This window comes from Micromonospora sp. WMMA2032, assembly GCF_002688545.1.
Lineage (GTDB): Bacteria > Actinomycetota > Actinomycetes > Mycobacteriales > Micromonosporaceae > Micromonospora > Micromonospora sediminicola.
Window position 1 is genome coordinate 401303 of sequence record NZ_CP024052.1, and the last position, 55615, is coordinate 456917.

Annotated in this window: 59 protein-coding genes, 1 pseudogene and 1 riboswitch (2 of these 61 cut by a window edge); of the genes and pseudogenes, 42 read left to right on the forward strand and 18 right to left on the reverse strand. The window is 74.5% G+C overall.

Annotated features, from left to right (window positions below):
- From CO540_RS01730 to CO540_RS01815, 18 genes are all read left to right on the forward strand, one after another.
- Positions 1-35, forward strand: the 3' portion of a protein-coding gene (locus tag CO540_RS01730) for a TcmI family type II polyketide cyclase (protein ID WP_099160621.1). 631 nt of this gene lie to the left of the window's left edge; 35 of the gene's 666 nt are visible here — the last part of the coding sequence; the start codon falls outside the window, past its left edge; it ends in the stop codon at positions 33-35.
- A gap of 105 nt (positions 36-140) precedes the next feature.
- On the forward strand, positions 141-524 hold the full coding sequence (locus CO540_RS01735) for a DUF1622 domain-containing protein (protein ID WP_091574028.1): 384 nt from the start codon (positions 141-143) through the stop codon (positions 522-524).
- 30 nt (positions 525-554) lie between these two features.
- Entirely contained in the window at positions 555-1031 is a 477-nt protein-coding gene (locus CO540_RS01740) for a macro domain-containing protein (protein WP_253866353.1), read from the forward strand.
- A gap of 110 nt (positions 1032-1141) precedes the next feature.
- A complete protein-coding gene (locus tag CO540_RS01745) occupies positions 1142-1543 on the forward strand; it encodes a molybdopterin-binding protein (protein WP_091577490.1) in 402 nt (133 codons plus the stop codon).
- Positions 1540-2328: a molybdate ABC transporter substrate-binding protein gene (gene modA / locus CO540_RS01750; protein WP_099160623.1), complete on the forward strand. Its 789-nt coding sequence runs from the start codon at positions 1540-1542 to the stop codon at positions 2326-2328. Before CO540_RS01745 ends, modA begins: the two co-directional genes overlap by 4 nt.
- Positions 2325-3122 carry an ABC transporter permease gene (locus CO540_RS01755; protein ID WP_099160624.1) on the forward strand — a complete coding sequence of 266 codons (798 nt, stop codon included), beginning with the start codon at positions 2325-2327 and terminating at the stop codon, positions 3120-3122. Before modA ends, CO540_RS01755 begins: the two co-directional genes overlap by 4 nt.
- Positions 3119-4180 carry an ABC transporter ATP-binding protein gene (locus CO540_RS01760; RefSeq protein WP_099160625.1) on the forward strand — a complete coding sequence of 354 codons (1062 nt, stop codon included), beginning with the start codon at positions 3119-3121 and terminating at the stop codon, positions 4178-4180. The genes CO540_RS01755 and CO540_RS01760 overlap by 4 nt, the downstream gene beginning before the upstream one ends.
- A 96-nt stretch (positions 4181-4276) precedes the next feature.
- Positions 4277-4555 carry a hypothetical protein gene (locus CO540_RS01765; RefSeq protein ID WP_253866354.1) on the forward strand — a complete coding sequence of 93 codons (279 nt, stop codon included), beginning with the start codon at positions 4277-4279 and terminating at the stop codon, positions 4553-4555.
- 50 nt (positions 4556-4605) lie between these two features.
- Positions 4606-5625 carry a zinc-binding alcohol dehydrogenase gene (locus tag CO540_RS01770; RefSeq protein WP_371682265.1) on the forward strand — a complete coding sequence of 340 codons (1020 nt, stop codon included), beginning with the start codon at positions 4606-4608 and terminating at the stop codon, positions 5623-5625.
- A gap of 2 nt (positions 5626-5627) precedes the next feature.
- On the forward strand, positions 5628-6026 hold the full coding sequence (locus CO540_RS01775; RefSeq protein ID WP_099164541.1) for a 6-carboxytetrahydropterin synthase: 399 nt from the start codon (positions 5628-5630) through the stop codon (positions 6024-6026).
- 4 nt (positions 6027-6030) lie between these two features.
- The gene (locus CO540_RS01780; protein ID WP_099160627.1) at positions 6031-7068 is read left to right on the forward strand and encodes a glycosyltransferase family 4 protein; all 1038 of its coding nucleotides are present in this window, start codon (positions 6031-6033) and stop codon (positions 7066-7068) included.
- Positions 7065-7874, forward strand: a complete 810-nt coding sequence (locus CO540_RS01785; protein WP_099160628.1) for a class I SAM-dependent methyltransferase — start codon at positions 7065-7067, stop codon at positions 7872-7874. The genes CO540_RS01780 and CO540_RS01785 overlap by 4 nt, the downstream gene beginning before the upstream one ends.
- A gap of 90 nt (positions 7875-7964) precedes the next feature.
- The gene (locus CO540_RS01790; protein ID WP_172967974.1) at positions 7965-8933 is read left to right on the forward strand and encodes a lysylphosphatidylglycerol synthase transmembrane domain-containing protein; all 969 of its coding nucleotides are present in this window, start codon (positions 7965-7967) and stop codon (positions 8931-8933) included.
- A 68-nt stretch (positions 8934-9001) separates the two neighbouring features.
- Positions 9002-9631 (forward strand): GTP cyclohydrolase II, encoded by a 630-nt coding sequence (gene ribA, locus CO540_RS01795; RefSeq protein ID WP_099160630.1) that lies wholly within the window; start codon positions 9002-9004, stop codon positions 9629-9631.
- Entirely contained in the window at positions 9628-10317 is a 690-nt protein-coding gene (locus CO540_RS01800; protein WP_099160631.1) for a dihydrofolate reductase family protein, read from the forward strand. The genes ribA and CO540_RS01800 overlap by 4 nt, the downstream gene beginning before the upstream one ends.
- A gap of 102 nt (positions 10318-10419) precedes the next feature.
- On the forward strand, positions 10420-12093 hold the full coding sequence (locus CO540_RS01805) for an extracellular solute-binding protein (protein ID WP_099160632.1): 1674 nt from the start codon (positions 10420-10422) through the stop codon (positions 12091-12093).
- Entirely contained in the window at positions 12090-13103 is a 1014-nt protein-coding gene (locus CO540_RS01810) for a sugar ABC transporter permease (RefSeq protein ID WP_099160633.1), read from the forward strand. The genes CO540_RS01805 and CO540_RS01810 overlap by 4 nt, the downstream gene beginning before the upstream one ends.
- Positions 13100-14020: a carbohydrate ABC transporter permease gene (locus tag CO540_RS01815; protein ID WP_098744473.1), complete on the forward strand. Its 921-nt coding sequence runs from the start codon at positions 13100-13102 to the stop codon at positions 14018-14020. Before CO540_RS01810 ends, CO540_RS01815 begins: the two co-directional genes overlap by 4 nt.
- A gap of 9 nt (positions 14021-14029) precedes the next feature.
- Here CO540_RS01815 and CO540_RS01820 read toward each other — a convergent pair whose 3' ends face one another.
- The 5 genes from CO540_RS01820 to CO540_RS01835 all read right to left on the reverse strand — a co-directional run bounded on the left by CO540_RS01820 (position 14030) and on the right by CO540_RS01835 (position 18365).
- On the reverse strand, positions 14030-14773 hold the full coding sequence (locus CO540_RS01820) for an amino acid ABC transporter ATP-binding protein (RefSeq protein WP_099160634.1): 744 nt from the start codon (positions 14771-14773) through the stop codon (positions 14030-14032).
- The gene (locus tag CO540_RS01825; RefSeq protein WP_099160635.1) at positions 14770-15546 is read right to left on the reverse strand and encodes an amino acid ABC transporter permease; all 777 of its coding nucleotides are present in this window, start codon (positions 15544-15546) and stop codon (positions 14770-14772) included. The genes CO540_RS01820 and CO540_RS01825 overlap by 4 nt, the downstream gene beginning before the upstream one ends.
- A gap of 38 nt (positions 15547-15584) precedes the next feature.
- Positions 15585-16442, reverse strand: coding sequence for an ABC transporter substrate-binding protein (locus tag CO540_RS01830; protein WP_099160636.1), 858 nt, complete (start codon positions 16440-16442; stop codon positions 15585-15587).
- A gap of 105 nt (positions 16443-16547) precedes the next feature.
- Complete coding sequence (locus CO540_RS31120) at positions 16548-16673, reverse strand: hypothetical protein (protein ID WP_256386030.1); 126 nt, start codon at positions 16671-16673, stop codon at positions 16548-16550.
- Between the two features lie 36 nt (positions 16674-16709).
- Positions 16710-16820: riboswitch (SAM riboswitch) on the reverse strand.
- 69 nt (positions 16821-16889) lie between these two features.
- Positions 16890-18365 (reverse strand): NAD(P)/FAD-dependent oxidoreductase, encoded by a 1476-nt coding sequence (locus CO540_RS01835; protein ID WP_099160637.1) that lies wholly within the window; start codon positions 18363-18365, stop codon positions 16890-16892.
- A 185-nt stretch (positions 18366-18550) separates the two neighbouring features.
- On the opposite strand from CO540_RS01835, the gene CO540_RS01840 reads away from it, so the two are divergent.
- From CO540_RS01840 to CO540_RS01860, 5 genes are read left to right on the forward strand one after another with little or no spacing between them, the layout of a single operon-like run.
- Positions 18551-19780, forward strand: coding sequence for a glycosyltransferase family 39 protein (locus CO540_RS01840; RefSeq protein WP_216642325.1), 1230 nt, complete (start codon positions 18551-18553; stop codon positions 19778-19780).
- A 42-nt stretch (positions 19781-19822) separates the two neighbouring features.
- On the forward strand, positions 19823-20395 hold the full coding sequence (locus CO540_RS01845) for a PadR family transcriptional regulator (RefSeq protein WP_098746196.1): 573 nt from the start codon (positions 19823-19825) through the stop codon (positions 20393-20395).
- Positions 20392-22113 carry an acyl-CoA dehydrogenase family protein gene (locus CO540_RS01850; RefSeq protein ID WP_099160638.1) on the forward strand — a complete coding sequence of 574 codons (1722 nt, stop codon included), beginning with the start codon at positions 20392-20394 and terminating at the stop codon, positions 22111-22113. Before CO540_RS01845 ends, CO540_RS01850 begins: the two co-directional genes overlap by 4 nt.
- Before the next feature lie 50 nt (positions 22114-22163).
- A complete protein-coding gene (locus tag CO540_RS01855) occupies positions 22164-22706 on the forward strand; it encodes a GNAT family N-acetyltransferase (protein ID WP_099160639.1) in 543 nt (180 codons plus the stop codon).
- A 38-nt stretch (positions 22707-22744) separates the two neighbouring features.
- Complete coding sequence (locus CO540_RS01860; protein ID WP_099164543.1) at positions 22745-23155, forward strand: hypothetical protein; 411 nt, start codon at positions 22745-22747, stop codon at positions 23153-23155.
- Between the two features lie 103 nt (positions 23156-23258).
- Here the strand turns inward: CO540_RS01860 and CO540_RS01865 are convergent, their stop codons facing one another.
- On the reverse strand, positions 23259-24683 hold the full coding sequence (locus CO540_RS01865) for a vanadium-dependent haloperoxidase (protein ID WP_099160640.1): 1425 nt from the start codon (positions 24681-24683) through the stop codon (positions 23259-23261).
- Positions 24684-25104: 421 nt separating this feature from the next.
- Positions 25105-26739, reverse strand: a complete 1635-nt coding sequence (gene pgi / locus CO540_RS01870) for a glucose-6-phosphate isomerase (protein ID WP_099164544.1) — start codon at positions 26737-26739, stop codon at positions 25105-25107.
- Between the two features lie 236 nt (positions 26740-26975).
- Between pgi and CO540_RS01875 the strand changes: the two genes are divergently transcribed.
- From CO540_RS01875 to CO540_RS01890, 4 genes are all read left to right on the forward strand, one after another.
- Positions 26976-28916 (forward strand): ABC transporter ATP-binding protein, encoded by a 1941-nt coding sequence (locus tag CO540_RS01875; protein ID WP_099160641.1) that lies wholly within the window; start codon positions 26976-26978, stop codon positions 28914-28916.
- A gap of 80 nt (positions 28917-28996) precedes the next feature.
- Positions 28997-30046, forward strand: a complete 1050-nt coding sequence (locus tag CO540_RS01880; protein WP_099160642.1) for an aldo/keto reductase — start codon at positions 28997-28999, stop codon at positions 30044-30046.
- 462 nt (positions 30047-30508) lie between these two features.
- Positions 30509-31645: a hypothetical protein gene (locus CO540_RS01885; RefSeq protein ID WP_157779044.1), complete on the forward strand. Its 1137-nt coding sequence runs from the start codon at positions 30509-30511 to the stop codon at positions 31643-31645.
- A gap of 103 nt (positions 31646-31748) precedes the next feature.
- Positions 31749-32297, forward strand: a complete 549-nt coding sequence (locus CO540_RS01890) for an RNA 2'-phosphotransferase (RefSeq protein ID WP_099164545.1) — start codon at positions 31749-31751, stop codon at positions 32295-32297.
- Here the strand turns inward: CO540_RS01890 and CO540_RS01895 are convergent.
- From CO540_RS01895 to CO540_RS01915, 5 genes are all read right to left on the reverse strand, one after another.
- Complete coding sequence (locus CO540_RS01895) at positions 32284-33567, reverse strand: sulfite oxidase (RefSeq protein WP_099160644.1); 1284 nt, start codon at positions 33565-33567, stop codon at positions 32284-32286. The genes CO540_RS01890 and CO540_RS01895 overlap by 14 nt on opposite strands.
- A gap of 78 nt (positions 33568-33645) precedes the next feature.
- A complete protein-coding gene (locus CO540_RS01900) occupies positions 33646-34155 on the reverse strand; it encodes an NUDIX domain-containing protein (RefSeq protein ID WP_099160645.1) in 510 nt (169 codons plus the stop codon).
- Positions 34156-34166: 11 nt separating this feature from the next.
- Positions 34167-34781 (reverse strand): NADAR family protein, encoded by a 615-nt coding sequence (locus CO540_RS01905; RefSeq protein ID WP_099160646.1) that lies wholly within the window; start codon positions 34779-34781, stop codon positions 34167-34169.
- A gap of 90 nt (positions 34782-34871) precedes the next feature.
- On the reverse strand, positions 34872-35513 hold the full coding sequence (locus CO540_RS01910) for an SRPBCC family protein (protein ID WP_099160647.1): 642 nt from the start codon (positions 35511-35513) through the stop codon (positions 34872-34874).
- Complete coding sequence (locus CO540_RS01915) at positions 35510-35875, reverse strand: helix-turn-helix transcriptional regulator (protein WP_099160648.1); 366 nt, start codon at positions 35873-35875, stop codon at positions 35510-35512. Before CO540_RS01915 ends, CO540_RS01910 begins: the two co-directional genes overlap by 4 nt.
- Positions 35876-35959: 84 nt before the next feature.
- Here CO540_RS01915 and CO540_RS01920 point away from each other — a divergent pair, with 84 nt between their 5' ends.
- From CO540_RS01920 to CO540_RS01935, 4 genes are read left to right on the forward strand one after another with little or no spacing between them, the layout of a single operon-like run.
- Positions 35960-36646 carry a response regulator transcription factor gene (locus CO540_RS01920; RefSeq protein WP_099160649.1) on the forward strand — a complete coding sequence of 229 codons (687 nt, stop codon included), beginning with the start codon at positions 35960-35962 and terminating at the stop codon, positions 36644-36646.
- Complete coding sequence (locus tag CO540_RS01925) at positions 36643-38001, forward strand: HAMP domain-containing sensor histidine kinase (RefSeq protein WP_216642326.1); 1359 nt, start codon at positions 36643-36645, stop codon at positions 37999-38001. Before CO540_RS01920 ends, CO540_RS01925 begins: the two co-directional genes overlap by 4 nt.
- A 55-nt stretch (positions 38002-38056) precedes the next feature.
- On the forward strand, positions 38057-38770 hold the full coding sequence (locus tag CO540_RS01930) for a DUF2993 domain-containing protein (RefSeq protein WP_099160650.1): 714 nt from the start codon (positions 38057-38059) through the stop codon (positions 38768-38770).
- Positions 38770-40929, forward strand: coding sequence for an MMPL family transporter (locus tag CO540_RS01935; RefSeq protein ID WP_172967776.1), 2160 nt, complete (start codon positions 38770-38772; stop codon positions 40927-40929). The genes CO540_RS01930 and CO540_RS01935 overlap by 1 nt, the downstream gene beginning before the upstream one ends.
- A 50-nt stretch (positions 40930-40979) precedes the next feature.
- Here the strand turns inward: CO540_RS01935 and CO540_RS01940 are convergent, their stop codons facing one another.
- The 4 genes and pseudogenes from CO540_RS01940 to CO540_RS31260 form a co-directional block, all read right to left on the reverse strand.
- Positions 40980-41654: a peptidoglycan recognition family protein gene (locus tag CO540_RS01940; RefSeq protein ID WP_099160652.1), complete on the reverse strand. Its 675-nt coding sequence runs from the start codon at positions 41652-41654 to the stop codon at positions 40980-40982.
- Between the two features lie 64 nt (positions 41655-41718).
- Entirely contained in the window at positions 41719-42465 is a 747-nt protein-coding gene (locus CO540_RS01945; protein ID WP_099160653.1) for a lysozyme, read from the reverse strand.
- Between the two features lie 128 nt (positions 42466-42593).
- A complete protein-coding gene (locus CO540_RS30695; RefSeq protein ID WP_371682266.1) occupies positions 42594-43349 on the reverse strand; it encodes a flavin monoamine oxidase family protein in 756 nt (251 codons plus the stop codon).
- Positions 43350-43471: 122 nt separating this feature from the next.
- Positions 43472-43972, reverse strand: a pseudogene (locus tag CO540_RS31260) (FAD-dependent oxidoreductase); the annotation flags it as partial.
- A gap of 62 nt (positions 43973-44034) precedes the next feature.
- Here CO540_RS31260 and CO540_RS01955 point away from each other — a divergent pair.
- The 8 genes from CO540_RS01955 (at position 44035) to CO540_RS01990 (ending at position 51216) form a co-directional block, all read left to right on the forward strand.
- Positions 44035-44385, forward strand: a complete 351-nt coding sequence (locus tag CO540_RS01955; protein ID WP_099164547.1) for a YciI family protein — start codon at positions 44035-44037, stop codon at positions 44383-44385.
- Complete coding sequence (locus tag CO540_RS01960; protein WP_099160654.1) at positions 44382-45590, forward strand: RNA polymerase sigma factor; 1209 nt, start codon at positions 44382-44384, stop codon at positions 45588-45590. The genes CO540_RS01955 and CO540_RS01960 overlap by 4 nt, the downstream gene beginning before the upstream one ends.
- A gap of 72 nt (positions 45591-45662) precedes the next feature.
- The gene (locus CO540_RS01965; RefSeq protein ID WP_099164548.1) at positions 45663-46472 is read left to right on the forward strand and encodes an ABC transporter ATP-binding protein; all 810 of its coding nucleotides are present in this window, start codon (positions 45663-45665) and stop codon (positions 46470-46472) included.
- Positions 46469-47185, forward strand: a complete 717-nt coding sequence (locus tag CO540_RS01970; protein ID WP_099160655.1) for an ABC transporter ATP-binding protein — start codon at positions 46469-46471, stop codon at positions 47183-47185. Before CO540_RS01965 ends, CO540_RS01970 begins: the two co-directional genes overlap by 4 nt.
- 23 nt (positions 47186-47208) lie before the next feature.
- The gene (locus CO540_RS01975) at positions 47209-48087 is read left to right on the forward strand and encodes a branched-chain amino acid ABC transporter permease (RefSeq protein ID WP_099160656.1); all 879 of its coding nucleotides are present in this window, start codon (positions 47209-47211) and stop codon (positions 48085-48087) included.
- A complete protein-coding gene (locus tag CO540_RS01980) occupies positions 48084-49202 on the forward strand; it encodes a branched-chain amino acid ABC transporter permease (RefSeq protein ID WP_099160657.1) in 1119 nt (372 codons plus the stop codon). Before CO540_RS01975 ends, CO540_RS01980 begins: the two co-directional genes overlap by 4 nt.
- A gap of 38 nt (positions 49203-49240) precedes the next feature.
- Entirely contained in the window at positions 49241-50512 is a 1272-nt protein-coding gene (locus CO540_RS01985; protein WP_099160658.1) for an ABC transporter substrate-binding protein, read from the forward strand.
- Positions 50513-50601: 89 nt separating this feature from the next.
- The gene (locus CO540_RS01990; RefSeq protein WP_099160659.1) at positions 50602-51216 is read left to right on the forward strand and encodes a TetR family transcriptional regulator; all 615 of its coding nucleotides are present in this window, start codon (positions 50602-50604) and stop codon (positions 51214-51216) included.
- A 9-nt stretch (positions 51217-51225) separates the two neighbouring features.
- Here CO540_RS01990 and CO540_RS01995 read toward each other — a convergent pair whose 3' ends face one another.
- Positions 51226-51645 (reverse strand): MarR family winged helix-turn-helix transcriptional regulator, encoded by a 420-nt coding sequence (locus tag CO540_RS01995; protein ID WP_099160660.1) that lies wholly within the window; start codon positions 51643-51645, stop codon positions 51226-51228.
- Positions 51646-51765: 120 nt separating this feature from the next.
- Between CO540_RS01995 and CO540_RS02000 the strand changes: the two genes are divergently transcribed.
- The gene (locus CO540_RS02000; RefSeq protein WP_253866362.1) at positions 51766-53517 is read left to right on the forward strand and encodes an ABC transporter ATP-binding protein; all 1752 of its coding nucleotides are present in this window, start codon (positions 51766-51768) and stop codon (positions 53515-53517) included.
- A gap of 53 nt (positions 53518-53570) precedes the next feature.
- Positions 53571-54257 carry a glyoxalase/bleomycin resistance/extradiol dioxygenase family protein gene (locus CO540_RS02005; RefSeq protein ID WP_099160662.1) on the forward strand — a complete coding sequence of 229 codons (687 nt, stop codon included), beginning with the start codon at positions 53571-53573 and terminating at the stop codon, positions 54255-54257.
- A 168-nt stretch (positions 54258-54425) separates the two neighbouring features.
- On the opposite strand, the gene CO540_RS02010 is transcribed toward CO540_RS02005, so the two are convergent.
- Entirely contained in the window at positions 54426-55277 is an 852-nt protein-coding gene (locus CO540_RS02010) for a hypothetical protein (protein WP_099160663.1), read from the reverse strand.
- 261 nt (positions 55278-55538) lie between these two features.
- Here CO540_RS02010 and CO540_RS02015 point away from each other — a divergent pair, with 261 nt between their 5' ends.
- On the forward strand, positions 55539-55615 hold the 5' portion of the coding sequence (locus CO540_RS02015) for an alpha/beta fold hydrolase (RefSeq protein ID WP_099160664.1). Its footprint extends 766 nt past the window's final position; only the first 77 of its 843 coding nucleotides appear in the window; its start codon is at positions 55539-55541; the stop codon falls past the right edge of the window.

A 55615-nucleotide genomic window follows, 5' to 3' on the forward strand; every position in this document is an offset into this window, starting at 1 on the left:
CCACGGTCTTCTACCGCTGGCAGGCCCAGGACTGAGCCACCTCACGCGCGCTCCCGCCACCGGGTGGCGGGAGCGCCGAATCCCCCTGTCGGTCGCGGTCCGTGCGTCAGGCTGGACCCGATTCCGTACGGGGGTGTCGGGTGCCGACCAAGGAACTCATCCAGCACGTCGGCGCGCTGCTGGACCTGGCCGGGGTGCTGGTCATCGCGGTCGGCGTGGCGGTCGCCACGGTGGTCTTCGCGGTGCGCTGCGGGCGCACCCGGCAGGTGGTGGCGAACTACCGGGCCTACCGGCAGGGCGTCGGCCGGGCGATCCTGCTCGGCCTGGAGTTCCTGGTCGGCGGCGACATCATCCGCACGGTCGCGGTGTCACCCACCTTCACCAGCGTCGGCGTGCTCGCGCTGATCGTGCTGGTCCGGACGTTCCTCAGCTTCTCGCTGGAGGTCGAGCTCGACGGCCGCTGGCCCTGGCAGGGCCGCCCGCCGGTGAGCCGGCCGAGCGTGGGCGCCCGGCCGCAGCGCTGACCGTCGCACCCCCGGGGCAGGATGACGACCGTGCGCACGCTGCGGATCATCCAGGGAGACGCGACCAGCCCGCAGGCGAAGGGCCCCAAGGTGATCGCCCACGTCTGCAACGACCTGGGCGGCTGGGGGAAGGGTTTCGTCCTGGCGATCTCCCGGCGCTGGCCGGAGCCCGAGCGTGACTACCGCGACTGGCACCGGCATCGGGCCGGCAACGACTTCGGCCTCGGCGCCACCCGGCTGGTGCGGGTCGCGCCGGACCTGTGGGTGGCCAACATGGTCGGCCAGCGTGGCATGCGACGCGGCAGCGGCGGGCCGCCCATCCGCTACGACGCGGTGGAACGCTGCCTCATCGCGCTGGCCGACCACGCCGAGGAGCTGGGCGCGTCGGTGCACATGCCCCGCATCGGGTGCGGGCTGGCCGGCGGCTCGTGGCAGCGGATCGAGCCGCTGGTGCTGCGCACGCTGTGCGCCCGCGACATTCCGGTGACCGTCTACGACCGGTCCTGAGCCGCACCCCGGCGGCACGCACGTACGGCGTCCAGGTGGCGTAGCGCCTCGCGCATGCGAGGTCCGAAGCCCCTTCCCGGCCGCACCTGCGTGCCGATAGGGTGGCCGGCGTGACGGTGTTCCGGATCGGCGAGGCGGCCGAACTGCTCGGGGTCAGCGCGGACACGGTCCGGCGCTGGATCGACGCCGGCCGGTTGCCGGCCGCCCGCGACGAGCACGGCCACCGGGTGCTCGACGGCGCCGACCTGGCCGCGTTCGTCCGCGCCCCCGGCCACCCCGAGCTCACCTCGGCCCGCAACCGGCTGCGCGGCATCGTCACCGCCGTCGTCAAGGACACCGTGATGGCCCAGGTCGACATCCAGGCCGGGCCGTTCCGGGTGGTGTCGCTGATGAGCCGCGAGGCCGTCGACGACCTCGACCTCCGGGTCGGCTCCGTCGCCGTCGCCGTGATCAAGTCGACCACCGTGGTGGTGGAGCGCGCCCCCGCGCCCAAGGGAAGGACCAACCCGTGACCGTACGACGGCTCCGCGCCACCCTCGCCGGCGCGCTCGTGGCGGCGCTCGCCCTCGCCGGTTGCGGCGGGACGGACGGACCGGCGGCCGGGCGGGACGGCGGCGATGCGGTGACCGTGTTCGCCGCCGCCTCGCTCACCGAGTCCTTCACCCGGCTCGGCACGGACTTCGAGGCCGCCCACCCGGGCAGCACCGTCACGTTCAACTTCGCCGGCAGTTCGGCGCTGGCCACCCAGATCACCCAGGGCGCGCCGGCCGACGTGTTCGTGGCGGCGTCCCCGGCGACGATGAGGACGGTCACCGACGCCGGTGACGCCGCCGGCGACCCGTCCGTCCTGGTCCGCAACCAGCTTGTCGTCGCCGTGCCGAAGGGCAACCCGGGCCGGGTCGCCGGCCTGGCCGACCTCGCCCGGCCCGGTGTCAAGGTGGCGCTCTGCGCGGAGCAGGTGCCGTGCGGCGCGGCGGCCCGGACCGCGTTGGACGCCGGCGGCGTCCGGCTCACCCCGGTCACCCTGGAACAGGACGTCAAGGGCGCGCTGGCCAAGCTGCGCCTCGGTGAGGTCGACGCCGCGCTGGTCTACCGCACCGACGTCCGCGCCGCCGCCGCCGACCTGGACGCGGTCGAGTTCCCCGAGTCCGCCCGGGCGGTCAACGACTACCCGATCGTGGTGCTGCGCGGCGCCGGCAACCCCGAGGGCGCCCGCACCTTCGTCGACTTCGTCCGCTCCGACGCGGGTCTGGCCGTGCTCACCGCCGCCGGTTTCCAGGCCGCGTCCGGGTCGTGAACCGCGCGGTACGCCGGCAACGGGTCCCGGCCGCCCTGCTCGTCCCCGCCGGGCTGGGGCTGGTCTTCCTCGTCCTGCCGTTGGTCGGCCTGCTGGTCCGGGCGCCCTGGACCACGCTGCCCCGGCGGCTCGGCGAACCGGGTGTGCTCACCGCGCTGCGGCTGTCCCTGGAGACCGCCACCGCCGCCACCCTGCTCTGCGTCGCGCTCGGCGTACCCCTGGCCTGGCTCCTGGCCCGGGTGGAGTTCCCCGGGCGGCGGCTGGTTCGCGCGCTGGTCACGGTGCCGCTGGTGCTGCCGCCGGTGGTCGGCGGCGTGGCGCTGCTGCTGGTCTTCGGCCGGCGCGGGCTGCTCGGGTCGTGGCTGGACGACACGTTCGGCGTGACGCTGCCGTTCACCACCGCCGGGGTGGTGCTGGCCGAGGCGTTCGTCGCCATGCCGTTCCTGGTCATCGCGGTCGAGGGGGCGCTGCGCGCCGCCGACCCCCGCTACGAGGAGGCAGCGGCCACGCTCGGCGCCGGCCGCTGGACCACCTTCACCCGGGTCACCCTGCCGCTGGTCGCCCCCGGCGTGGCGGCCGGCGCGGTGCTCTGCTGGGCCCGCGCGCTGGGCGAGTTCGGCGCCACCATCACGTTCGCCGGCAACTATCCCGGCCGGACCCAGACCATGCCGCTCGCCGTCTACCTGGCCCTGGAGACGGACCCGCAGGCGGCCATCGTGCTCAGCCTCATCCTGCTCGTCGTCTCCGTGGCCATCCTCGCCGGCCTGCGCGACCGCTGGGTCGGTGCCTCATGAGCGCCAGTGCCCTGCTGGACGCGCACCTGGTCGCCGAGCGGGACACGTTCGGACTGGACGTGCGGCTGCGCATCGCCGCCGGGGAGGTGGTGGCGCTGCTCGGCCCGAACGGCGCCGGCAAGACCACGGCGCTGCGGGTGCTGGCCGGGCTGCACCCCCTCGCCGCCGGGCACCTCACCCTCGACGGCGTCGACCTGGACCGGCCCGACCGGCGGGTGTGGACGCCGCCGGAGCGGCGGCCGGTCGGCGTGGTGTTCCAGGACTACCTGCTCTTCCCGCACCTGAGCGCGCTGGACAACGTGGCCTTCGGACCCCGCCGCCGGGGTGCCGACCGGCGTGCCGCCCGGGCCCGGGCGCAGGGCTGGCTGGACCGGGTCGGCCTCGGCGAGCAGGCCCGACGGCGGCCCCGGCAGCTCTCCGGCGGGCAGGCCCAGCGGGTGGCGCTGGCCCGCGCGCTCGCCGTCGAGCCGACCCTGCTGCTGCTCGACGAGCCGCTCGCCGCGCTCGACGCCCGGACCCGGCTGGACACCCGCGCCGAACTGCAACGCCACCTCGCCGCCCATCCCGGCGCGACGCTGCTGGTCACCCACGATCCGCTGGACGCCCTGGTGCTGGCCGACCGGCTGGTCATCGTCGAGCACGGCCGGGTGGTGCAGGAGGGCGACGCGGCGACCGTCACGGCCCGGCCGCGCACCGACTACGTGGCCCGGCTGGTCGGGCTCAACCTGCACCGCGGCCGGGCCGACGGGCGCAGCGTCACCGTCGGCGGCCTCGCCCTGACCACCGCCGACAGCGTGCACGGGGAGGCGTTCGTCGCGTTCCCGCCGGCCGCCGTCGCGCTGCACCCGACGCGTCCCGAGGGCAGCCCGCGCAACGTCTGGCCGGCCACGGTGACCGGGGTGCAGCGGCACGGCGACAACCTGCGGGTGCAGCTCGCCGGGCCGGTCGAGGTGGCCGCCGACGTCACACCCGCCGCGGCGGCGCAACTCGGGCTGCGCCCCGGCCAACCGGTCTGGGCGGCGGTGAAGGCCGCCGAGACGCGCGCCTACCGGGCGTGAGATATCCCGCTGGTCGGAGAATGTGCGCAGGTGGGAGGTTTGACGTCGGCTCCTCCGGTCACTGGGACGGTGAGCCACGACGGAAGGGGGACACCGGTGCCCGACGCGATCCGGACCAGGTCCAGTCAGGACGCCGCCCTGCCCGAGGGCGTCACCGATCCGCTGCTGTGGCGCGCCGCGTACGACGTGGCCGCCGCGCACCGGCCGGACCCGGCCGGCCGCTGCACCAGCCTGCTCTGCGCCGGCCGCCCGGCGCCCTGCCCGCCGTTCACCGCGGCGCACAAGGCCATGGGGCTGGCCGGGGACGCCGGCCGTCGCGCCGGATACGACGGGTCCGCCGGCCGGCCGACCCGCGACCGGCGGCGCGCCGCCTGAGCGTCGCGGGGCCGGGCGGTTCGAACCGTGGACGCCCCGCTTCCGTGTTTATGATCGACAACTCGGTCGGAATGCGGGGAAGAGGAGAGTTCGTGACGGTCGACGCCCACGCCTTCTGGCTGCGCGCTCCCGGCCAGGGCGAGATCCGGCCGGTCCGGCTCGCCCCGCCCGGCCCCGACGAGGTGCTGGTCCGGGCCCGGTTCTCCGGCGTCAGTCGGGGCACCGAGACGCTGGTCTTCAGCGGTCGGGTCCCGGTCGACCAGTACGCCGCCATGCGTGCCCCGTTCCAGTCCGGCGACTTCCCCGCGCCGGTCAAGTACGGCTACCTCAGCGTGGGCACGGTCGAGGAAGGCCCGGCGGAGCTGTGCGGTCGTACCGTGTTCTGCCTGCACCCGCACCAGAGCGCGTACGTGGTCCCGGCCGACGCCGTGGTGGTCGTGCCGGACGGGGTGCCGGCGGCGCGCGCGGTGCTGGCCGGCACCGTGGAGACCGCGGTGAACGCGCTCTGGGACGCCGCGCCGCTGGTCGGCGACCGGGTCACCGTGATCGGCGGTGGCATGGTCGGGTGCGGCGTGGCCGCCCTGCTGGCCCGCTTCCCCGGCGTCCGGGTGGAGCTGGTCGACGCCGACCCGGCGCGGGCCGCGGTGGCCGCGGCGCTCGGCGTCGACTTCGCCCTGCCCGCCGACGCGGCCGGCGAGCGCGATCTGGTGGTGCACGCCAGCGCCACCGCCGACGGGTTGCAACGCGGCCTGGAGCTGCTCCGCCCGGAGGGCACCGTGCTGGAGCTGAGCTGGTACGGCGACCGGCCCGTCACCCTCTCGCTCGGCGGCGCGTTCCACTCCCGGCGGCTCGGCATCCGCAGCAGCCAGGTCGGCACCGTGTCGCCCCGGCGCGCCGACCGCAGCTACGCCGACCGGCTCGCCCTCGCCCTGGACCTGCTGGCCGACCCCGCGTTCGACGCGCTGCTCACCGGCCGGTCCCGCTTCACCGACCTGCCCGACGTGCTGGACCGGCTCGCCTCGGGCGAGCTGCCGGCGCTGTGCCATCTCATCACCTACGGCGAGGAGTGAACGTGTTCAGCGTGACCGTCCGGGACCACATGATGGTCGCCCACAGCTTCCGCGGCGAGGTCTTCGGCCCGGCCCAGCGGCTGCACGGCGCGACGTTCGTCGTCGACGCCACGTTCCGCCGCGCCGACCTGGACGCCGACGGGATCGTGGTCGACATCGGGCTGGCCACCGAGCAGCTCAGGGCCGTGCTCGGCGAGCTGACCTACCGCAACCTCGACGACGAGCCGGCCTTCGCCGGGGTGAACACCACCACCGAGGTGCTGGCCCGCACCGTGGCCGACCGGCTCGCCGACGCGGTGCACGCCGGACGGCTGGGGGAGGGGGCTCGGGGGCTGGCCGGGATCACCGTCACCCTGCACGAGTCGCACGTCGCCTGGGCGAGCTACGAACGGTCGCTGTGACCGGATGACCGCCGTCCACGTGGTGCTGCCGGGCGACATCGACGACCCGGCGAACCCCAGCGGCGGCAACGCCTACGACCGGCACGTCTGCCGGGGACTGGCCGCGCTCGGCTGGGCCGTGCGCGAGCACCCGGTGCCGGGCGGCTGGCCGCACCCGGCGCAACGCGAGCGGGCCGAGCTGGCCGGGCTGCTCGGCGGGCTGCCCGACGACGCGGTCGTGCTGCTCGACGGCCTGGTCGCCTCGACCGTGCCGGACGTGCTCACCCCGCACGCCGGCCGGCTGCGCCTGGTGGTGCTGGTGCACCTGCCGATCGAGGGCGAGGCCGAGGGCCGGGCGCTGGCGGCGGCGACCGCGGTGGTCGCCACCAGCGACTGGACCCGGCGGCGGCTGCTCGACCACCATGGGCTCGCCGGCAGCCGGGTGGTGGTCGCCGAGCCCGGGGTCGACCCGGCGCCGCTCGCCCCCGGCACGCCCGGCGGCGGTCGGCTGCTCTGCGTCGCGGCGGTCACCCCGATCAAGGGCCACGACGTGCTCGCCGCGGCGCTGGCCCGGGTCGCGGACCTGGCCTGGACGTGCGACTGGGTGGGGCCGCTGGACCGGGACCCGCGGTTCGTCGACCGGACGCGTCGACGGCTGGTCGACACCGGCCTCGCCGACCGGGTGCGCCTGACCGGCCCCCGCACCGGCGACGACCTGGCCGCCGCGTACGCCGCCGCCGATCTGCTGGTCCTGCCCTCGCGGCGGGAGACGTACGGCATGGTGGTCACCGAGGCCCTGGCCCGGGGCGTGCCGGTGCTGGCCGGCGACACCGGCGGCCTGCCGGCCACGCTCGGGCACGCCCCCGACGGCGACCGGCCGGGCCTGCTGGTGCCACCGGAGGACCCGGGCGCGACCGCCGACGCGCTGCGCCGCTGGCTCACCGACCCCGCCCTGCGGGACCGGCTGCGCCGCGCCGCCCGGCAGCGGCGGCACACCCTCACCGGCTGGCCGGTCACCGTGGACCGGCTGGCGACCGCGCTCAAGGAGGCGACCGCGGCATGACCACCTCACTCCCGCCCGACTTCGCGGACTGGCTCCGGCTACGTGAGCCCGCCGACGCCGCCGCCCGCTCGACCGAGCTGGCCGACGCGGTCCGGGACCGGCTCCCCGCCGACCGGCCGCTGGTCGTGCACGACCTGGGCAGCGGCACCGGCTCGATGGCTCGCTGGCTGGCCCCCCGACTACCCGGCCCGCAGCACTGGGTGCTGCACGAACGCGACGCCGACCTGCTGGCGCTGGCCGGCGCCGGGCGGCTCACCGCCGCCGACGGCGGCCCGGTCACCGTGACCACGCGGGGCTCGGACATCACCCGGTTGACCGCCGCCGACCTGGCCGACGCCCACCTGGTCACCGCGTCGGCGCTGCTGGACATGCTCACCGCCGAGGAGATCGACCGGATGGCGGCGGCCTGCGCCGGGCATCTGACGCTGTTCGCGCTCACCGTGCTCGGCCGGGCGGAGCTCACCCCGCCGCACCCGCTGGACGCCGCGCTGACCGCCGCGTTCAACGCCCACCAGCGGCGCACCGTCGACGGGCGGGTGCTGCTCGGGCCGGACGCGGTGGACGCGACGGTGGCCGCGTTCGCCCGCCACGGCGTCGAGGTGGCGGTGCGGTCCACGCCGTGGCGGCTCGGCCCGGAGCAGGCCGCGCTGGCCGCCGAGTGGCTCGCCGGCTGGGTCGACGCGGCCGTCGAGGAACGACCGCATCTGGCCGGGCCCGCCGCGACGTATAGGAAGTGGCGGCTCGACGAGGCCGCCGTCGGCCGCGTGGAGGTCGTGCTGCACCACGCCGACCTGCTCGCCGGCTGAACCGTACGGCCCGCCGACACGTGACATCCGGTGGGAACGAGGGAGGACCGCTTGTCACACGTCGCCGTCGCCGGGTCCGTACCGGCCGTCATGCCCGCGCCCGTCCGGTCGCGCCGGGCCCGGGCCCGCCTCGCCCGGGTGGGCCGGGCCTGGGTACGTCCGCTCGCCGGGCTGGCGGTGCTGGCGGTGCTGGTCGCCTCCGTGGGCACCGGTCCGTTCCTGGCCGGACTGCGGCTGATCGACGCGCCGGCGCTCGCGGCCGCGCTCGGCATCGGCGTGGTCACCACGGTCTGCTGCGCCTGGCGCTGGTCCCTGGTCGCCGGCGGGCTGGGCGTACGGCTGCCGATGCGGGCCGCGGTGGCGCACTGCTACCGGGCGGTCTTCCTCAACTCCACCCTGCCCGGCGGGGTGCTCGGCGACGTGCACCGGGCGGTGCGGCACGGCCGCGACGCCGGGGACGTGGCCCGGGGCGTCCGGGCGGTGGTCTGGGAGCGCACCGCCGGGCAGGTGGTCCAGGTGGTCATCGCGGTGGGGCTGCTGGCCGCGTTCCCGTCCCCGGTCCGCCCGTACCTGCCGGCGCTGGCCGCCGGCCTGGCCGTGGTCGCGCTGGCGCTGGTGCTGGCCGCCCGCGCGGTGCCCCGCTCCGGTGCGTCCCGCTGGGCGCGGGCGGCGCGGACCGCGCTCGCCGACGTGCGCTGCGGGCTGCTGGGCCGCCGGACCTGGGCCGGCGTGGTGGTGGCCTCGACCGTGGTGTTCGCCGGCCACCTGGCCACCTTCGTGGTGGCCGCCCGCACGGCCGGCGCGGACGCCCCGCTGTCCCGCCTGCTGCCCCTGACGCTGCTCGCGCTGCTCGCCATGGCGGTGCCGCTGAACGTGGGCGGGTTCGGCCCGCGGGAGGGGGTGGCCGCGTGGGCGTTCGCGTCGGCCGGGCTGACCGCCGCGCAGGGCGTCGCCACCGGCACGGTCTACGGCGCGCTGGTCCTGGTGGCCAGCCTGCCCGGCGCCGCGGTGCTGCTGGTGCGCCGCCTGCCGCGCCGGGAGCCCGGCAACTGTCGGTGATCCCGCCTACGGTGAGGGTGCGAGGTGTGCGTCGTCGGGTCCGCCCGGCGACCGGACGGAGGAGAACCATGGACGAAACCCTGCCCAACGCGACGGTCCGGACCCGGGTCACGGTCCCGCTCAGGTTCCCCGACGGATACGTGACCACCGCCACGGTGCACACCTTCCACGGCCTGGCGGACGGCCGCGAGCACCTGGCGTTCGGGCTCGGCGACCACGAGGCCGCCGACCCGCCGTTGGTCCGTCCGCACAGCGAGTGCCTCACCGGGGACGTGTTCGGCAGCCAGCGCTGCGACTGCGGCCCGCAGTTGCGGGAGGCGGTGGAGCGGATCGCCGACGCCGGCGGCTACCTGCTCTACCTGCGGCAGGAGGGCCGGGGCATCGGCCTGTACGCCAAGCTCGACGCCTACGCGCTGCAGGACGACGGCCTCGACACGTACGAGGCGAACCTGGCGCTCGGGCGGGGCGCCGACGAGCGGGACTACACCGTGGCCGCGCAGATGCTCGCCGCGCTGGGGGTGGACCGGGTGGCCCTGCTCAGCAACAATCCGGACAAGGCGGCCCAGTTGGAGCGGCTCGGCGTCACGGTGGCCGACCGGGTGTCCACCGGCGTGCACCTGTCCCCGGCGAACGCCGACTACCTGGCGGCCAAGGTCACCCGCGCCGACCACGCCCTCGACCTGCCGTTCGTGCCGTGACCGGCCGACCGTACGTGCTGCTCAGCTGCGCCATGTCGATCGACGGCTACATCGACGACGCGACGACCGAGCGGCTGCTGCTCTCCAACGACGACGACCTGGACCGGGTGGACGCGACCCGGGCCGGGTGCGACGCGATCATGGTGGGCGCGGCGACGGTCCGCCGGGACGACCCGCGGCTGCTGGTGCGCAGCGAGCGCCGGCGCGCCGATCGGGTGGCGCGGGGGTTGGCCCCGTCGCCGGTGAAGGTCACGGTGACCGGCAGCGGCGACCTCGATCCGGCGGCCCGGTTCTTCACCGCGGGCGACGGGGCGAAGCTCGTCTACTGCCCGAGCGGCGTGGTGGACAAGGCCCGGGAGCAGGTCGGCGCGGTGGCCACGGTGGTCGACGCCGGGGAGCCGGTCACCCCGGAGGCGGTCGTCGCCGACCTGGCCGGGCGTGGGGTGAGCCGGCTGATGGTCGAGGGCGGCGGCTCGGTGCACTGCCAGTTCCTCACCGCCGGGCTGGCCGACGAGCTGCACCTGGTGGTCGCGCCCTTCTTCGTGGGGGACCGGCGGGCGCCCCGCTTCGTCGGGGACGGCCGGTTCCCGTGGCACCCGGGGCGCCGCGCCCGGGTCGTCGAGGTCCGCCAGATCGGCGACGTGGTGCTCACCCGCTACGCGCTCTCCGATCGCTGCCTGGCCTGACCCGCCGTCAAGGTCCGCCCTTGTGCGAGACCACTGTCGATATTAGTTTGTTGATAATCCATACGAACTAATGTCCCGTGGACCCTTTCCGAAGGGGGACCGATGACCCACCCCGACCCGGGCTCCTCCCGTCGCCGCTTCCTCGGCCTGGTGGGCCTCGGCGTGGCCGCGACCACCGCCGGCCCGCTGCTCGCCGGCTGCTCCGAGAAGCCGGCGGGCTCCGGCGGCGCCCAACAGCTCGACGCCGTCTCCGGCGTGTTGCCGACGCACAAGGACCTGGCCGGCGGCGTCAAGCCCGACATCGTCGGCACCCGGCCGGTGGCCGACGGATACACCAGCTATCCGGCCACCCTGGTCGACGCCGTCACCGACAAGCCGGGAACCAGCGGCAAGCAGGTCACCGCGATGACGCCCGCCTGGGGGGCGGCGCCGCCCGGCACCGCGCAGAGCGCCTACCTCCAGGCCGTCAACGCCGAACTGGGCACGCCGGTCACCTTCACCATCCAGGACGGCGTCACCTACGCCGACAAGCTCAACGCCATGCTCAGCGCGCGGGACGTGCCGGAGCTGCTCTGCGTACCGGGGTGGGAGGTGGAGAAGATCCCGCGCTTCGCCGAGGCGATCAAGGTGCTCTTCGAGGACCTCACCGACCACCTCAGGGGCGACGCCGTCGACGCGTACCCGATGCTGGCCAGCTTTCCGACCGGCGCCTGGCGCGAGGCGGTCTGGAACGAGCGGCTGGTGTCCGTGCCCAACCCCACCGACTCGCCGTTCCCGTGGGTGCTGTTCACCCGCAAGGACCTGCTCGACGCGCGCGGCCTGGCCGTGCCGTCGAACCTCGACGACCTGCTCACCGTCGCCAAGCAGGTCACCGACCCGGCCCGCAAGGTGTGGGCGTTCGACGACGTCTTCGCCATGATCCAGATGTTCCATCGGGTCCCCGCCTCCAAGCAGGGATGGCGGCTGCGCTCCGACGGGACGCCGGAGTTCAAGTACGAGACGCCGGAGTTCCGCCAGGCTCTCGAGGTGATGGCCAGGATCTACCAGGACGGCCTGGTCCACCCGGACGTCGTGGCCAGCCGGGGCGCGGACGCCAAGCAACTGTTCGCCAAGAACGGCGCCATCGTGTTCAAGCAGGACGGCATGGGCATGTGGCAGGGCGCCCAGGCCGAGCACCAGAAGACCAACCCCGCGTTGAACATCCAGGCGGTGCCGGTCTTCTCCGCCACTGGTGGCGACCCGCTGGTCTGGCGGGCGGACAAGCCGATCTCCTACACCTTCGTCCGGAAGGGCCTCGGCAAGGACCGGGTCCGGGAGCTGCTGCGGATCATCAACTGGTGCTCCGCGCCGCTGGGCAGCCAGGAGGCCCAGCTCCGCGACTTCGGCGTCGAGGGCCGGCACCACACCAGGTCGCCGAACGGGCCGGTGAAGACCGACCTGGCGTTCAAGGAGATCGCCAACCAGTACTTCTTCATCAGTGGTCGCAACCCCACCATCGGGCCGTTCCCGGACACCCCCCGCTACGTCCCGGACGTGCTGAACTACTCCAACCAGATGGTCCCGTTCCTGGAGAAGGACCCCTGGGACGGGGTGAAGCTGGAGATGCCGGCCGCCTACAAGGCCAACCAGGTGCCGACGGAGGACAAGTTCACCGACCTCCTGCGCGGCCGGCGTCCGATGAGCGACGTGGACGCCATCGTCGCCGAGTGGAAGGCGGGCGGTGGGGAGGAAGCCCGCAAGCTGCTCGCCGACTCGCTGCCGAAGACGGCCAAGTGAGCGAGCCGGCCGTCGTGGTCGGGCCCGAGCGGGCCCGACCCGACGCCCCGGCCCCACCGGCCCGCACGCCGCGCCGTCGCCGCGTGCCGCTGGGCACACGGCTGCGCCGCGACTGGCAACTACTGGCCATGGTGGCGCCCGGTTTCGGCATCCTGCTGGTCTTCAGCTACCTGCCGATCGCCGGCAACGTCATCGCGTTCCAGGACTACAACCCCTACCTGGGCGACAACCCGTGGCAGGCGTTCACGCACAGCAACTGGATCGGCTTCGGTCAGTTCCAGCTCCTCTTCGACGACCCGGCGTTCTGGGACGCGTTCCGCAACACCCTCGCCATCACGGCGTTCCAGTTGGTGTTCTTCTTCCCGCTGCCGATCGTGTTGGCGGTCATGCTGCACAACCTGCTCTCCAACCGGCTGCGCGGCCTCGTCCAGACGATCGTCTACCTGCCGCACTTCTTCAGCTGGGTGCTGGTGGTCACCTTCTTCGTGGCCATGTTCGGCGGCGCGGGACTGCTGGCGCAGACCATGCGCGATGCCGGCATGCAACCGTGGAACGTGATGACCGATCCGGACACGTTCATCGTCCTGGTCACCGCCGAGGCGGTGTGGAAGGACGTGGGCTGGGGCACCATCGTCTTCCTGGCCGCGCTGTCCACGATCGACCAGAGCCTCTACGAGGCGGCCGCCGCGGACGGCGCCGGGCGGTGGCGACGGCTGTGGCACATCACGCTGCCCGGCCTGCGCCCGGTGATCGTGCTGCTGCTCATCCTGCGTCTCGGCGACGCGCTCTCGGTCGGCTTCGAGCAGTTCCTGCTGCAACGCGACGCGGTCGGCCGGCAGGCCGCCGAGGTGCTCGACACCTTCGTCTACCACTTCTCCATCGCCACCGGAAACTACGGCTACGGCGCGGCGGCCGGGCTGTTCAAGGCCGTCGTCGGCCTCGTGCTGATCCTCGCCGCGAACCGGGTGGCGCACCTGCTCGGCGAACGAGGGATCTACGCGAAGTCATGACCGCGACCAGCCGCCGGTCGACCGGCACGCGCCCCCGCCGTCCGGTGTGGGAGGAACGACCGAACCCGGTCGGCCAGGCGCTCAAGGCCGTCCTGCTCACCCTGCTGGTGGCCGGGGTGCTCTTTCCGCTCTGGGTGATCCTGGTGACCAGCCTCTCCTCCCGCGAGACGATCGCCGCCGCCGGTGGCCTGGTGGTCGTGCCGAAGGGCATCGACACCTCGGCGTACCGGACCATCCTGGCCGGCGGGGCGGTCACCCGGGCGCTGTGGATCAGCACGCTGGTCACCGTGCTCGGCACGGTGATCGCGCTGACCGTCACCGTGCTGGCCGCGTACGGGCTGTCCCGGCCGGGCTCGCTGGGCCACCGCTGGCTGCTCGCGTACTTCCTGATCCCGTTCCTGGTCTACCCGCCGCTGGTGCCGCGCTACCTGGTGGTCACCGGGCTGGGCCTGAAGGACACCGTCTGGGCGCTGGTCCTGCCGCCGGCGATCAGCGTGTTCAACCTCGTCGTGGTGCGCGGCTTCTTCCAGGGCATCCCGCAGGAGCTGCTGGACAGCGCCCGCATCGACGGCGCGAGCGACTTCCGGACCCTCGGGCGGATCGTGCTGCCGCTGTCCCGCGCGGTGATCGCCGTGGTCGGCCTCTTCTACGCGGTCAGTTACTGGAACGTGTGGTTCGACGCGTTGCTGTTCATCGACCGCAACGACATGTACCCGATCCAGCGGGTGTTGCAGAGCTACCTGCTGGCCGGGCAGGCGCCGCACACCTCGGGCGGCACCACCGGGGTGACCATGCCACCGACCGAGGCGATCAAGATGGCGGTGGTGGTGCTGACCGTCGCGCCGATCGTCGCGGTCTACCCGTTCGTCCAGCGGCACTTCGTCAAGGGCGTGCTGATCGGCGCGGTCAAGGGCTGACGCCTGCGCTCACAGCACCTGGGACAGGAACCGCCGCAGCCGCGGGTGCTCGGGCGCCTCGAACACGGCGGCCGGCGGCCCGGCCTCCAGCACCACACCGGCGTCCATGAACGCGACCGTGTCGGCCACGGTGCGGGCGAAGCCCATCTCGTGCGTGACCACCACCATCGTCATGCCGGCGGCGGCGAGGTCCGCCATCACCGCGAGCACGCCCTTGACCAGCTCCGGGTCCAGCGCCGAGGTGGCCTCGTCGAAGAGCATCACCTGCGGGCGCAGCGCGAGCGCCCGGGCGATGGCCACGCGCTGCTGCTGGCCGCCGGAGAGCTGCGCCGGCCGGGCGTCGGCCTTCGCGGCCAGCCCGACCAGGTCGAGCTGGGCGCGGGCGAGCGCCACCGCCTCGTCCTCGTCGAGCTTCTTGAGCTTGCGCAGCGCGAGCGTGACGTTGCGCAGCACGCTCAGGTGCGGGAAGAGGTTGAACTGTTGGAACACCATGCCGATCCGCTGCCGCAACGCGTCCGGGTCGTCGCCCAGCACGCTGCGTCCGTCCAGCAGGACGTCGCCCCGGTCCGGCTCGATCAGCCGGTTGATCGTGCGCAGCAGCGTGGACTTGCCGGAGCCGGACGGTCCGATCACGCAGGCCGTGCCGCCGCGGGCCACGTCCAGGTCCGCGCCGCGCAGCACCCGGTGCGCGCCGAAGGCCAGGTGCACGTCGCGCACGGTGAGGCTGACCGAGGTGACGGTGCCGGTGGTCATCGAGGGTTCCCTCCGGTCGGGCTGACGCCGGCCGGCGTCAGGTCGGGCTCGGGCTCGGGCGGCGCGGCCGGGCGGCCCTGCCGCAGCCGCCGGTCCAGCCAGTTGACCGCGTGCGTCAGCGGCACGGTCAGGACCAGGTAGAACAGGCCGGCGAGCAGCAGCGCGGACTGGTTGCCGGTGTTCGCCGCGTAGTCCTGGCCGATCCGGAACAGCTCGCGCTGGCTGGCCAGCAGGCCGAGGAAGTAGACCAGGCTGGAGTCCTTGATCAACGCGATCAGCTGGTTGACCCAGGCGGGCAGCACCCGGCGGACACCCTGCGGGATGATCACCAGCCGCATCGACTCGGCCCAGGAGAAGCCGAGCGCCCGCGCGCCCTCCAACTGGGCCGCCTCCACGCTCAGGATGCCGGCTCGGAAGATCTCGCCCAGGTAGGCGGCGGCGATCAGGGACAGCGCCAGCACGCCCAGCGGGTAGGGGTTCGGTCCCCACACCTCCATGCCCAGCGGCGCCAGGCCGACGCCGATGAGCAGGATGGTCGCCGCGGCCGGCAGGCCGCGGAACACGTCGGTGTAGACCCGGGCCGGCCACCGCAACCACCGGGTACGCGAGATGCCCGCGACGGCCAGCAGCATGCCCAGCACCGAACCGAGCAGGGCGGCGGAGACCGCCAGGATCAGCGTGTTGGGCAGCCCGACGGTCAGCATCTCGGGCAGCGCCTCGCGCATCGAGTCACCGTCGAAGAAGGTCTCCCAGAGGGTGCTCAGTGGATCCATCGTTCCTCCGTCCGCTCTGCTCGGGCCCGGTCACCTGCTCAGGAGGCGGCCGACGGCGACGGCACCGGGACCGAGCCGCTGCCGGGGGTGAAGTCGGCCGGGATCGGCCGGCCCGGGTAGTACTGCGCCTGCAGGCGGCTCCAGGTGCCGTCGGCGATCACCTCGTCGAGCCCCTTGTCCAGCGCCTCGCGCAGCTTGTCGTTGCCCTTGGCCACGGCATACGCGGTCGGGGCCGGGCTGAGCTGCTTCGCCGCGACCTTGATCTTGCCGTTGCTGTCCGCGGCGGACTTGTCACCGATCTCGGCGGGCGCGATCCAGGCGTCGGCGGTGCCGGCCTTGAGCTGGTTGACCGCGCCGTTGTAGTCGGGCACCCGCACCGGGTCGAGGTTCTCCCGGGTGGCGAAGTCGTCCTGCACGGTGCCCTGGACCACCACCACCCGCTTGCCGGCGAGCTGGTCGAACCCGGTGATCGGGGAGCCGGCCGGCACGTCCAGGCCGAAGTAGCCGAAGTCGTAGCCGTTGCCGAAGTCGACGGTCTTCTTCCGCGCCTCGGTGACGGTGATCGAGGAGCTGCCCACGTCGAACTTGCGGTTGTTGACCTGGGACAGCAGGGCGGAGAAGTCGGTGCCGACGAACTCGACCTTCAGGCCGACCTTGCCGGCGACGGCGGTGAGCAGGTCGTTGTCGAAGCCGGTGAACTTCCCGTCCTTCAGGTAGACGTTCGGCGGCGCGTCGGTGAGCGTGCCGGCCCGGATCACCCCGGGCTGGAGCAGGCCGTACGGGTTGGCGGCCTCGTCGGTGGAGTCGTTCCCGCCGCACGCGGTCAGCGCGGTCGCGGCGAGCACGGCGGCGGCGCCGACGGCGGCGGCGCGGGTCAGGACGGTACGGATACGCACGATGTATCTCCAGAGTGGACGGACACGCGGGGCGCGTGCCGGTACCGGCGCCGCCGGGCACGGCGGGGCCGGGAAGGGTGGATCGGGGAAGGGGGAAGCGCTCGCTCAGCGCGCGTCGCGACAGGCGTCGCTGCACACCCGCATCAGGTCGACGTGGCGGCGCTTGACCAGCGCGACGCCGGCCGGGTGCGCGGCGGTGTCGCCGGTGCGGGTGGAGGGTGGTGCGAACATCGGTCTCCCTGGTCGGTCGGTGCTGACCTGGGTGCCAGGCCACGCTTGCGCCGACGGCTGCCGGCGCCTGGTCCTCACCCGGAGCACCCCACCGTGGTGGAGGGTTGCCGGCCAGCGAGCCGGGGCTTGACGCTGGCGCTCATGACCTGCCCGAAAGGCTAGCAGCACCGCCGTGCGGGTCGTCCAGCCGTTATGACCCCTCTCACGCGCCGGGCCTTACCGCCGTGCCGGCATCACCGGGGCGTCCCGGCCCGTGCCGTGCCGGGACGGGCCGCGGTGCTCGTGGTAGTCCTGCTCGACGTTGACCGTCCAGACGTCGTGGCCCGCGCCGTGCGCGATGTTCTCGGCGGTCAGCATGGCGGTGAGCATCGAGTGGTCCGCGTTGTTGTACCGGTGCATGCCGTTGCGCCCGACCGGGTGCACGTTCGGCGCCTCCCGGGCCAGCCACCCCCGGATCACATCCACGTTGTGCTGGTACCGCTCGTCGTACACCGGGTACGCCTTGGGCATCCGCACCACGTGTCCCGCCTCGACGCAGCCGGGCCGGACCAGCCCCAGCCGCTCCAGCTCGGCGGTGGCGAACCGGACCAGCTCCGCGTCCGGGGTCCGCCACATCTCGTCGCCCTCGAAGACGAAGTACTCCAGCCCCAGGCAGGTCCGGCCGTCCTTGACCAGGTACGGCGACCAGGAGCCGAAGTTCTGGATCCGCCCGACCCGGGCCGCCGGGTCGTGCACGTAGATCCAGTTGTCCGGGAACGAGAACTCCGCCGGCACCACCAGCGCGACGGTGAGGAAGTCCCGGTACCGCAGGTCGTCCGCGGCCGCCCGGACCTCCGGCGGGGCGGCCGGACGCATGGCGTGCACCAGCGCGGAGATCGGCATCGAGGAGATCACGTGCGCGGCGGGCTCGGTGCGTGCCCCGTCCGCGTCGACCACCGTCACGGCCGTGGCCCGCCGGGCGGCCGGGTCCCGGTGCACCTCGCTCACCCACGAGCCGGTGGCGACCGTGCCGCCCCGCCGGACGACCTCCTCGGCGCAGCGTTCCCACATCATCCCCGGCCCGTGCTTCGGATACTGGAACTCCTCGATCAGGCTGGTCACGTCCGTCCGACGGCGGCCGGGCAGCAGCGCGTTGCGCATCGCGGTCGCCAGCGACAGGTTCTTGATCCGCTGGGCGGCCCAGTCGGCCTGAAGGTGGTCCGCCGGCATCCCCCAGACCTTCTCGGTGTAGGTCTTGAAGAAGATCGAGTAGAGCCGCCAGCCGAACCGGGCCGACACCCACCCCTCGAAGTGCGACTGGTCCTTCGGCGGGCGCAGCCGGGCCCGGCCGTACGAGCCGAGACACCGCAGCGCCTCCCACACCCCCAGGTTGCGCAGCGCGTTGCCGGCGTTGAGCGGGTAGTCGTAGAGGGCGCCCCGGTAGTAGATCCGGCTCATCCGTGGCCGCAGCAGGAAGTCCTCGTCCGGCAGGATCTCGTGCCAGAAGTCCTCGACCCGGGAGACCTTGGTGAAGAACCGGTGCCCGCCGATGTCGAAGCGCCATCCGTCGCGCTCCACCGTGCGGCTGATCCCGCCCACCACGTCGTCGGCCTCGTAGACCCGGACCGGCAGGCCGTGCCGCCGCAGCTCGTACGCGGCGGTCAGCCCCGCCGGCCCCGCCCCGACGACCACCGTTGAACCACCCTCACCCATGCCCTCCGCGCCCCCCGCCCAGCCCGCCGATGCGGCACCGCCCTTACCCGTCCTGCCGGCGTCCTCACCTGCCGTGGCACACCGGCCGACACATCGGCCCGGATGGTGTGGACCCGGCCGGAACGGGGATGCGGGTCGGGTTTCCCGGTCCGGGGGTCGGTCGCGGGGCGACCGGTGGGAGCGCGATGACGGACGAACGGCGGGCCGGCCCGGCCGACGTGCCCGCACCGGGCCGGCCCGGGGCGGCGGCCCGGCTGGCGGCGACGGCCCGTCGGGTGCCCGAGCCCTGGGGTTTCGTGTTCGCCGTCTTCGTCGGCTCCAAGCTGGTGCTCAGCCTGGTCGGCGTGCTGGTGCTGGCCGCGTGGGACGGGGTGCCCGGCGCGCCGCCGGCCGCCGAGGCGCTGATGCGCGACCAGCAGGACGCCGTCTCGTCGTACCGCTGGGTGTCGCTCTGGTTCGCCTGGGACTCGTTCCTCTACGACCACCTGGCCCGGCTGCCGCTGGACCGGCCCTGGCCGGACTTCGGGTTCCCGCTGCTCTACCCGTTCCTGGCCCGCCCCCTCGCGCCGCTGCTGGGCGGGCACACCGCCTGGGCGCTGCTGCTGGTCAGCAACGTGGCGCTGGTGGTCCAGCTCTACTACGCGTACCGGCTCGGGGGTCGGCTGCTCGGCGACGGCCGGCGGGCGGTGCGCTACCTGCTGCTGTTGCCGACCGCGTTCCTCTTCCAGGCGGCGCTGACCGAGTCGCTCTTCCTCTGCCTCGCCCTGGCCGCCTTCTGGTACGCCGAGCGGCGGCGCTGGCTGGTGGTCGGGATCGTCGGCTACGTCCTGGCGCTGAGCCGGTCCGTCGGCTTCCTCGTCGTGCTGCCGCTGGCCCTGGTGCTGCTGCGCGAGCACGGCTGGCGTGCGGGACCCCGCGCCTGGCCCCGGCTGCTGCGCGAGGGCTGGCCGCTGCTGCTGGTGCCGGCGGGCTGGTTGACGTTCATGGCGTTCTGCCGCTGGCAGGCCGGCGACTGGTTCGCCTACCAGCACGCCCAGGAGACCGGCTGGGGGATCCGGTTGCAGAACCCGCTGACGGTGGCCGGATCGGCGCTGGCCGGTGACAACTCGGCCGACGCGCTGCGGGTGTGGCTCGTGGTGGCGGCGCTGGTCGTGGCCGTGGTCGGGCTGCGGCGCCGGGCCGACTGGCCGTACCTGGTCTACACGCTGGTCGTGGTGCTGGTGCCGCTGTCGATGGGTCCGCCGGTGTACCGGAGCCTGCTGCGCTACCTGCTCGCCGCGTTCCCGGTCGCGCTGGTGCTGGCCCGCTGGGCGCGCCGCCCCGGCCTCGACCCCTGGCTCACCGCGGTGCTGGCGTTGGTGCAGGGCGCGCTGTTCGCGGTCTGGCTCACCTACTGGACCCACCTGATCATCTGACAGGGCTTGCTATGCAACAAAGTGCATAGCAAGATGGCCGGCATGTCGCTGGAGCACGCCATCCTCGTCTCGCTGCTGGAGCGGCCGGCCTCCGGCTACGAGCTGGCCCGGCGCTTCGACCGCTCGATCGGCCGCTTCTGGACCGCCACCCACCAGCAGATCTACCGCGTGCTCAAACAGATGGCCGAGGACGACCGGATCACCGGCGAGGAGGTCGGTCAGGAGGGCCTGCCGGACAAGAAGGTCTGGTCGGTCACCCCGACCGGCCGGGCCGCGCTGCTCGGCTGGTTGCATGCCCCGGTGCGACCGGAGGCGGTCCGGCACGAGCTGGCCGTCAAGATCCGCGGCGCCGCGTTCGACGACGCCGCCGGGCGCGCCACCCTGGTCGCCGAGGTCGAGCGCTACCGCGCCGACCACGAGACCGTCCTCGCCGGCTATGTGGCCGGCGAACGCCGCGACTTCCCGGACGCCGTCGCACCCGACGCCCGGGCGGCGCTGCAGCACGTCGTGCTGCGCGGCGGCATCGCGTACGAGCGGATGGTGCTGGCCTGGCTGGACGACGTCCTGGCCACCCTCCGCGCCCTCGACCCCGACCCGGAAAGGCCACCCGCGTGAGCGACCCGCTGCTGTTCCACCCGCACCACTACGACCCCGCCGACCTCGACGAGACCTCGCGCCGGCTGCTGCGCGCCACCGTCGACTGGTTCGAGACCCGGGGCAAGCGCGCCCTGGTCGACAGCTACAACACGCACGAGTGGTACGCCGACTTCCTCGCCTTCGCCGCCCGGGAAGGGCTCTTCGCCACCTTCCTCACCCCGTCCGCGGACGGCGGCGACGACACCGACAAGCGCTGGGACACCGCCCGCAACGCGGCGCTCAGCGAGATCCTCGGCTTCTACGGCCTCGGCTACTGGTACACCTGGCAGGTCACCGTGCTCGGTCTCGGGCCGGTGTGGCAGAGCGGCAACGCCGCCGCCCGGGCCCACGCCGCCGAGCTGCTCGACCAGGGCCACGTGATGGCCTTCGCGCTCTCCGAGCGGTCGCACGGCGCCGACATCTACGCCACCGACATGCTGCTCACCCCCGACGGCGAGGGCGGTTTCCGGGCCACCGGCGGCAAGTACTACATCGGCAACGGCAACGTCGCCGGCCTGGTCTCGGTCTTCGGCCGGCGCGCCGACGTCGAGGGCCCGGAGGGGTACGTGTTCTTCGCCGCCGACAGCCGGCACCCGGCGTACCGGCTGGTCCGCAACGTGGTCAACGCCCAGATGTACGTCTCCGAGTTCCGGCTGGAGGACTACCCGGTACGCGCCGAGGACGTGCTGCACACCGGCCCGGCCGCGTTCGACGCCGCGCTGAACACGGTGAACATCGGCAAGTTCAACCTCTGCACCGCGTCCGTCGGCATCTGCGAGCACGCCATGTACGAGGCGGTCACCCACGCCCACGGCCGCGTGCTCTACGGCCGGCGGGTCACCGACTTCCCGCACGTGCGCCGCGAGCTGACCGACGCGTACGCCCGCCTGGTGGCGATGAAGCTGTTCAGCGACCGGGCGGTGGACTACCTCCGCTCGGCCGGCCCGGACGACCGTCGCTACCTGCTGTTCAACCCGATGACCAAGATGAAGGTCACCACCGAGGGCGAGAAGGTGATCGACCTGCTCTGGGACGTGATCGCCGCGAAGGGCTTCGAGGCCGACACCTACTTCGACAAGGCCGCCAAGGACATCCGCGGCCTGCCGAAGCTGGAGGGCACGGTGCACGTCAACCTGGCCCTGATCCTCAAGTTCATGCCGAACTACCTGTTCCGGCCGCAGCCGCACCCGGCGGTGCCGACCCGGCGCGACGCGGCCGACGACGAGTTCCTGTTCCGCCAGGGTCCGGCCCGGGGGCTCGGCGCGATCCGGTTCCACGACTGGCGTGCCGCGTACGACGCGCACGCCCACCTGCCCAACGTGGTCCGCTTCCGGGAGCAGGCCGACGGGCTGGTCGCGCTGCTCGCCGCCCACGCGCCGGACGAGACGCAGCAGCGTGACCTGGACTTCCTGCTCACCATCGGCCAGCTCTTCGCGCTCGTCGTCTACGGCCAGCTGATCCTGGAGCAGGCCGAGCTGACCGGTCTCGACGCGGACCTGCTCGACGAGATCTTCGATCTGCTGGTCCGGGACTTCTCCGGATACGCCACCGAGCTGCACGGCAAGGCGGCCACCACCGACGAGCAGGCCGCCTGGGCGCTCGCCCACGTCCGCCGGCCGGTGGTCGACGCCGACCGCACGGCCCGGGTGTGGCAGCGGGTGGTCGACCTGGCCGGCGCGTACGAGATGCGACAGTGACCGCCGGAATCCGGGCGCGCGCCGGCCGGTCCGGCCGGTAGGTTGCACGGATGTTCGCGCTCGCCCTGACCGACGACGCCGAGCTGCGCCCGTTGCAGCCCTGGCACGCCGACGAGTTCCTCGCCAACCTCGACCGCTGCCGCGAGCACATCGCGCCCTGGGTCGGCGCGTCCTTCGTCGCCACCGACGCCGCGTCGGCCCGCACGGTCCTCCAGGCGTACGCCGACCGCTGGGCCCGCGACGACGGCGGCATCTGGGGCATCTGGCAGCGCGGCACCCTCGTCGGGGGAGTGCTGCTGGTGTCGCTGAGCACCGCGCGCGGGGTGTGCGAGGCCGGCTGCTGGCTGGAGCCGGCCGCCGAGGGGCAGGGTCTGGTCACCCGGGCCGCCCGGGTCGTCATCGACTGGGCGGTCCGGGAGCGCGGCATCCACCGGGTCGAGTGGGTGACCCGGGCCGGCAACGAGCGCAGCATCGCCGTGGCCCGCCGGCTCGGCATGCGCCGCGACGGGGTGCTGCGGGGCGCCGCGCCGGTGCCGGAGGGGCGGGCCGACATGGAGGTCTGGTCCGTGCTGGCACCGGAGTGGACGGCCTGACGCGAGTTCTTGTCGTACCCGGACGTCAACATGTGTCCATGGCTGTCCCCGCACTGGCCGACCGGTCCCCCCAGCCGCGCGCCCTGCCGCTGCGCGAGGTCCGCACCCGGCTCACCCAACTCGTCTCGCTCGCCGAGCTGACCGACACCGTCACCGTGGTCACCCGCGACGGCGACCCGCGTCCGATCGCCGCGATCGTGCCCGCGCCGGCGGCCCGCACCGCGGCCCAGGCCCGCGCCGACGCCGACCGGGTCACCGCCGTCAGCGCCGGATGGGCCCGCCGCCTGGAGGAGCTGCACCGGCAGTCCGGCCGACGGCACGCCGCCGAGCGGCGCGCGCTGACCGACGCGCTCGCCGAGGCCTGGGCCGAGCTGGAGCGGCGGGCGCCGGCCGGCGATCCGGCGCTGGCCCGGCTCCGCGCCGCCCACGCCGACCTCCTGCGCCCCTGACCCGGCGTCGTCGTGCCGCGCACACCCCCGTGGCGCGCGGCACGACGACCGTCCGATCGGCGACCCGTGCGAGCGGCGACGCCCGGGTTCGGGCCGCTGCGGCTCAGGACTCGACCGGCCCCGCGGCGGCGTCGGCGCGCAGCCCGTGCGCGGCGATGTCGTCGGCGACCTCCAGGCCGAGGCGGACCCCGCCGACGTTGCGCCCGAGGTCGACCCGGCCGTCGTCGTCCAGCGCGAACGCGTCGAACGACCAGTGCACGCCCAGGTAGACCCGGCTCAGGCCGTTCTCCTCGATCATCTGCCACAGGCCGTCGGGGAACCGGCGCGCCCAGCGCGGCCGGACCGTGCCGGTGTTGTCCACGCTGACCCCGTTCAGCTCGTCGGAGACGAACTCCAGCCCGTCGGCCAGGTCGTCCGGGCCGTGGTCGCCCTGGCCGTAGAAGCGCCGGACCGACTGCAACGCGGCGGCCCCGAAGCTGGCGTGACCGGAGGGGTACGCCGGGAAGTTCGGCGTCCGGTTCTTCTGCCCGACGCTGTTGGTGTGCGGCGCGCCGAGCGGCAGCCAGCCGATGTCCGCGGCCCCGTCGAGCGCCGCGTCGCCGACGCCGGTCGGGCCCAGCGCGCCGTCGTGCTCCCGGATGCCGACCACCGGGCGCCACAGGTCGTGGCGATACTTCTCCGTCCAGCAGAGGATGCCGGCGTCGGCCATGGCCACGTTGACCAGCGCGAAGAGCCTCGCGTTGGCGGTCACGTCGTTGCCCCGCGCCCGGGCCACGGCCCGGACGATCTGGTTGTAGAGCCGGGGCGGGGTGCCGATGCCGCGCGCGCCGTCGTACGCCCAGAACAGCCCGACGGCGGTCTCGGCGGCCGTGCGCCGCGGCAGCCGGTCCGGCAGCGTGCCGGCCAGGTGCGGGGCGATGCCCTTGCCGCGCACCTGGCGCAGCGACCGCTCGTACGCCCGGTCGCCCGGCCGCGGCGGCTCGTCGAGCTCGTGGCGGGTGGTGACCGCGAAGCAGCGGGACCGGGCGCCGTAGAAGGGGGCGTGGAAGCCCTGCCCCGGGTTGTCCGGGTCGACGCGGTGGCGCTGCCGGGCGAGCGACGGCACGTACCCGTCGTCGTCGAGGCCGGGGTCGGCGGCGCGCCGGCGCAGCACCTCCTCGGCGACCCGCCGGCCGTAGTCGTGCCCGGCCGCGTCGTGCTTCCCGGCGACCAGCCCGGCGGCGAGGTGACGTGCCTCCAGGAACTCCCGCTGCGCCGGGTGGAGGGCGGCCAGCGCGGTCCGGGCCGCGGCGGCGACGGCGGCGTCCGGGTCGGCCCCGGCCGGCGGCTGCGGCAGCCGGTCACCCAACCACGGCTCGTACGCGCCGGTGAGCCCGACGAGCGCGTCGTGCATGGCCAGGTGCGCGACGGCCAGCGCGCGGGCGCTGCCCACCGGCCCCTGGGACCGCGCCTCGCCGGCGTCACCCGTGGTGTGGGTGACCCGGTTCGCCTCCAGGGCGACCTCGTTCCAGTACAGGATCTGATCCACGACTTCCCCCGATGTGATCCGTTGGTGAATGGCGGCGGGAAATGCCGTCTCCACAACGGATCGCAATTCGGGAAATGGGCGCGGTCAGCGCCTGGAATGCCGTCCGGATCGGCCGTCGGATCCGCCGGCGCGCGCCATCGACAGGCGCACGACGTGCGGAAACCATTCCCCGTTGGGTCCCCGTGGTCAACGGCGACCACCGGAGGGGCGGCCCGCCGCGCCGACGTCGGAATGCGAATCGATGTCGGCTCGTCCATGGTTGCGGCGCCCCGCCGGGCGGGTCAAGGCGGGCGCGGCGGAATTGTGTCCACTGTCGGGGAATGGGCACCCGACGATGTCCCTGCAACCATCACGGGGTCGTGCGTATCCGCAGCTCACGACGGCGCCCGGGCGGAAGTCCGCCCGGGCGCCGTCGGTCGGGTCAGTTCCGGCCGCGTTCGGCGCGGTAGCGGCGGATCAGTTCGGCGGTGGAGGTGTCCACGTCGGCCAGGTCCGGGTCGGGGCCGGTCAGCTTCGGTGCGAGCTGGTTGGCCATGACCTTGCCCAACTCCACGCCCCACTGGTCGAAGGCGTTGATGTCCCAGACCGCGGCCTCGGTGAAGACGATGTGCTCGTAGAGCGCGATCAGCTGGCCCAGCGTCGCCGGGGTGAGCTTCGGCGCCAGGATCGAGGTGGTCGGGTGGTTGCCCGCCATCACCCGGTGCGGCACCACCTCGGGCGCGGTGCCCTCCGCCTCCACCTGCTCGCGGGTCCGCCCGAAGGCCAGCGCGGCGGTCTGGGCGAAGAAGTTCGACATGAACAGGTCGTGCATGTCGCCCAGGTCGTGGTTGGGCCGGCTGAACGCGATGAAGTCCGCCGGGATCAACCGGGTGCCCTGGTGGATGAGCTGGTAGAACGCGTGCTGCCCGTTGGTCCCGGGCTCACCCCAGAAGATCTCCCCGGTCGGGTAGGTGACCGGGGAGCCGTCGACGCGTACCGACTTGCCGTTGCTCTCCATGGTGAGCTGCTGCAGGTAGGCCGGGAACCGGTGCAGGTACTGCGCGTACGGCAGCACGGCGTGGGTCTCCGCGCCGAGGAAGTCGGTGTACCAGACGTTGAGCAGGCCGAGCAGCGCCGGCACGTTGCGCTCGACCGGGGCGGACCGGAAGTGCTCGTCGACCGCGTGGTAGCCGGCGAGCATCTCCCGGAACCGGTCCGGCCCGATCGCCAGCATCACCGACAGACCGACCGCCGAGGGCAGCGAGTAGCGTCCGCCCACCCAGTCCCAGAAGCCGAACATGTTCTCCGGGTCGATGCCGAAGTCGCGGACCCGCTGCTCGTTGGTGCTCACCGCGACGAAGTGCCGGGCCACCGCGTCGTCGTCGGCGTCCAGCCCGGCGAGCAGCCAGCGGCGCGCCTGGTCGGCGTTGGCCAGCGTCTCCTGGGTGGAGAACGTCTTCGACACCACCACGAACAGGGTGCGCGCGGGGTCCAGGTCGGCGGTCTTGTCGTGGATGTCGGTCGGGTCGATGTTGGACACGAACCGGCAGCTGATCCCCGCGTCCCGGTACGCCTTGAGCGCCTCGTACGCCATCACCGGGCCCAGGTCCGAACCGCCGATGCCGATGTTCACCACGGTGGTGATCCGCTCGCCGGTGTGGCCGCGCCACGAGCCGGACCGCACCCGCTGCGCGAAGGCGGACATCCGGTCCAGCACGGCGTGCACGTCGGCGACGACGTCCTGGCCGTCCACGGTGAGCGAGGCGTCGCGGGGCAGGCGCAGCGCGGTGTGCAGCACGGCCCGGTCCTCGGTGACGTTGATGTGCCGCCCGGCGAACATGGCCGCGATCTTCCCGGCCAGGCCGACCCGCTCGGCGAGCGCGCCGAGCAACGCGACCGTCTCGTCGGTGACCAGGTTCTTGCTGTAGTCCACGTGCAGGTCGGCGACCTCACCGGTGAGCCGTTCGCCCCGCTGCCCGTCGGCGGCGAAGAGGTCGCGCAGGTGCGTGCCGCGCATCGCCTCGGCGTGCTTGCGCAGCGCCTGCCATTCGTCCGTGGTGGTGACGTCCACAGCCATCGGGTCGATCTTCTCCTTCGCGACGGGGCGGTCGGCGGGCCCGCGCCCGCGACCCCACCAGCCTGCCACCCGGGGCCGGTACGCGCGACGCGACGCGACATCGCCCACCCTGTGGGCACACGCCGGGCGGGATGGGACACGCCGTTGCGACGCGTGTTCGACACGCCGATCACAGGCTGACACGATGCGGTCGCTCACAGTAGGCTCCTGCTGCTCGACCGCGCGGAGGAGGTGCCATGGCCGGGGTGATCAACCCTCGTCCCCCGTCCGACCCGGACGAACCGCCCCCGGAGGCGGCGCTGCCGGAACTGGCCGACCCGCACTGGATGCACCGCGCCACCGAACTCGCCCACACCGGCTTCTGGTCGGTGGCGCGGCGGCTTCCCACGCTGGTCCGCGAGGCGATCGCCCTGGGCTGGGCGACCAGTCGACGGGACACCGCGGCGTCACTCGGTCTCAACGTCGCCGCCGGGTTGCTCACCACCCTGGGGCTGCTCGCCACCACCGGCGTGCTGCAGCAGCTCTTCGCGGCCGGTCCGACGCCGGGGCGGATCCGGGCGGCGCTGCCGGCCCTGGCGCTGGCCGCGGCGGCCGTCACCGCGCGGGGTGCGCTGACGATCGCCGCCGGCTGGGCGCAGGCCCGGCTCATCCCGCAGATCAACTACACGGTGGAGCGGCGGCTCTTCGAGACCACCTCCGTGGTGGAGCTGGCGGCGTTCGACGACGCCGGCTTCGCCGAGGAGATGGACCGCGCCCGCGACCGCGGCCTGATCGAGGCGGGCGCGCTGGTCAACGACACGGTCAACCTGGTCACCGGCGTGGTCGGCGTGGTGGCCACCGCCGCCGCGGTGACCATCATCCACCCGTTGCTGCTGCCCTGCCTGCTGGTCGCCGCCGCCCCGGAGGCGGTGACGGCGGTGCGGATGGCCCGCCGCCAGCACATCGACTGGCTCGCCCGGATCACCCGCCGCCGCCGCAAGTGGATGCTCGGTGACCTGATGGCGAACCGCCACACCGCCGCCGAGATCCGCGCCTACCAGATGCGCGAGTTCCTGCTCTCGGAATACCGCCTGATGACCCGGCTGGAGACCCGGGCCGAGCTGCGGCTGGCCCGCGCGCAGACGGTCACCCGGGCGATCGGCCTGTCCGTCACCGGAGTCGCCACGTTCGGGCTCTACCTGGTGCTGGGCGCGCTGCTGATGGGCGGCGTGGTCGTCCTCGCGGCGGCGGCCACCGCGCTGCTCGCCCTCCAGTCCGCCCGCAGCAGCCTGCGCACCACGATCTTCGCCACCAACTCGCTCTACGAGGACGCCCTCTACTACCAGGACTACCGGGACTTCCTCGACCGGGCCGGGCGGCGGGTGCCGACCGGTGGGCAGCGGCCGGTCGACGGGTTCGAGCGCATCGACCTCGACCGGGTCAGCCTGCGCTACCCGGACACCGACGCCGCCGCCGTCGACGAGGTCAGCCTCACCATCCGGCGCGGCGAGGTGGTCGCGTTGGTGGGGGAGAACGGGTCCGGCAAGACCACGCTGGCGAAGCTGATCGCCGGGCTCTACCGACCCACCGGCGGCGCCATCCGCTGGGACGGGGTGGACGCCGCCGAGCTGGACCCGCGCCAGGTCGCCGCCCAGGTGGCGGTGATGAGCCAGGACTGGTGGAAGTTCCCGTTCACCGCCCGGCAGAACATCCGGGTCGGCCGGCACGACCGGGCCGACGGCCCCGGCCCGAGCGTCGAGGCCGCCGCCCGGGAGGCGGCCGCGCACGACATGATCAGCGAACTGCCCTTCGGGTACGACACGCTGCTGGACCGGCAGTTCAAGGACGGGCAGGACCTGTCCGGCGGGCAGTGGCAGCGACTGGTGGCCGCCCGGGGCCTCTACCGCGACGCCCGACTGCTGATCTGCGACGAACCCTCCGCCGCGCTGGACGCGCGGGCCGAGCACGCGCTCTTCCAACACCTGCGGCGGCGTCCGGACCGGGCCGTCGTCCTGATCACCCACCGGTTGGCCAACGTCCGGCACGCCGACCAGATCTTCGTCCTGGACCACGGCAGGCTCGTGCAGCACGGCGACCACGACGCGTTGATGGCGCAGGCCGGGCCCTACCGGGAGCTGTTCGAGCTGCAGGCGGCCGGCTACCTGGCCGGCGCCGGGGAGGCCGCCGCCGACCGTTGACCTCCAGCGCACTCGAACTCCTACGGTGACCGGACCGGCCGCCGCCCGGTCAGCGCGGCGTCACCCACCATGGAGTCCACATGCGCTATCGCGTCCTCGGCGGCACCGGCATCGAGGTCAGCGTCCACTGCCTCGGCACGATGATGTTCGGCGCCGTCGGCAACCCCGACCACGACGACTGCGCCCGCATCGTGCACGCCGCGCTCGACCGCGGCGTCAACATGGTGGACACCGCCGACATGTACTCGGCGGGCGAGTCGGAGGTGATCGTCGGCAAGGCCCTGCGGGGCCGGCGCGACGACGTGGTGCTCGCCACGAAGGTGCACTTCCCGATGGGCGAGGGACCCAACCGGGGCGGCAACTCACGCCGGTGGATCGTCCGCGCCGTCGAGGACAGCCTGCGCCGGCTGGGCACCGACTGGATCGACCTCTACCAGGTGCACCGACCCGATCACACCACCGACGTCGAGGAGACGCTCGCCGCGCTCAGCGACCTGGTCCGGGCCGGCAAGATCCGGGCGTTCGGCTGCTCGACGTTCCCGGCGGAGGAGATCGTCGAGGCGCAGCACGTCGCCGAACGGCGCGCGCTCGGCCGGTTCCGCACCGAGCAGCCGCCGTACTCGATCCTGGCCCGGGGGATCGAGGCGTCGGTGCTGCCGGTGTGCCTCCGCCACCGGATGGGCGTGCTGGTGTGGAGCCCACTGGCCTCCGGCTTCCTGTCCGGCCGGTACCGACAGGGCCAGCCGGTGGACCTCACCTCGGGCCGCCCGGCGCGGACCCCGGCCCGGTTCGACCCGGCGCTGCCCGGCAACGCCGCCAAGTACGCCGCCGTCGAGCACCTCGTCGCGCTCGCCGACGAGGTGGGCTGCACGCTGCCGCAGCTCGCCGTGGCGTTCACCGCGGCGCACCCCGCGGTCACCTCGACCATCATCGGGCCGCGCACCATGGACCAGCTGGACGCGCTGCTCGCGGGGGCGGCGCTGACGCTCGACGACGCGGTGCTCGACCGGATCGACGAGATCGTCCCGCCCGGGGTGAACCTCTACCAGCCCGACGGCGTCTGGTCCCCGCCCGCGCTCACCGACCCGTCCCAGCGTCGCCGTCCGCCGGCCGAACGCGCCGCCGCCTGACCGCCCGCAGCGCTGCCTACGCGGAGGGTGCCACAGCCTGACCGCTCACCGGCCCGTCCCACCCGGTCGCCACGCGGCAGAGACCAGCCCGTCGTCAGCGCCCCACCCCATCACCGGCCCGTCCCACCCGGTCGCCACGCGGCAGAGACCAGCCCGTCGTCAGCGCCCCACCCCATCACCGTGCCCCGCGCAACCCGCACGCGCTGTCGACTCCGCCTCCGTGCGTAGATCTTGGTAGCGAACGGCCCCCATAGGGGCCCTTTCGTACCAAGATCTACGCGGTTCCTGTGTGGTGGGAGACAGCTCCTGGAATGCGGGAGCGGAATCGGCCGGTGGTAGTGGGTGGTGGTGCTGAGGACCGGCGATGCCGGTCGCCACGGCGGGGAGGAAGGGCGTGTCGAGCGGGGGCGGTGAAGGGGTGGGTGGTTGCTGGGGCGAGCGGGCTGGGGCAGGATCGCCGGAATGCTCCGCCTCCGCCCTCGCCGCGCCGCTGTCGTCGCCGTGCTGGCCCTGGTCACCGCCGGGTGCTCCACCTCCGGCGCCGATCCCGACGCGTCCGGACCCGGCACCAGCGCATCCGGCAGCAACTCGTCCAGCACCGACGCATCCGGCGCCGGCGCACCGGGCGCGGCGAGAGGCGGCGCCACCATCTCGCCCGGTACCGCTGGCACGACGTCGGTGGCGCCGTCACCGGCCGCGCGGACCGGGATCGGGGCCCGGCCGAGCGCGTCGGCCGGGCCGTGCGCGGTCTTCCCGGCCGACAACGTGTGGCACGCCGACGTGACCCGGCTGCCGGTGCACGCCCGGTCGGCCGCGATGGTCGGCGCGATCGGCGCCGACGCCACCGTGCACGCCGACTTCGGCTCCGGGACGTGGGAGGGCGCGCCGATCGGCATCCCGGTCACCGTCGTCCCGGCCGGGCAACGGCGGGTGCCGATCACGTTCGGGTACGCCGACGAGAGCGACAGCGGGCCGTACCCGATCCCGCCCGACGCGAAGGTCGAGGGCGGCCCGTCCGGCACCGGCGACCGGCACGTGATCGTCTGGGACCGCGGCGCCTGCCGGGCGTACGAACTGTTCGACGCGCACCGCTCCGGGGCCGGGTGGCGGGCCGGCTCGGGCGCGGTTTTCGACCTGCGGTCCAACCGGATGCGCCGGGCCGGCTGGACCTCCGCCGACGCGGCCGGCCTGTCCGTGCTGGCCGGGCTGGTGCGCTACGACGAGGTGGCGGCCGGTCGGATCGACCACGCGATCCGGGTGACCGTGCCGCGCACCCGCACCGGCTGGACGTGGCCGGCCAGCCACTCCGCCTCGTCGGCCACCGACCCGGCGCTGCCGCAGCTCGGCCAGCGGCTGCGGCTCAAGCGTTCGGTCGACCTGTCCGGGTTGCCACGGCAGGCCCGGATCGTGGCCGAGGCGATGCGTCGCCACGGACTGATCGTGGCCGACCACGGCTCCGCCTGGTACATCTCCGGAGCCCCGGACCCGCGCTGGGACAACGACGCCCTGCACGCGCTGGACCGCCTGCGCGGCGGCGACTTCGAGGTGGTGGACGCCGCCGGCCTGATGGTCGCCCCGACGTCGGCCGCCACCCGCTGAGCGGAACACCACCCCGCGAGCCGCCTCCGGGTGGGCGCGGTCGTCGGCCCGTCGCCGGATGAACCCGGTCGACGCGGCCGGGCCGGGCGCCCACACTGTCCGGATGGAACATCGTGACCTGGTCCGGGTGAGCAAACGCATGTCGCTGGCGCTGCGCCACCGCCCCGACCGGTTCCAGCTGACGCTCGACCGGGCCGGCTGGACGCCGGTCGCCGACCTGCTCGCCGCGCTGCGGATCAGCCGCGCCGACCTCGACGCCGTGGTGGCCGGCAACGACAAGCAGCGTTTCGCCGTCGAGGCCGGCCCGGACGGCGCCGACCGTATCCGGGCCAACCAGGGGCACTCCGTCCCGGTCGACCTCGGCCTGACCCCGGCGACGCCGCCGGGCCGACTCTTCCACGGCACCGCCGAGGACGTGCTGCCCGCCATCCGGGCCGAGGGGCTGCGCCGGGGGCGCCGGCACCACGTACACCTGTCGCCGGACGTGGCGACGGCCCGGCGGGTCGGCGCGCGCCGGGGCGGCGCGGTGGCCGTGCTCGCGGTCGACGCCGGAACCATGGCCGCGCACGGCTACCTGTTCTACCGCTCCGCGAACGGGGTGTGGCTCACCGACACCGTGCCGCCCGGCTACCTGACGGTCAGCACGCCGTGACCGGGTGCGCCACCACGGCGTCGAACAGGTACGCGAGGTCGTTCGGGGCGGCCCGGTCGGGCTGACCGGCGCCGGTGCGGTCGGTGGCGCGGGCGCGTAGCACGTGCCGGCCGGCGGCCGGCGGACGCCAGCGCGCGGTCCAGCGCTGCCAGGGGCCGCCCCGGTCGGTCGCGACCAGGTCGGCCGGTCGCCACCCGTCGCCGGTGTCCACCTCGACCCGCTCGATCGGGCCGTTGCCGGACCAGGACCGGCCGCGCAGCAGCACGTCCTCGCCGGCCGGGACGCGGGCGTCCCACGCCAGCTCGAACGCGCTCTTCACCGGCTGCGCGCCGAGCACCGTGCCGTCGGCCGGGTGCCCGGGGCCGAACAGCCGGTAGAACTGGGTGTTCCACGGTGAGAACAGGGGAGTGGTGGAGACCTCGACCGGTCCCACCCACTTGATCGAGGAGATGCCGATCCAGCCGGGCACCACCACCCGCACCGGGAAACCGTGGTCGGCCGGCAGCGGCTCACCGTTCATCTCGTACGCCAGCAGCACGTCGTCGAGGGCCTTGGCCACCGGCAGCGGGCGGCGCACCGGCCCGAGGTCGACCCCGCCGGTCACGTAGTGCGGGTCGAGGCCCTCGGGCATCACGTCGACCGCCTCGTCGCGCAGCCCGGCCAGGCGCAGCACCGTGCCCAGCCGCACGCCGCGCCAGCGGGCCACGCCGACGCCGCCCAGCCCCCAGGCCACGCCGGGGGTCGGTTGGTCCTGCTGCTCGGCGAAGAACCGTCGCCCGTTGCCGGCGCACTCCAGCAGCGCGGCGCTCTCCTCGGCGGGCAGCCGGCGCAGGTCGTCGAGGCCGAACTCGACCGGGGCGTCCCGGGTGGGCGCGCCGCGCAGCCCGTCGCCGAACAGGCGCAGTCGCCAGGTCGCCGGGTCGAGGTGGGGGGTGACGGTGTGGTTGCGGACGAAGAAGCGGTCGTTGGGCACCACGTATCCCTGGCCGGCCATCGCCGACCAGCGCATCTCGGCGTTGGTGTCCAGCGGGCGCAGCAGCGCCGCCGGCAGCGGCTTGGCGATCGGCGTACCCGGGTCGACGCCGACCGGGGCCGGCGCCACCGCGACCGGCTCGCGCTCCGCGGCGGCGGCGGTCACCGCGGCCATCGCGGCGCCCAGCTCCAGCAGCCGCGCGCGGTCGACGCCCGCGCCGTGCGCCTGCCCGGCGAGCCACTGCCGGCTCCGTTCGGCGTCATGGACGGCTTCGGCGGGTGACGGGGAACGGCTCACGGGTGACCTCCGGGCTGGGCGACGCTGCCTTTCCTATTCAAGCAATAGGAGTTTGCGGCCGGTCGCCCGAGGTCGGAATCAGTCCGACCGTTGCCCGGCGAGGAAGTCGGCGAGCACCCGGGTGTGCGTGGAGAAGGCCAGCTCGACCGGCTCGGTGAGCACCAGCCACTCGGTCGCCTCCTCGGTGGGCGCCGACGGCGGCAGGTCGCCCACCGGCCGCTCGGGCAGCACGCCGAAGACCATCATGGTGCCGCCGGCCGGCGCGCCGTGCACCGCGAACAGCCGCGCCTCGTCGGCCTCGGCGAGCAGCCCGGTCTCCTCACGCAGCTCGCGGACCAGCGCCTCGGACCACTCCTCGCCGTGTTCGACGAAGCCGCCGGGGAGGGCGAGTTGCCCGCGCGCCGGTTCGATGTCCCGGCGTACGACCACCACGCCGAGCCCGTCGGGGGTGCGGACCGGCAGCACCGCCACCGCGACCGGCAGCGGGTTGCGCCACACCGTCTCGCCGCAGGTCGAACAGACACGCGGCCAGCCGGCGTCGGCCGGGTAGGCCGCGCCGCAGAACGAACAGTGCGAGTACGCGGTCACGCCGCAGCACGTTACCCGGCCGGCCGGTCGGGCGCTCGGCTGCTCGCGCGCGCGAGCGCGTCGCGCGCCTCCATCAGGGCGAAGCCGAGCAGGTTGGCACCCCGCCAGGTGGCCGGGTCATCCGCGCGCGGGTCGTCGGCGGCCAGGCCGATGCCCCAGATGCGGTCCGTCGGGCTGGCCTCCACCAGCACCCGGCCGCCGGTGCCGAGCAGGAACCGCCGCAGCTGGTCGTGCTGCCCGAACTTGGCCACGCTGCCGGCCACCACGATGTCGAAGCGGCGGGCCGTCCAGGTGGCCTCGTCGAAGTCCCGGACCTGCCGGCCGAGCGCCTTGGCCCGGTGCGGGTGGGTGGCCGTCAGCACCCGCTCGGCGATCTCGTGGTCGCCGAAGAGCGTGGCCTTGTGCCACATCATCCAGTGCTCGGCAGTGGCGTACCTTCGACCGTCCACCGTGAACGCCGCCGGCCACCACTGGCTCAGACAGCCGGCGCCGACGCCGCCGTCACGCTGCGGCCGGTGCCCCCAGAAGTGCAGATATTTGACCGTCTCTCCGGTGTCGAGCGTGGCGATCAGGTCGGCGACGGAACGGATCGGCATGCCCCGCAGTCTGCCCCACCCCTCCGACATCCCGCCGATCGTGCAGTTTGGGGCCCGGCAAGCTCCGCCAACCGGACATCCTGGGGGCCGAAACTGCACGATCGGCCAGGGTGGCGATGGTCAGGGGGTGGGGGCGCCGGTGTAGAACGCGGTGACCCGCTTGCCTGCGGCGTGTGCCGCGTCTGCCGGGGTGCCGGCGTCGACGCTCGCCGTCGTCCACCTCTCGCCGGACTCGGTGACGAAGCGGAGCCCGTCCGGCGAGGCCATCCACTCGGCCGCGGCGGACGGGTCCACGCCGACGCCCTCGGGCGCGAAGTGGGAGGCCAGGCCGAGCAGGGCCAGGTCCCAGCCGATGCCGACCGCGCCCGGGCCGTACTCGGCCCACCGCTGGTCGTCGACGTGGGCGACGTGTTCCAGCTCGAAGCGGGTACGCCCCGGCCCGGCCTCGCGCAGCCGCACCTCGATCCAGCTGACCTCGCCGCCGAACTCCCAGGTGGCGGCGAAGCCGTGCGGCGGGTCGCAGCGCTCGACGGTGCCGGCGGCGTTGCTCTCCAGCTGGTACCGGCCGCCGAGGCTCAGGTCGCCGGAGACCGGCAGGAACCAGCGGGGGATCCGCTCCGGGTTGGTGCAGGCGTCGAAGACGTCCTCCACCGACGCGTCGTACGTCTGGCTGATGGTGAGCACCCGCGCCTTCCCGGCGGGGAGCGTACGGTCGCCGATCCGGCGCTCGACGGCGCTGATCTGCCCGGTCACGTCGATCATGGGTTGGTCCTCTTGTCGTCGGGTTCGTCCTCGCGCAGCCGGCGTTCGCGGCGGCCCCGGGCCAGCTCGGTGGCGAGAGCGGCCAACGGCGGCGCCCAGAACCGGCGGAAGCCGTCCAGCCACGCGTCGATCTCGCGCAGCGGGGCGGGATCGACCGCGTAGAGCCGGCGGGTGCCCACGGCGCGCACGGTGGTGAACCCGTGCTCGCGCAGCACCTTGAGGTGCTGCGAGACCGCGGGCTGGCTGATGCCGAACTCGCGCCGCACGGTCTCGCCCAGCGCTCCGGCCGGCTGCTCGCCGGCGGCGAGCAGCTCCAGGATGCGGCGGCGGACCGGATCGCCGAGGACGTCGAAGGCGTGCACGACCTGTTTATATCAGGACCGGCTTATATAAGCCAGCACTGCATTCTCATCGAACTCTCATCGAACTGTGCTGTGCTGGCTCCGATGGCAACGACGGTCCTGGTGGTCGACGACGAGCCGAACATCGTCGACATGGTGGCGACGGTGCTGCGGTTCCACGGATTCGAGGTGGTCGCCGCCGGCACCGCCGGCGACGCCGAGCGGCTGGCCGCCGAGCGGTCACCGCAGCTGGTGGTGCTGGACGTGCTGCTGCCCGACGGCGACGGGTTCGCGCTCTGCCGGAGGCTGCGCGCCGCGGGGCACCGCTTCGGCATCGTCTTCCTCACCGCCCGCGACGCGCCCCGGGACAAGATCGCCGGGTTGACGTGGGGCGGCGACGACTACGTGACCAAGCCCTTCTCGGTCGACGAACTGGTCGCCCGGGTCCGGGCGGTCCTGCGGCGGATCGGACCCGACGCCGGGGACGCCGCCGGCCTGCTCCGCTACGCCGACCTGGAACTGGACGAGGAGACCTGCCAGGCCCGTCGGGGCGGGCACGTGCTCGCGCTCTCGCCGACGGAGTACAAGCTGCTGCGCTACCTGATGCTCAATCCCGGTCGGGTGCTGTCACGCACCCAGATCCTCGAGGCGGTGTGGAGCTACGACTTCGGCGGCGCCTCGAACGTGGTCGACACCTACGTCGGTTACCTGCGCCGCAAGCTCGACCCGCTCGGACCACCGCTGATCGTCACCCAGCGCGGGTTCGGCTATGCGCTGCGGGCCGGCGGATGAACCGGGTGCCGCTGCGGCGCAGCCTGCTCGCCGGCATGGTGGCGCTGACCGCCGTGGCGCTGCTGGTGGCCGGCGTGGTGAGCGCCGCCGGCCTGCGGGCGTACCTGCTGGACCGGACCGACGACCAGCTCCGCGCCGGCGCGGCGCTGGCCACCCAGCGGGTCGGGTCGTTGCTGCGTGAGCCCGGCGGAGCGGCCCGCGCGGTCGTCGCGCCCTCCGACTACCTGGTGGAGATCCGGCACCCGGACGGCACGCTGACCCGACTCGGCGCGTCGCCGCCGGCCGCTGCGCTGCTGGACCGCGCCCCGACCCCACCCGCCGACGGCAGCGCCGGTCGGGCGACGACGCTCGACGCGGGGACGTGGCGGGCGGTCACCGTGCGGGCCGGCGACGCGGTCGTGCTGATCGCGCTCCCGCTCGCGCCGGTACGCGAGACGGTGCGCCGGCTGGTCCTGGTCGAGCTGGCCGGCGGGCTGACCGTGCTGCTGCTGCTCGCCGGCTTCGCCCGCGTGCTGCTGGTTCGGGGTCTGCGTCCGCTGGACCGGATCACCGGCACCGCGACCGCGATCGCCGGCGGCGACCTGGACCGCAGGGTGCCGGTCGAGGGAAGCGAGCGGACCGAGGTGGGGCGGTTGACCCGCGCCGTCGACGGGATGCTCGCCCGGCTCCAGTCGGCGATCGCCGCCCGGGCGCGTTCGGAGGAGCGGCTGCGCACCTTCGTCGCGGACGCCTCGCACGAGCTGCGCACGCCGTTGACCTCGATCCGTGGCTACCTGCACCTGCTGCGCCACGACATGGTCGAGCCGGCCCGCCGGCCCGAGGTGCTGCGCCGGGGAGACGAGGAGGCGACCCGGATGAGCCGCATCCTCGACGACCTGCTCTACCTGGCCCGGCTCGACGCCGAGCCGCGGCTCGGCCGGGAGACGGTCGACCTGGCCGAGGTGGCTCGGGAGTCCGTCGCCGACGCCCTGGCGGTGCAGCCCGGCCGGCCGCTGCGGGTCACCGCCCCACCGGTCGCGACGGTGCGCGGTGACGCCGACGCGCTGCGCCAGGTGCTGGCGAACCTGCTCGCCAACGTCCGCGTCCACACCCCGGCGGGCACCCCGGCGGTCGTGGACGTATGCCGCCGCGGCGACCTGGTCGAGGTGGCGGTCCGGGACGAGGGGCCGGGGATGCCGCCGGAACTGGCCGCCCGGGCGTTCGACCGGTTCAGCCACGGCGGCGCCGGCGGCAGCGGGCTGGGGCTCGCCATCGTCGCCGAGATCGTCGCCGCCCACGACGGCGAGCTGGGCCTGGAGACGGGCGAGGGGGCGGGCACGACGGTCCGGTTCCGGTTGCCCGGCGCGGACTCTTGACGTTCTCTCATCCACCTCCGGTCGGACACCCAGCCGGCCCTGGTGTGCTCGCGCCATGCGGAAATCCACACGCCGTCGGCTGGTGAGCGCGGCGGCGGTCCTGTTCCTCGTCCTGGCGGCGGTGGTCGCCGACCGAGTGGTGGCCCGGCTGGTCGCCGGCCGGCTCGCCGACCGGCTGGCCTGCGCGGCCGGGGTGCCCCGACCCGCGGTCGAGCTGGGCGGCTTCCCGGCGCTGCCGCAGATCCTCGGCGGCCGGCTGGACCGGCTCCGGATCGCGGTCGCCGACGTCCGGGCCGGCGGTCTCCGGGTCGCCCGGGCCGACGCCGAGCTGCGCGACGTCCGCACCGGCGACGGACCGGCACGGATCGGTGCCGCGGCGGTGTCGGTGCTCGTCGGCTACGAGGCGCTGCCCACCGAGGCGGCCGGGCGTCCGTTGCGGTACCGCTACGCCGAGGGTCAGCTGGGCATCGAGACGCAGGCGCGTGCCGTCCCGATCACGCTGCTGGTCCGCCCCACCTTGACCGGCGGGCGTCTCGTCCTCACTCCGACCGAGGTGGAGGTGTTCGGGATCCGGCGGCCGGCCGGCGCCCTGCTCGACCGGCTCGGCGGGAGCGCGGACCTCGGGCGTGAGCTGCCGACGCTGCCCGACGGCCTGTCCTACCGGGCGGTGACGGCCACCGGCGACGGGCTCCTCGTCCGGGTCGAGGGGCACGAACTCACAGTGCCGGCGGCCGGCGGGCGGGCCGGCGCGCACTGCGGAGGAGCATGATGCGGGTCGACGACGGCAGCCGGGTGCACCGGCTGATGGGCGGCCTCGGCCGGCTCTGCGCCCGCCGGCCCCGGACGGTGCTGGGACTCTGGCTGATCCTCGCCGTGCTGCTGGTCGGCGCCGCGGCGGCTCTCGGCCGGCCGGTCGACAACGACGTGGCGCTGCCCGGCAGCGATGCCCAGGTGGCGCGGGACCTGTTGGACCGGGCCGGGCAGGGTGGTGGCACCGGGAGCCAACTGGTGCTGCACGTCGACTCCGGGCGGCTCGACGACTCTGCCCGGCAGGCCGTCCTGGCGCAGGTGAGCCGCGAGATCGCGGAGGTGCCACACGTGACCGGGGTCGACGGGATCGCCGCCGCCTCCGGCACGCTCAGCGCGGACGGGCGCACCGGCTGGCTGACCGTACGGCTCGATGTGTCGCCGCGCCAGGTGGACAAGGCGCTCGCCGACGCGGTCACCGAGGCGGCCGCTCCCGCCGAGGCGGCCGGCATCGAGGTGACGCCCGGCGGCGTGCTCGCCTCGGCCGCGGAACGCGGCGGGGCACGGGACAGCGAGGTGCTCGGGCTGGCCGTCGCCGCGCTGGTGCTGCTGCTCGCGTTCGGGGGCCTGGTGGCCGCGGCGGTGCCGCTGGTCACCGCGCTGTTCACGTTGGCCTGCGCGGTCAGCGCGGTCGGACTGGCCGGACATCTGGTCGCGGTGCCGTCGGTGGCCGGGACGCTGGCCACCATGGTCGGTCTCGGTGTCGGTATCGACTACGCGTTGTTCCTGGTCACCCGGCACCGCCGATTGCTGGCCGAGGGCATGCCGGTGGACGAGGCGGTCGCCCGCAGCGTGGCCGGCTCGGGCAGCGCGGTGGTGTTCGCCGGCGGGACGGTGGTCGTCGCGCTCGGCGGGTTGGCGGTGGCCGGCGTGCCCGTCCTCGGCACGCTCGGGTGGACCACCGGTCTGGTGGTGGTTGTCGCGGTGGCCGGCGCGGTGACCCTGCTGCCGGCGTTGCTGGCAGTGCTCGGGCACCGGTTGGACCGGTTGCGGATCCGCCGCCGGCCGTCGGTCCCCGACGGGACGGCGGCGGGTCGCCGGAGCGGCTGGGCCCGGCAGGCCGACCGGGTCACCGGCGCGCCGTGGCGCTGGGCGATCCTGGCGCTGCTGCTGCTCGGTGTGCTCACCGCGCCCGCCCTCGGCCTGCGACTGGGCCAGGTCGACCCGGGCGACGAGCCGGTCGGCACCGCCGGGCGGACCAGCTACGACCGTCTCGCGGCCGGCTTCGGGCCGGGGGTGAACGGGCCGCTCACCGTGGTCGCCGAGCTGGACCCGCCGGCCGACGCCGGCGACGCGCGGGTGAACGGCCTGACCGCCCGGGTGACCGGCACGCCCGGCGTCGCCCGGGTCACCCCGGCCCGGCTCGCCGACGGCGGGCGCGTCGTGGTGCTGACCGCGTACCCGACGACCGCGCCGAGCGATCCGGCCACCGCCACGCTGGTGCGGACGCTGCGGGCCGTCGACACGCCGGGGGTGACGACGCACGTGGGCGGCGCCACCGCCACCCGGGTCGACCTCGCCGACCGGGTGGGGCAGCGGATGCCGTGGGTCATCGCGGTGGTGGTCGGCCTGGCCACCGTGCTGCTGTACGCGGCGTTCCGGGCGCCGGTCGTCGCGATCAAGGCGGCGGTGATGAACCTGGTCTCGATCGGAGCCGCGTACGGCGTGCTGACGGCGGTCTTCGCCTGGGGCTGGGGTGTCGGGCTGACCGGCCTGTCCGGTCCGGTGCCGGTGGAGAGCTATCTGCCGATGATGCTGTTCGCCCTGCTCTTCGGGCTCTCGATGGACTACGAGGTGTTCCTGTTGACCGCCGTGCGGGAGTCCTGGCTGGTCACTGGCGACAACCGCACCGCGGTCCGGGAAGGGCTGGCCGGGACCGGTCCGGTGATCACCTCGGCCGCGCTGATCATGGTGACCGTCTTCGCCGGCTTCGTGCTCCAGGACGACCCGGTGATCAAGATGTTCGGTCTCGGCATGGCGGTGGCGGTGGCGGTGGACGCCACCGTGGTCCGGGGACTGCTGGTGCCGGCCACCATGGCCCTGCTCGGTCGGGCCAACTGGTGGCGGCCCGGCCGGTCGGACCGGCGGCCCGACCAGGCGACGCGGGTGCCGGTGGGCTGAGCGGCCACGTGGGGCGCCCGTCGCACCCGGGCGCCCCACGTACGCCGGGTTCAGCCGCCGAGCCGGGCGGCGACGGTGCGGCGCAGCTCCGGCAGCCGGTCGTGCAGCAGGCCGGGGCACTGGGTGCTGTTGAAGTCCTTGTGCCCGTAGATCTCGGCGGGCGCGATGCCGTACTGCTGGCAGGTGAACGCGCAGAACGCCACCAGGCTGTCCCAGAGCGCCTGCGGCGGTTGCACGTCCAGGTAGATGCCGTCGTTCTCGATGCCGATGGCCTGGCTGTTCTGCCCGACGCAGTGCGCGCCCTGCACCATGGTCTGCCCGTGCAGCAGCGCGTACAGGCTGCCGTGGCGTCCCTCGGTCAGGTGGCCACCCCGGCTGTTGGTGAAGTGCTGGCCGGAGTCGAGCCAGCCGTTGGTGTCCATGTGCAGGTTCTGGATGTCGCGGGAGTTCCGGTACGCCTGGGCGAGGCTGTAGTCGGTGGTGTTCGGGAACGCGGTGTGGTGCACGATGATCTTGTTGGGCCGGCTCTGCACCACGCTCACCGGCGACGAGGGCGGGCGGGCGCTCCAGGTCGCGCAGTTGGCGATGGTCGGCTGGTCGACGCGGGCGGCGGCGGCCCGCGCGTCGCGGCCGGGTCCGGCCTGGACCAGCGCGCCGGCGCCGGCGGCGGCGCCGAGCAGGACCGCGCCGCGCAGCACGGCCCGCCGGGGAAGGGGAACGGACATCGGGACCTCCTCGTCGGGTACGGACGGCGGGGCGGACCGGTGCGGCCCGCCCCGCCGGCGTGGGTCAGCAGGGTCCGTTGCAGGCCAGCACCCGGAGGCGGTCCAGGGTGCCGTTCCAGACGTTCTGGTCACCGGGGAAGGTGCCGGAGGAGGCCCACTGCCAGAACGAGTACGTGCCCCAGCCGGCCGGCAGCGTGCCGACGCTGCTGGAGTAGCGGGCGATCCACAGTGGGTTGTTGGCGGCGAACTGCGACGTGTTGCCGGTGCAGGTGCTCCACCAGTCGGTGGTGGTGTAGATGGTGGCCCACCGGCCGGTGCGGGCGTGGTACTGGTTGACGAACGAGGCGATCCAGCTGCGCATGGACGCCTGGCTCAGCCCGTAGCAGGTGGCGCCGTACGGGTTGTACTCGATGTCCAGCGCGCCGGGCAGCGTCCGGCCGTCCTTGGACCAGCCGCCCCCGTGGTCGACGAAGTAGTTGGCCTGGGTGGCGCCGCTCGTGGTGTCCGGTCGGGCGAAGTGGTACGACCCGCGGATCATCCCGACGTTGTAGGAGCCGTTGTACTGCTGGGCGAAGTACGGGTTGGTGTAGTAGGTGCCCTCGGTGGCCTTGACGTAGGCGAACCGGGCCCCGTTGGCCCAGGCGCCGGACCAGTTCACGTTGCCCTGGTAGCTGGAGACGTCCATCCCGGGCAGTCCGGCCGGGGCGGCGTGGGCGGGGGCCGCGCCGAGCAGGGCGGCGGCGACGACGGTGGCGGTGGCCAGCAGCGCGGCTCCGGCCGCGCGCAGCGCCGATCGCATCGAACGGTGCATCTTTCCTCCCTGGGGGTTGCCGCCTCGCGGGCGGCGGGAGTATGACGAAAGGAACTGTCAACATTAGGTCACAGGACGGAGAAACTTTTCAATAGAGGCATCGAAGATTTTCTCTGAACGGGGGATGTTCAGAACCTGGCGAGCACCTCGGCGGCGGCGCGCTCGCCGGCCGTCACCGCGCCCTCCAGGTAACCGCTCCACCGGGTCGCGGTCTCCGTGCCGGCCCAGTGCAGCCGGCCCACCGGTGCCCGCAGCTGCGGGCCGTAGTCGCACCACGAGCCGGGCGGAAGGATGCCGCAGAAGCAGCCCCGGGTCCACGGGTCGGCCGACCAGTCGTACTCCACCAGGTCGTCGGGGCGGGCGGCGGCGGCCCCGAACAGCGCCGCCAGCGCGTCGCACAGCGCGTCCCGGCGCTGCCCGACCGACAGCCGGCGCAGCGCCCGGGCCTGCGCGCCGTAGCTGAACGCGGTGAGCACCCCGCCCGCGAGGCCGGGCAGCGAGTTGTCCACCGTCTCGGTGAGCGGGCCGGTGTCCGTGGTGGCCACGCCGGAGCGGCCGTCGGCCCGCCAGAACGGCTCCGGGTAGAGCGCGTGCACCTTGAACGCCGAGCCCATCGGCATCCGCTGGGTCAACCCGTCGCGCAGCGCCGGCAGCGGCGGGTCGTACCGGATCCGGCCGGCCAGCGCCGGCGCCAACGCCACCACCGCCGCGTCGGCGCGGTGCGCCTCGTCCCCGGCCCGGACCCGCACGCCGCAGGCTTCCTGGACGATCGCGTCGACCGGGGCGGCCAACCGCACCGACCCCGACGGCAGCGCGGCGGCCATCCGCTCGGCCAGCACGGCCGGGCCGCCGACGATCCGGTCCTGCTGCGCCCCGCCGGCCATGCCCAGCAACGACCCGGTCCCCCGCCGCTGCGCAGGTAGAACAGCAGCTGCAACAGCGACACCTCGTCCGGCGAGGCGGCCAGCAGGCCACCGGCCAGCAGCCGGCCGGCGTAGCGGGCGGTGACCGGATCGGGCTCGGTGGCGGCGAGCCAGCCGCCGAGCGTGGTCCGGTCCCACTCCGCCGCGCCGTCCGCGCGCCACGGCGCGGCCGGGTCCAGCCCGTCGGCCAGCGCGTCGAGGCGGCCGAGCAGCCCGGTCAGCCCGGCCGGCTCCCCGGCCGCCGGCCGCCCGGCCAGCAGCAGCGTCGACGCGCCCCGCGCGGGCGACGGGAACGTCTCCAGGCCGTACGCGGCGGCCAGCGCGTACATCCGGTCCTGGGTGGGGCCGATCCACTGGGCGCCCAGGTCGAGCCAGCCGCCGCCGGGCAACGGCCGGCTCAGCGTCCGCCCGCCCACCCGGTCCCGGGCCTCCAGCACCGACACCTCGACGCCGGCCGCGTCCAGGGCGAGCGCGCAGGCCAGGCCGGAGAACCCCGCCCCCACCACGATCACCCGGCCGCCGCGCACGGCCCGGCATACCCGGATCCCGGCCGGATTCTCCCGCGCCCGGCGTGTCGAAACCGGCGTCCGTCGTTCGTGTGAAGGGTGAAGGGCGGCACCGGGCCGCCCGGGACGAGGAGGAGCCGATGAGGCAGTACCTGATCAGCATGTACCAGCCGACCGGCGCGGGCCGGCCGGACCCGGAGTTCCTGGCCGGGGTGATGCGCGAGGTCGAGGCCATCGGCCGGGACCTGCGGGACGCCGGGAGCTGGGTGTTCGGCGACGGGCTGCACGCGCCGGAGACCGCCACCGTGCTGCGCCCGGACGGCGACGCGGTACTGGTCACCGACGGGCCGTTCACCGAGGGCAAGGAGTACCTGGGCGGCGTCACCATCATCCGGGCGCCCGACCTGGACGCCGCGCTCGACTGGGGTCGCCGCTACGCCCGCGCCACCACGCTGCCGATCGAGGTGCGCCCGTTCCAGGGCGAGGGATGACGGCTGTCGAACGGGTCTTCCGCGCGGAGTACGGCCGCACGGTGGCGATCCTGGTCCGTCTCCTCGGCGACATCGACCTCGCCGAGGAGGCGGTCCAGGAGGCGTTCACGGTCGCGGTGCGGCGGTGGGCCGTCGACGGGCCGCCGCCCAGCCCGGCCGGCTGGATCGTCACCACCGCCCGGAACCGGGCGATCGACCGGCTGCGGCGCGAGTCCACCCGGGCCGCCCGGCACGCCGAGGCCGCCCTGCTGCACGCCGCCGACCCGCCCGCCGAGGAGGGGCCCGTGACCGACGACCGGCTGCGCCTGATCTTCACCTGCTGCCACCCGGCGCTCGGCGCCGCCGCCCGGGTGGCGCTGACGCTGCGCCTGCTCGGCGGCCTGAGCACCGCCGAGATCGCCCGGGCGTTCCTGGTGCCGGAGCCGACCATGGCCCAGCGCCTGGTCCGGGCCAAGGCCAAGATCCGCGACGCCGGGATCCCGTACCGGGTGCCCCGCGACGCCGACCTGCCCGACCGGCTGCGCGGGGTGCTCGCCGTGGTCTACCTGATCTTCAACGAGGGGCACACCGCCAGTGCGGGGGAGCGGCTCGGTCGCGCCGAACTGGGGGCCGAGGCGATCCGGCTGGGCCGGTTGCTGGTGGCGCTGATGCCGGACGAGCCGGAGGCGCTCGGCCTGCTCGCGCTGATGCTGCTGGTCGAGGCGCGGCGTCCCGCCCGGACCGGGCCGGACGGGGTGCCGGTGCCGCTGCCCGAACAGGACCGTGACCGGTGGGACCGGGCGCTGGTGGCCGAAGGGCAGGACCTCGTGCGGCGTTGCCTGCGCCGGGGTCGGCCCGGTCCCTACCAGATCCAGGCCGCGATCAACGCGGTGCACGCCGACGCGGCCACCGCCGCCGGCACCGACTGGACCCAGATCCTCGCCCTCTACGACCAGCTGGCGGCGTGCGCGCCCGGGCCGGTGGTGGCGCTGAACCGGGCGGTCGCGCTGGCCGAGGTACGCGGACCCGCGGTCGCGCTGGCCGCTGTGGACCGACTGGACCTGGCCGGCTACCACGTGTGGCACGTCGTCCGCGCCGACCTGCTGCGCCGGCTGGGCCGGCCGGTGCAGGCCAGGGCCGCGTACGAGGCGGCGATCGCCGGCACGGCGAACGAGGCGGAACGGGCGTTCCTCGGCCGCGCCCGGGACCGGCTGCCGGGGCATTGACGAACGTCCGGAGAAAAGTACACTCCCGATGTAAATAGATCGCCCCCGCGCCGTCGACCCGACGAGGTGACGATGAGCCCACCGGCCACCCCCAGCGACGGTCCCGGTCTGGCGCTGCACCACGTCGGCGTCCACTTCGGTGGCCTGGTCGCGCTGGACGACGTCTCGCTGCGGGTGCCGCCCGGCCGGGTGGTCGGCGTGATCGGTCCCAACGGCGCCGGCAAGACGACCCTGTTCAACGTGGTCTGCGGCTTCGTGCGGCCGGGCACCGGCACGCTCACCCTGGACGGGCGGCCGTTCCGACCCCGCCCGCACCGGCTCACCCGACTCGGCATCGCCCGCACGCTCCAGGGCGTCGGCCTGTTCCCCGGCCTGACCGTGCTGGAGAACGTGGTGACCGGCGCCAGCCACGACGCCCGGGCCGGCTTCGCCGCCGCGCTGTTCGGCCTGCCCCGCAGCGACCGCGACGAGCGGCGGCTGCGCGCCCGGGCCCTCGACCTGCTCGCCGAGCTGGGCGTCGACCGCCACGCGGGGGCCGCGCCGGCCACCCTGCCCTATCCGGTGCGCAAGCGGGTCGCGCTGGCCCGCGCGCTGATCGCCCGACCGCGCCTGCTGCTGCTCGACGAGCCGGCCGGCGGGCTCGGCGCCGACGACGTGGCCGAGCTGGCCGACCTGGTCCGGGCCCTGCCCGAGCGCGACGACGGCTGCGCCGTGCTGCTCGTCGAGCACCACATGGACCTGGTCATGTCCGTCTGCGACGAGCTGGTGGTGCTCGACTTCGGCCGGGTGATCGCCGCCGGGCCGCCGGAGCGCATCCGCGACGACCCCCGGGTCACCGAGGCCTACCTCGGCGCCGACGTGCCGGCCGGGGGCACGGCATGACCGCGGTGCTGGAGGTCGAGGCGCTCAGCGCCGGCTACGGCCCGGTGCCGGTGCTGCGGGACGTGGCGTTCACCGTGCCGGCCGGCACCGTCGCCGCCGTGCTCGGCGCCAACGGCGCCGGCAAGACCACGCTGCTGCGGACGCTGTCGGGTCTGCTGCGGCCCACCGGCGGCCGGATCCGGTACGCGGGGGAGGACCTGCGCGGCGTCCGGGTGGAACACCTGGTCCGGCGCGGGGTGGCGCACGTGCCCGAGGGACGCGGCGTGGTGACCGAGCTGACCGTCGCGGAGAACCTGCGCCTGGGCGGGCTGTGGCGGCGGGACCGGGCCGACGCCCGGCGCGCCCTGGACGAGGTGTACGCGCTCTTCCCGGCCCTGGCCGACCGGCGTGACCACCTCGGACACCAGCTCTCCGGCGGGGAACGGCAGATGCTCGCGATCGGCCGGGCGTTGATCGCCCGCCCCCGCCTGCTGCTGCTCGACGAGCCGTCGCTCGGGCTGGCTCCCCGGGTGACCGCGCAGATCATGGCGCTGCTGCGGCGGCTGCGCGACGAGCGGGGGATGACCGTCCTGCTGGTCGAGCAGAACGTGCGCACCGCGCTCTCCGTCGCCGACCAGGGGATCGTCATGTCGCTCGGCCGGGTGGTGACCGCCGCCCCGGCGGACCGGCTGCGCGACGACGACCGGCTGCGGCACGCCTACCTCGGGTTCTGACCGGCGAGCGGGAAGGGTCGCGGATGCAGCGGTTCTGGTTCCTCACCTTCGACGGGCTCGCCGCGGGCGCGGTCTACGCCGCGTTCGCGCTCGCGCTGGTGCTCATCTGGCGGGCCGCCCGGGTGGTCAACTTCGCCCAGGGCGCGATGGCGGTCGCCAGCGCGTACGTCGGCTACGCGGTCGCCGGGGCCACCGGCTCCTACTGGCTGGGCCTGGCCGCCGCGGTGCTGTCCGGCCTGGCCCTGGGCGCGCTGGTGGAACGGGTGCTGATGCGGTTCGTCGGCTCCGCCGGCCCGCTCAACCAGGTGATCGTCGCGCTCGGGCTGGTGCTGCTGATCCAGGCGGTGCTCGGCATGGTCTTCGGCAACGGCTACCGGCCGGCGGCCACCCCGTTCGACACCGACGCGCTCACCGTCGGCGGGGTCGCCGCGCTGTCCCCGTACGACCTCTGGGTGCTCGGCGCGGCGCTGGCGGTCGTGGTGCTGCTCGCGCTGTTGTTCACCCGCACGCCGGTCGGCCTGCGGATGCGGGCCGCCGCGTTCGCCCCCGAGGTGTCCCGGCTGCTCGGCGTGAGCGTCGGCCGGATGCTCACCCTGGGCTGGGCGCTGGCCGCCGGCGTCGGCGCGCTCGCCGGCATGCTGGTCGTCCCCACCGGCCTGGGCCTGCACCCGCACGCCATGGACCTGGTCTTCGTGGTGGCGTTCACCGCCGCCGTGGTCGGTGGCCTGGACAGCCCGGTCGGCGCGGTGGTCGGCGGGCTGCTGGTCGGGTTGATCCTGTCCTACGTCACCGGCTACCTGGGACCGGACACCACGCCGCTGGCGGTGCTGGTGCTGCTGCTGGCCGTCCTGCTGGTTCGTCCCGGCGGGCTCTTCTCCGCGGCGAGAGCGAGGCACGTGTGACCACCACCCGCACCGAAGAGGCCCCGCCGTCGGCGTTGCGCCGGCTGCTGCCCGGCGCGCCGGCCGGCGCCCCGCGCTCGGCGACGCTGCTGCGGCACCTGGCCGTGGCGGTGTTCGCCGGCACGCTCGTCGTGCTGCTGACCAATCAGCTCCCGCCCTATCAGAACCTCCAGGTGGCGCGGGTCTGCGCGTTCCTCTGCGTCACCGCCGGCTACACCGTGCTGGTCGGGCTCAACGGGCAGCTCTCGCTCGGCCACGGCGCGCTGATGGCCACCGGCGCCTACACCGTCGCCCTGGTCCAGCAGGGGTTCGACGACCGGGGCGTGCGCGGGTGGTGGGTCCTGCCCGGGTCGCTGCTGGCCGCGGTCGCGGTGACCGCGCTGGGCGGGCTGGTCGTCGGGCTGGCCGCGGCCCGGCTGCGCGGGCCGTACCTGGCCGGCGTGACGCTCGCCGTGGCCACGCTGGTGCCGGCCGTGACCACCATCTTCACCGGCGTGTTCAACGGCGAGCAGGGGCTGCGCTTCCCGGCGCAGACGCCGCCGGCCGCGCTCGGCGCGTACTTCCAGCCGGAACGCTGGCTGGCCTGGATCGCGCTGGCCGCCGCGCTGCTGACCATGGTGCTGCTGGCCAACCTGGTCCGCAGCCGGTTCGGCCGGTCGCTGCGCGCGGTCCGCGACGACGAGGTGGCGGCCCGGCTCGCCGGCATCCCGGTGGCCCGCACCCAGGTGCTCGCGTTCGTGGTCAGCGCCGCCTGCGCCGGGCTCGGCGGCGGCGTCTACGCGGTGCTCACCGCCACCGTCGCCCCGGGCAAGTTCCCGCTCGACCTGTCGCTGTTCCTGCTCATGGCCATCGTGATCGGCGGCCTGGGCAGCCTGGCCGGGGCGGTCTGGGGCGCGCTGCTGCTGGTCGCCCTCCAGGACCTGCCCGGTCTGCTCACCGACCATCTCGACCTGCCCGCCGCGTTGGCCCAGCGGCTGGAGGGCAACCTCGCGCTGGCCGTGTTCGGCCTGATCCTCATCGTCGTCATGCTCGCCGCCCCGGGCGGCCTGCAGGCCGGCGTCCGCGCCCTCGCCACCCGGCTGCGCGCCACCGTCCGGCGTGCGCCGGACCGCTGATCCACCGGTCCCACCCACCCGCACCGGATTGGAGAACCATGCGCCCCACCACCCGCCGCGTTCTCGCGGCCGCCGCCGGCCTGGCCCTGCTGGCCGCGTCGACGGCCTGCGCCGACGACGCCAAGCAGGCCGCCGAGAACGTCCCCGGCGTCACCGACGGCGAGGTCGTCATCGGCACCCACCAACCGCTCACCGGCCCCGCCGCGCCCGGCTACTCGAAGATCTCCGCCGCCACCAAGGCCTACTTCGAGCACGTCAACAGCAAGGGCGGGGTGCACGGCCGGAAGATCGTCTACAAGGTCATGGACGACGGCTACAACCCGGCCAACACCGAGAACGTGGTCCGCAAGCTGGTCCTCGACGACAAGGTCTTCGCGCTGCTCGGCGGCCTGGGCACGCCGACGCACACCAACGTGCTGGAGTTCGTCAAGACGCAGAAGGTGCCGGACCTGTTCGTCTCCTCCGGCAGCCGCAACTGGAACCAGCCGGAGAAGTACCCGACGACGTTCGGCTGGCAGCCCGACTACACGGTCGAGGGCAAGATCCTGGCCAGTTGGGTCAAGCGGGAGTTCCCCGGGGCCAAGGTCTGCCACTTCGGGCAGAACGACGACTTCGGCCGCGACTCGCTGGCCGGGGTGGAGCAGGTCCTCGGCGCGGTGGCGGCGAAGCAGACGTACACCACCACCAACCAGCAGGTCGGGCCGGCGATCGGTGCGCTACGGGCGGCCGGTTGCCAGGTGGTCATCTCGGCCAGCATCCCCGGCTTCACCGCGCTGGCCATGGGACAGGCCGCCGGGCAGGGCTTCAAGGCGCAGTGGGTGGTGTCCAACGTGGGCGCCGACTACACCACGCTGTCGGCCCAGCTCGGCGACAAGAAGGTGATCCTGGAGGGCATGGTCGCCGACAACTACCTGCCCATGGTGGGCGACACCACCAACCCGTGGATCCAGGAGTTCACCAAGATCCACCAGAAGTACAACGCGGGCAACCCGGTCGACGGCAACGCCATCTACGGCTACTCGATGGCGTACACCTTCGTCCAGGCGCTGCTCGCCGCCGGACCCGAACCCACCCGGGAGAAGCTGGTCGCGGCCGTGCGCAAGGGCGGCTTCCGGGGGCCGGGCCTCACCCCCTTCCGGTACGCCGAGAACGTGCACGCCGGCTACAGCGGGGTACGCCTGAGCCGGGTGACCGGCGGCGCGCAGACGTACTTCGGTCCCACGTACACCACCGACGACGGCAACGCCCCGGTCACCGAGTTCACCGAACCGCCGACCACCCCGCCGGCGGACGCCGTCCCGACCGCCTGACCAGCACGTGTGCCGGGCGGCCGGGTACGGCCGCCCGGTGGCGCGCCCGTAGAGTGGCCGCCGTCGGTCGAGAACGGGGGAGCCGTCCCATGATCGAGGTGGATACCGACCCGCCGGCCCGGGTGGACGGCCGGGCGGCGCGGGCGGAACGGACCCGGGCCGCGATCGTCGAGGCGCACCTGGCGCTGATCGACGCCGGCGACCTGCGACCCACCGGGGAGCGCATCGCCGAGCGGGCCGGGGTGTCGCTGCGCACCCTCTGGACCAACTTCAAGGACATGGAGACGCTGTTCGCGGCCACCGGGCGGCGCATCGGCGAGCGGCAGGCGGCGATCTGGCGGCCGGTCGCGCCGGGGCTGCCGCTGAACACCCGCATCGCCGAGTTCACCGGCCAGCGGGCCCGGATGCTGGAGGTGCTGGCGCCGTCGGCGCGCGCGTCGGCGCTGCGGGAGCCGTTCTCGCCGCAGCTGCGGCGCAACCGGGAGGCGGCCATCGCCCGGGTCCGGCAGGAGATCGAGGTGGTGTTCGGCGCCGAGCTGGCGCACGCCGGGCGGGGCCGGGGGCAGTTGCTGGACGCGGTGACGGTGGCGTGCACCTGGGCCGCCTGGTCGATGATGCGCGACGCGATGGGGCTCGACGTCGAGGCCGCCCGCGCCGCCATGGCCCGTACGCTGCGCGCGCTGCTCACCGCGGGCCGCGGCTGACCCGGCGGTCTACTCCTCGCGCAGCCGGCGCAGGATCCGGGCCAGCTCCGCCCGGTCGTCCGGGTCGAGCGCGCCGAAGAAGCGCTCCGCCTCGGTGGCCCGGGCCGCCCGGATCGCGGCGCCGACCCGGTCGCCCTCGGCGGTCGGCGCGACCAGCGTGGCCCGCCGGTCGCCCGGGTCGGGGCGTCGCTCGACCAGCCCCCGCTCCTGGAGTCCGTCGATCACCTCGGTGGCGGAACGGGGCGCGATGCGCAGGTGCTCGGCGAGCGCCCCGGGCCGCAACGCGCCGTGCCGCAGCAGGACACCGAGCGCCCGCGCCTGCCCGGGGCTGATCTCCCAGGGCTCCAGCGCGCCCTTGGTCTGGTGGCGCAGTCGCCGGGCCACCGCCCAGAACGTCTCGGCCAGGCTCTCCTCGTCGGTGCCGGTCACGGGAATACGGTAACAGCAACTCCTGTTGTTCCCTCATGATGAGGTAACCTCAGCACTATCGCCGGACCAGAGGAGCACCCCTTGGATCGCATCCCCGAAGGCCGCGGAGCCGGCCGAACCGTGTCCGCCGCCGAGAAGGCCCAGGCCCGCGACGTCTCTCTGCGCCGCATCGGCGGCCTCTTCACCGCCCACCGCCGCCCGCTCGCCGCCGTGGTGGCGATCATCGTGGCGTCCTCGGTCATCGCGATGGCCTCGCCGTTCCTGCTGCGAACCGTCATCGACCGGGCGCTGCCCGACCGCGACCTCACGCTGCTGGCCTGGCTGGTCGCCGGCATGGTGGCGGTCGCCGCGGTCACCGCCGTGCTCGGCGTCGCCCAGACCTGGATCTCCACCCGCGTCGGTCAGGAGGTCATGCACCGGCTGCGCACCGACGTCTTCGCCCACCTCCAGCGGCAGTCGATCGGCTTCTTCGTGCGCACCCGCACCGGCGAGGTGCAGTCGCGCATCACCAACGACATCGGCGGCATGCAGGCCGTGGTCACCTCCACCGCCACCTCGATCGCCGCCAACCTCACCACCGTCGTCGCCACCACCATCGCCATGCTGGCGCTGAGCTGGCGGCTCACCCTCGTCTCGGCAGTCGTGCTGCCGCCCGCGCTGTGGCTCACCCGCCGGGTCGCCCGGCTGCGCCGGGAGATCACCGCCCAACGCCAGCGTGAGCTGGCCGACCTCACCGTGACCATCGAGGAGGGGCTGTCGGTCAGCGGCGTACGCCTGGCCAAGACCCTCGGCACCGGCACGGCGCTGGTCGACCGGTTCACCGCCTCCTCGGCCCGCCTGGTCGACCTGGAACTGCGCTCCGAGCTGGCCGGCCGCTGGCGGATGGCCGCCATGACCGTCGTCTTCGCCGCCATCCCCGCCGTGATCTACCTGGGCGCCGGCCTGCCCGGCACCGCCGGCACGCTCACCATCGGCACCCTGGTCGCCTTCACCGCGCTGCAGGGCAACCTGTTCCGGCCGCTGATGGGCCTGCTCAACGTGGGCGTCACGCTCACCGCCTCCCTCGCGCTGTTCGCCCGCATCTTCGAATACCTCGACCTGCCCGTCGAGGTCGCCGAGCCGGCCCGCCCGGTGCCGCTGGACCCGGCCACGGTCCGCGGCCACCTGCGCGTCGAGGACGTGACGTTCAGCTACCCGGGCAGCGACACCGCCGCCCTCGCCGGGGTCAGCCTGGACGTGCCCGCCGGCACCAGCCTGGCCCTGGTCGGCGAGACCGGCTCCGGCAAGAGCACCCTCGCCGCGCTGGTCAGCCGGCTGCACGACCCGGACGCCGGCCGGATCACCATCGACGGGACCGACCTGCGCGACCTGCGCCTGGCCGACCTGGCCGCCGTCGTGGGCGTGGTCAGCCAGGAGACCTACCTGCTGCACGGCACCGTCCGCGACAACCTCCGGTACGCCCGGCCCGACGCCACCGACGCCGACATCGAGGCCGCCGCGCGCGCCGCGCGCATCCACGACCTGATCGCCGCGCTGCCCGACGGCTACGACACCATGGTCGGCTCGCGCGGCCACCGGTTCTCCGGCGGCGAGCAGCAGCGCCTGGCCATCGCCCGGACGCTGCTGCGCGACCCGCGGATCCTGGTGCTCGACGAGGCGACCAGCGCGCTGGACACCGAGACCGAGCGCGCGGTGCAGCGGGCCCTCGACGAGCTGACCCGGGGCCGGACCGTGGTGACCATCGCGCACCGGCTGTCCACGGTCCGCGACGCCGACCGGATCGCGGTGCTCGACCACGGCCGGATCGTCGAGTCCGGCACCCACGACACGCTCCTGGACCAGCGCGGCCGCTACGCCACCCTGGTCGGCTGAACACCTGATCCACAAGACGTGATTTCGGCATCGTTGATGGGTGGAGTGGCGCGGTGCGCAACGGAGTCCAGGCCCAGGTGCCGGTGCTGTACGTCGGCGACGCCGACGCCGCCCGGCGGTTCTACGCGCTGTTCGGCTACACCGAACAGCGCACCGGGGGCGACGGGGACTCCCGCTGGTCGTACCTGCGCTGCGGCGACCTGACCCTGCTGCTGGCCGAGGTCACCCCTCGCCTGGTCACGGTCGAGCTGCCGCTGATCGTCTACCTCTACGTCGACGACCTCGCCGCCACGACCGACCGCCTGGTCGCGGCCGGGCACCCGGTCGAGGCGGCCGGCCGGCCCGAGCACGCGCCCGGTGGCGAATGCCGCACCGTCGACCCGGACGGCAACACCGTCCTCTTCGGCCAGCAGCGGGTGCTGCCCGCCCAGACCCGCGTCCCACACGGCGGCGCCGAGGCCCGGTTCTCGCTGATCCGCGAGGCCGCCGAGGCGGCCGCCCGCCGTGGCGGCGCACCGGCCCGCTGCCACATCGGCGACCCGCGCGGCGAGACGTGCGACGAGCCGGCCGAGGTGAAGCTCGCCGACTCCTGGGGCGACACGGTCTGGGGCTGCCTGGCCCACGCCGACGAGACGCTGCTCAACGCGCGCGGCGTGTTCCTGGCCACCGAGGAGGACGACGGGCTCGCCGCCTACCTGCGCGCCCGCCGCACCCGCCCCGAACCGGCCACCCAGAGCTGACGCCCGGCCCGCCGGCCCCGCCCCCTGCCTCGCCGCTTCGATCGCCGCCCGCCTCGCCACTTCGCCTGGGTGGCGGTATCAGTCACCCGGCGATGCCGCCACCTCGCCGAGCCGCCGACGGGCGACGAGCGACGGGGGTCTCCGTCATCGGCGGTGCGGGCCGACGCGTCACGGCGCGGGTGGGCTCGGATGGTCCGGCGGATGCGGGCGTGGTCGTTGGCCCGGAGCCGGGCGCGGGGCGGGCGGGGGCAGCAGCGGTTCCAGCGGCGTGAACTGCTCCACCGACGCGTCCGGCGGTGGCCCGCGCCGCGCCGGCCCGGGTCCCTGCGTCGACCGTCCCGGCGCCCCGTCCGGCTTCCCGCCCGGCGAACCCGGACGAGCCGGGTCGCGCCGATCGCGCTCCCGCGCGTACTCGGTGCGCCGGCGGGCCAGGTCCCGCTCGCACTCCAGCGCGATGCGCTGTTCCCAGTACGGCTGGAGCAGCCGGCGGACCCGCTCGTCCAGGTGCACCGTCACGTCCGGCTCGCAGGTGAACGCCACCTCGCCCCGCGCGTACGTCCACGGGGGCGGGTCGTCCTCGGCCAGCGCCGCCGCCAGCGCGGCGTGCAGCTCGCGCGGGCGGTGCGGCGGTACCTCCACCGAGCACCGCACCGCCAGCCGGAGCAACCGCTGCGTCGCCTGCGGCTGGAAGTAGTCGACGTACCAGCCGAACAGCTCCGGGCGCGCGGTCTCCGACGACCAGGTGAACGTGGCGCGCACCAGGAACACGTAGACCTGGCCCTGCGCCGGCACCACCAGCGGCTCCGGGAAGCGCCGGTCGACGGTGGTCACCGGCGTCGCCGGCTCCTCGGTCCACCACAGTTGCCGCAGCGTGGGCTGCGCGCCGGCCCAGAACCGGCGGGTCCGCGAACGGGCCGCGCCGCCCAGGGCGCGGGTCCGGTCGGCCCAGCGCCGTCGCCAGCCGGCGACGGGTACGCCGGGTATCGGCCGCGAGCCGGGATCCTCCGGCTCTCCGGTCATCGCACCCCCTCTCACCAGGCGGCAGCCGTCCAGCTGACGGCGTGGGTCGGGCAGGTGAGGGGTGTGCGGACCGGCGCGCACGGCGGTCCGCGTTCAACGCTAACAACAGGGGCCGACGGTGGCGGGTCGCCGCGCGGGCGTGGACCGCGCTGGGGCTGCGACCGGAGCGGAATCTCCTCGGCGCTCATCCGCCAGACCTGCCACGTCGACCGTCGCGTCGCAGGCCCCGCCGGCCGGCACACGAGTCGCCATACTGTCGCGATGACTGCGGAGGTGCGTACCGATGACGGTTGTCGCCTGTGGGTCGACCAAGCCGGCACCGGGTCGCCGCTGGTGCT

Bases quoted from the DNA above. Each gene is read 5' to 3' on its own strand.
- CO540_RS01905 (WP_099160646.1), bottom strand. From the start codon at position 34,781: ATGTCGGAGGGGTGGGGCAGACTGCGGGGCATGCCGATCCGTTCCGTC.
- CO540_RS01790 (WP_172967974.1), top strand. From the start codon at position 7,965: ATGCCCGCGCCCGTCCGGTCGCGCCGGGCCCGGGCCCGCCTCGCCCGG.
- CO540_RS01945 (WP_099160653.1), bottom strand. From the start codon at position 42,465: ATGCACCGTTCGATGCGATCGGCGCTGCGCGCGGCCGGAGCCGCGCTG.
- CO540_RS01935 (WP_172967776.1), top strand. From the start codon at position 38,770: ATGCGGGTCGACGACGGCAGCCGGGTGCACCGGCTGATGGGCGGCCTC.
- pgi (WP_099164544.1), bottom strand. From the start codon at position 26,739: ATGGCTGTGGACGTCACCACCACGGACGAATGGCAGGCGCTGCGCAAG.
- CO540_RS01960 (WP_099160654.1), top strand. From the start codon at position 44,382: ATGACGGCTGTCGAACGGGTCTTCCGCGCGGAGTACGGCCGCACGGTG.
- CO540_RS01880 (WP_099160642.1), top strand. From the start codon at position 28,997: ATGCGCTATCGCGTCCTCGGCGGCACCGGCATCGAGGTCAGCGTCCAC.
- CO540_RS01965 (WP_099164548.1), top strand. From the start codon at position 45,663: ATGAGCCCACCGGCCACCCCCAGCGACGGTCCCGGTCTGGCGCTGCAC.
- CO540_RS01925 (WP_216642326.1), top strand. From the start codon at position 36,643: ATGAACCGGGTGCCGCTGCGGCGCAGCCTGCTCGCCGGCATGGTGGCG.
- CO540_RS01805 (WP_099160632.1), top strand. From the start codon at position 10,420: ATGACCCACCCCGACCCGGGCTCCTCCCGTCGCCGCTTCCTCGGCCTG.
- CO540_RS01975 (WP_099160656.1), top strand. From the start codon at position 47,209: ATGCAGCGGTTCTGGTTCCTCACCTTCGACGGGCTCGCCGCGGGCGCG.
- CO540_RS01770 (WP_371682265.1), top strand. From the start codon at position 4,606: ATGATCGACAACTCGGTCGGAATGCGGGGAAGAGGAGAGTTCGTGACG.
- CO540_RS01815 (WP_098744473.1), top strand. From the start codon at position 13,100: ATGACCGCGACCAGCCGCCGGTCGACCGGCACGCGCCCCCGCCGTCCG.
- CO540_RS01930 (WP_099160650.1), top strand. From the start codon at position 38,057: ATGCGGAAATCCACACGCCGTCGGCTGGTGAGCGCGGCGGCGGTCCTG.
- CO540_RS01920 (WP_099160649.1), top strand. From the start codon at position 35,960: ATGGCAACGACGGTCCTGGTGGTCGACGACGAGCCGAACATCGTCGAC.
- CO540_RS01985 (WP_099160658.1), top strand. From the start codon at position 49,241: ATGCGCCCCACCACCCGCCGCGTTCTCGCGGCCGCCGCCGGCCTGGCC.
- CO540_RS01845 (WP_098746196.1), top strand. From the start codon at position 19,823: ATGTCGCTGGAGCACGCCATCCTCGTCTCGCTGCTGGAGCGGCCGGCC.
- CO540_RS31120 (WP_256386030.1), bottom strand. From the start codon at position 16,673: ATGTTCGCACCACCCTCCACCCGCACCGGCGACACCGCCGCGCACCCG.
- ribA (WP_099160630.1), top strand. From the start codon at position 9,002: ATGGACGAAACCCTGCCCAACGCGACGGTCCGGACCCGGGTCACGGTC.
- CO540_RS01885 (WP_157779044.1), top strand. From the start codon at position 30,509: ATGCTCCGCCTCCGCCCTCGCCGCGCCGCTGTCGTCGCCGTGCTGGCC.
- CO540_RS01890 (WP_099164545.1), top strand. From the start codon at position 31,749: ATGGAACATCGTGACCTGGTCCGGGTGAGCAAACGCATGTCGCTGGCG.
- CO540_RS01825 (WP_099160635.1), bottom strand. From the start codon at position 15,546: ATGGATCCACTGAGCACCCTCTGGGAGACCTTCTTCGACGGTGACTCG.
- CO540_RS01875 (WP_099160641.1), top strand. From the start codon at position 26,976: ATGGCCGGGGTGATCAACCCTCGTCCCCCGTCCGACCCGGACGAACCG.
- CO540_RS01955 (WP_099164547.1), top strand. From the start codon at position 44,035: ATGAGGCAGTACCTGATCAGCATGTACCAGCCGACCGGCGCGGGCCGG.
- CO540_RS01970 (WP_099160655.1), top strand. From the start codon at position 46,469: ATGACCGCGGTGCTGGAGGTCGAGGCGCTCAGCGCCGGCTACGGCCCG.
- CO540_RS01760 (WP_099160625.1), top strand. From the start codon at position 3,119: ATGAGCGCCAGTGCCCTGCTGGACGCGCACCTGGTCGCCGAGCGGGAC.
- CO540_RS01835 (WP_099160637.1), bottom strand. From the start codon at position 18,365: ATGGGTGAGGGTGGTTCAACGGTGGTCGTCGGGGCGGGGCCGGCGGGG.
- CO540_RS01820 (WP_099160634.1), bottom strand. From the start codon at position 14,773: ATGACCACCGGCACCGTCACCTCGGTCAGCCTCACCGTGCGCGACGTG.
- CO540_RS01860 (WP_099164543.1), top strand. From the start codon at position 22,745: ATGGCTGTCCCCGCACTGGCCGACCGGTCCCCCCAGCCGCGCGCCCTG.
- CO540_RS01940 (WP_099160652.1), bottom strand. From the start codon at position 41,654: ATGTCCGTTCCCCTTCCCCGGCGGGCCGTGCTGCGCGGCGCGGTCCTG.
- CO540_RS30695 (WP_371682266.1), bottom strand. From the start codon at position 43,349: ATGGCCGGCGGGGCGCAGCAGGACCGGATCGTCGGCGGCCCGGCCGTG.
- CO540_RS01990 (WP_099160659.1), top strand. From the start codon at position 50,602: ATGATCGAGGTGGATACCGACCCGCCGGCCCGGGTGGACGGCCGGGCG.
- CO540_RS01840 (WP_216642325.1), top strand. From the start codon at position 18,551: ATGACGGACGAACGGCGGGCCGGCCCGGCCGACGTGCCCGCACCGGGC.
- CO540_RS01785 (WP_099160628.1), top strand. From the start codon at position 7,065: ATGACCACCTCACTCCCGCCCGACTTCGCGGACTGGCTCCGGCTACGT.
- CO540_RS02010 (WP_099160663.1), bottom strand. From the start codon at position 55,277: ATGACCGGAGAGCCGGAGGATCCCGGCTCGCGGCCGATACCCGGCGTA.
- CO540_RS01780 (WP_099160627.1), top strand. From the start codon at position 6,031: ATGACCGCCGTCCACGTGGTGCTGCCGGGCGACATCGACGACCCGGCG.
- CO540_RS01910 (WP_099160647.1), bottom strand. From the start codon at position 35,513: ATGATCGACGTGACCGGGCAGATCAGCGCCGTCGAGCGCCGGATCGGC.
- CO540_RS01855 (WP_099160639.1), top strand. From the start codon at position 22,164: ATGTTCGCGCTCGCCCTGACCGACGACGCCGAGCTGCGCCCGTTGCAG.